Annotated in this window: 56 protein-coding genes (1 of these 56 cut by a window edge); 27 read left to right on the top strand and 29 right to left on the bottom strand. The window is 68.1% G+C overall.

What is annotated here, in order from left to right:
* The 3 genes from ACZ6DL_RS33465 to ACZ6DL_RS33455 form a co-directional block, all read right to left on the bottom strand.
* Positions 1-140 carry the 5' portion of a bifunctional 3,4-dihydroxy-2-butanone-4-phosphate synthase/GTP cyclohydrolase II gene (locus ACZ6DL_RS33465; protein WP_466057164.1) on the bottom strand. 1,093 nt of this gene lie to the left of the window's left edge, so the window shows 140 of its 1,233 coding nt (coding positions 1-140); its start codon is at positions 138-140; its stop codon lies beyond the left edge, outside the window.
* A gap of 61 nt (positions 141-201) precedes the next feature.
* Positions 202-777 carry a PadR family transcriptional regulator gene (locus ACZ6DL_RS33460; RefSeq protein ID WP_466057162.1) on the bottom strand — a complete coding sequence of 192 codons (576 nt, stop codon included), beginning with the start codon at positions 775-777 and terminating at the stop codon, positions 202-204.
* A 37-nt stretch (positions 778-814) separates the two neighbouring features.
* A complete protein-coding gene (locus ACZ6DL_RS33455; RefSeq protein WP_466057160.1) occupies positions 815-1,657 on the bottom strand; it encodes an IclR family transcriptional regulator in 843 nt (280 codons plus the stop codon).
* A 224-nt stretch (positions 1,658-1,881) separates the two neighbouring features.
* Here ACZ6DL_RS33455 and ACZ6DL_RS33450 point away from each other — a divergent pair, with 224 nt between their 5' ends.
* The 6 genes from ACZ6DL_RS33450 (at position 1,882) to ACZ6DL_RS33425 (ending at position 6,107) form a co-directional block, all read left to right on the top strand.
* Positions 1,882-2,388 carry a flavin reductase family protein gene (locus ACZ6DL_RS33450; RefSeq protein ID WP_393230710.1) on the top strand — a complete coding sequence of 169 codons (507 nt, stop codon included), beginning with the start codon at positions 1,882-1,884 and terminating at the stop codon, positions 2,386-2,388.
* A 93-nt stretch (positions 2,389-2,481) separates the two neighbouring features.
* The gene (locus ACZ6DL_RS33445) at positions 2,482-3,624 is read left to right on the top strand and encodes a Rieske 2Fe-2S domain-containing protein (RefSeq protein WP_466057158.1); all 1,143 of its coding nucleotides are present in this window, start codon (positions 2,482-2,484) and stop codon (positions 3,622-3,624) included.
* A gap of 10 nt (positions 3,625-3,634) precedes the next feature.
* Complete coding sequence (locus tag ACZ6DL_RS33440; RefSeq protein ID WP_466057156.1) at positions 3,635-3,862, top strand: hypothetical protein; 228 nt, start codon at positions 3,635-3,637, stop codon at positions 3,860-3,862.
* A gap of 83 nt (positions 3,863-3,945) precedes the next feature.
* A complete protein-coding gene (locus ACZ6DL_RS33435; RefSeq protein ID WP_466057251.1) occupies positions 3,946-4,995 on the top strand; it encodes a 2Fe-2S iron-sulfur cluster-binding protein in 1,050 nt (349 codons plus the stop codon).
* A 16-nt stretch (positions 4,996-5,011) separates the two neighbouring features.
* Positions 5,012-5,899: a VOC family protein gene (locus tag ACZ6DL_RS33430; protein WP_466057154.1), complete on the top strand. Its 888-nt coding sequence runs from the start codon at positions 5,012-5,014 to the stop codon at positions 5,897-5,899.
* 61 nt (positions 5,900-5,960) lie between these two features.
* Entirely contained in the window at positions 5,961-6,107 is a 147-nt protein-coding gene (locus tag ACZ6DL_RS33425) for a DUF1059 domain-containing protein (protein WP_063917340.1), read from the top strand.
* Positions 6,108-6,134: 27 nt separating this feature from the next.
* Here the strand turns inward: ACZ6DL_RS33425 and ACZ6DL_RS33420 are convergent, their stop codons facing one another.
* The gene (locus ACZ6DL_RS33420) at positions 6,135-6,734 is read right to left on the bottom strand and encodes a TetR/AcrR family transcriptional regulator (RefSeq protein WP_357126509.1); all 600 of its coding nucleotides are present in this window, start codon (positions 6,732-6,734) and stop codon (positions 6,135-6,137) included.
* A gap of 65 nt (positions 6,735-6,799) precedes the next feature.
* Between ACZ6DL_RS33420 and ACZ6DL_RS33415 the strand changes: the two genes are divergently transcribed.
* A complete protein-coding gene (locus tag ACZ6DL_RS33415) occupies positions 6,800-8,098 on the top strand; it encodes a YhgE/Pip domain-containing protein (RefSeq protein WP_466057151.1) in 1,299 nt (432 codons plus the stop codon).
* A gap of 14 nt (positions 8,099-8,112) precedes the next feature.
* Here ACZ6DL_RS33415 and ACZ6DL_RS33410 read toward each other — a convergent pair whose 3' ends face one another.
* Entirely contained in the window at positions 8,113-10,344 is a 2,232-nt protein-coding gene (locus ACZ6DL_RS33410) for a glycoside hydrolase family 3 C-terminal domain-containing protein (protein WP_466057149.1), read from the bottom strand.
* An 84-nt stretch (positions 10,345-10,428) separates the two neighbouring features.
* On the opposite strand from ACZ6DL_RS33410, the gene ACZ6DL_RS33405 reads away from it, so the two are divergent.
* Positions 10,429-11,043 carry a TetR/AcrR family transcriptional regulator gene (locus ACZ6DL_RS33405; protein ID WP_466057147.1) on the top strand — a complete coding sequence of 205 codons (615 nt, stop codon included), beginning with the start codon at positions 10,429-10,431 and terminating at the stop codon, positions 11,041-11,043.
* 67 nt (positions 11,044-11,110) lie between these two features.
* Positions 11,111-14,017: a UPF0182 family protein gene (locus tag ACZ6DL_RS33400; RefSeq protein ID WP_466057145.1), complete on the top strand. Its 2,907-nt coding sequence runs from the start codon at positions 11,111-11,113 to the stop codon at positions 14,015-14,017.
* Positions 14,018-14,036: 19 nt separating this feature from the next.
* Here the strand turns inward: ACZ6DL_RS33400 and ACZ6DL_RS33395 are convergent, their stop codons facing one another.
* From ACZ6DL_RS33395 to ACZ6DL_RS33375, 5 genes are all read right to left on the bottom strand, one after another.
* The gene (locus ACZ6DL_RS33395) at positions 14,037-14,633 is read right to left on the bottom strand and encodes a DUF2165 domain-containing protein (protein ID WP_466057143.1); all 597 of its coding nucleotides are present in this window, start codon (positions 14,631-14,633) and stop codon (positions 14,037-14,039) included.
* Positions 14,634-14,935: 302 nt separating this feature from the next.
* Entirely contained in the window at positions 14,936-15,451 is a 516-nt protein-coding gene (msrA, locus tag ACZ6DL_RS33390) for a peptide-methionine (S)-S-oxide reductase MsrA (protein WP_393230735.1), read from the bottom strand.
* Entirely contained in the window at positions 15,448-15,903 is a 456-nt protein-coding gene (gene msrB / locus ACZ6DL_RS33385; RefSeq protein ID WP_466057141.1) for a peptide-methionine (R)-S-oxide reductase MsrB, read from the bottom strand. The genes msrA and msrB overlap by 4 nt, the downstream gene beginning before the upstream one ends.
* A gap of 145 nt (positions 15,904-16,048) precedes the next feature.
* Positions 16,049-17,209, bottom strand: a complete 1,161-nt coding sequence (locus tag ACZ6DL_RS33380) for a hypothetical protein (protein ID WP_466057139.1) — start codon at positions 17,207-17,209, stop codon at positions 16,049-16,051.
* Positions 17,202-18,146 (bottom strand): metal-dependent hydrolase, encoded by a 945-nt coding sequence (locus tag ACZ6DL_RS33375; protein WP_466057137.1) that lies wholly within the window; start codon positions 18,144-18,146, stop codon positions 17,202-17,204. The genes ACZ6DL_RS33380 and ACZ6DL_RS33375 overlap by 8 nt, the downstream gene beginning before the upstream one ends.
* 239 nt (positions 18,147-18,385) lie before the next feature.
* Here ACZ6DL_RS33375 and ACZ6DL_RS33370 point away from each other — a divergent pair, with 239 nt between their 5' ends.
* A complete protein-coding gene (locus ACZ6DL_RS33370; protein WP_466057135.1) occupies positions 18,386-19,006 on the top strand; it encodes a TetR/AcrR family transcriptional regulator in 621 nt (206 codons plus the stop codon).
* 72 nt (positions 19,007-19,078) lie between these two features.
* On the opposite strand, the gene ACZ6DL_RS33365 is transcribed toward ACZ6DL_RS33370, so the two are convergent.
* Complete coding sequence (locus tag ACZ6DL_RS33365; RefSeq protein WP_466057133.1) at positions 19,079-19,435, bottom strand: nitroreductase/quinone reductase family protein; 357 nt, start codon at positions 19,433-19,435, stop codon at positions 19,079-19,081.
* Between the two features lie 285 nt (positions 19,436-19,720).
* Here ACZ6DL_RS33365 and ACZ6DL_RS33360 point away from each other — a divergent pair, with 285 nt between their 5' ends.
* Positions 19,721-20,944, top strand: coding sequence for a cytochrome P450 family protein (locus ACZ6DL_RS33360; protein ID WP_466057131.1), 1,224 nt, complete (start codon positions 19,721-19,723; stop codon positions 20,942-20,944).
* A gap of 3 nt (positions 20,945-20,947) precedes the next feature.
* On the opposite strand, the gene ACZ6DL_RS33355 is transcribed toward ACZ6DL_RS33360, so the two are convergent.
* A complete protein-coding gene (locus ACZ6DL_RS33355; protein ID WP_466057129.1) occupies positions 20,948-21,604 on the bottom strand; it encodes a maleylpyruvate isomerase N-terminal domain-containing protein in 657 nt (218 codons plus the stop codon).
* 270 nt (positions 21,605-21,874) lie between these two features.
* On the opposite strand from ACZ6DL_RS33355, the gene ACZ6DL_RS33350 reads away from it, so the two are divergent.
* From ACZ6DL_RS33350 to ACZ6DL_RS33335, 4 genes are all read left to right on the top strand, one after another.
* The gene (locus ACZ6DL_RS33350; RefSeq protein ID WP_466057128.1) at positions 21,875-23,677 is read left to right on the top strand and encodes a CocE/NonD family hydrolase; all 1,803 of its coding nucleotides are present in this window, start codon (positions 21,875-21,877) and stop codon (positions 23,675-23,677) included.
* A 186-nt stretch (positions 23,678-23,863) separates the two neighbouring features.
* Complete coding sequence (locus ACZ6DL_RS33345) at positions 23,864-24,547, top strand: TetR/AcrR family transcriptional regulator (protein WP_466057127.1); 684 nt, start codon at positions 23,864-23,866, stop codon at positions 24,545-24,547.
* A 160-nt stretch (positions 24,548-24,707) separates the two neighbouring features.
* A complete protein-coding gene (locus ACZ6DL_RS33340; RefSeq protein ID WP_466057125.1) occupies positions 24,708-26,006 on the top strand; it encodes an FAD-binding domain-containing protein in 1,299 nt (432 codons plus the stop codon).
* 93 nt (positions 26,007-26,099) lie between these two features.
* Positions 26,100-26,663, top strand: coding sequence for a hemerythrin domain-containing protein (locus ACZ6DL_RS33335; protein WP_393230755.1), 564 nt, complete (start codon positions 26,100-26,102; stop codon positions 26,661-26,663).
* Positions 26,664-26,752: 89 nt separating this feature from the next.
* Here the strand turns inward: ACZ6DL_RS33335 and ACZ6DL_RS33330 are convergent, their stop codons facing one another.
* Together ACZ6DL_RS33330 and ACZ6DL_RS33325 are read right to left on the bottom strand one after the other, a co-directional pair.
* Complete coding sequence (locus ACZ6DL_RS33330; protein WP_040871593.1) at positions 26,753-27,643, bottom strand: manganese catalase family protein; 891 nt, start codon at positions 27,641-27,643, stop codon at positions 26,753-26,755.
* A gap of 211 nt (positions 27,644-27,854) precedes the next feature.
* Entirely contained in the window at positions 27,855-29,531 is a 1,677-nt protein-coding gene (locus tag ACZ6DL_RS33325) for a glycoside hydrolase family 13 protein (RefSeq protein WP_466057122.1), read from the bottom strand.
* 134 nt (positions 29,532-29,665) lie between these two features.
* On the opposite strand from ACZ6DL_RS33325, the gene ACZ6DL_RS33320 reads away from it, so the two are divergent.
* Complete coding sequence (locus ACZ6DL_RS33320; protein ID WP_466057121.1) at positions 29,666-30,493, top strand: SDR family oxidoreductase; 828 nt, start codon at positions 29,666-29,668, stop codon at positions 30,491-30,493.
* Positions 30,494-30,505: 12 nt separating this feature from the next.
* On the opposite strand, the gene ACZ6DL_RS33315 is transcribed toward ACZ6DL_RS33320, so the two are convergent.
* The 7 genes from ACZ6DL_RS33315 to ACZ6DL_RS33285 form a co-directional block, all read right to left on the bottom strand.
* Entirely contained in the window at positions 30,506-30,670 is a 165-nt protein-coding gene (locus ACZ6DL_RS33315; protein ID WP_466057119.1) for a hypothetical protein, read from the bottom strand.
* Between the two features lie 120 nt (positions 30,671-30,790).
* Positions 30,791-32,140, bottom strand: coding sequence for a family 1 glycosylhydrolase (locus tag ACZ6DL_RS33310; protein ID WP_466057118.1), 1,350 nt, complete (start codon positions 32,138-32,140; stop codon positions 30,791-30,793).
* Between the two features lie 95 nt (positions 32,141-32,235).
* Positions 32,236-32,817 carry a TerD family protein gene (locus ACZ6DL_RS33305; protein ID WP_040871596.1) on the bottom strand — a complete coding sequence of 194 codons (582 nt, stop codon included), beginning with the start codon at positions 32,815-32,817 and terminating at the stop codon, positions 32,236-32,238.
* A 123-nt stretch (positions 32,818-32,940) separates the two neighbouring features.
* A complete protein-coding gene (locus ACZ6DL_RS33300) occupies positions 32,941-33,882 on the bottom strand; it encodes a phytoene/squalene synthase family protein (RefSeq protein WP_466057116.1) in 942 nt (313 codons plus the stop codon).
* Positions 33,879-35,414, bottom strand: a complete 1,536-nt coding sequence (gene crtI, locus ACZ6DL_RS33295; protein WP_466057114.1) for a phytoene desaturase family protein — start codon at positions 35,412-35,414, stop codon at positions 33,879-33,881. The genes ACZ6DL_RS33300 and crtI overlap by 4 nt, the downstream gene beginning before the upstream one ends.
* A 15-nt stretch (positions 35,415-35,429) precedes the next feature.
* Entirely contained in the window at positions 35,430-36,548 is a 1,119-nt protein-coding gene (locus tag ACZ6DL_RS33290) for a polyprenyl synthetase family protein (protein ID WP_466057113.1), read from the bottom strand.
* 66 nt (positions 36,549-36,614) lie between these two features.
* Entirely contained in the window at positions 36,615-37,109 is a 495-nt protein-coding gene (locus ACZ6DL_RS33285; RefSeq protein WP_466057111.1) for a DUF6764 family protein, read from the bottom strand.
* Between the two features lie 209 nt (positions 37,110-37,318).
* On the opposite strand from ACZ6DL_RS33285, the gene ACZ6DL_RS33280 reads away from it, so the two are divergent.
* Complete coding sequence (locus tag ACZ6DL_RS33280; RefSeq protein ID WP_466057110.1) at positions 37,319-38,176, top strand: MerR family transcriptional regulator; 858 nt, start codon at positions 37,319-37,321, stop codon at positions 38,174-38,176.
* A 205-nt stretch (positions 38,177-38,381) separates the two neighbouring features.
* On the opposite strand, the gene ACZ6DL_RS33275 is transcribed toward ACZ6DL_RS33280, so the two are convergent.
* Positions 38,382-38,990 carry a TetR/AcrR family transcriptional regulator gene (locus ACZ6DL_RS33275; protein WP_466057108.1) on the bottom strand — a complete coding sequence of 203 codons (609 nt, stop codon included), beginning with the start codon at positions 38,988-38,990 and terminating at the stop codon, positions 38,382-38,384.
* Between the two features lie 49 nt (positions 38,991-39,039).
* On the opposite strand from ACZ6DL_RS33275, the gene ACZ6DL_RS33270 reads away from it, so the two are divergent.
* A complete protein-coding gene (locus ACZ6DL_RS33270; protein ID WP_466057106.1) occupies positions 39,040-39,498 on the top strand; it encodes a DUF6463 family protein in 459 nt (152 codons plus the stop codon).
* Positions 39,499-39,921: 423 nt separating this feature from the next.
* Here ACZ6DL_RS33270 and ACZ6DL_RS33265 read toward each other — a convergent pair whose 3' ends face one another.
* From ACZ6DL_RS33265 to ACZ6DL_RS33255, 3 genes are all read right to left on the bottom strand, one after another.
* A complete protein-coding gene (locus ACZ6DL_RS33265) occupies positions 39,922-40,557 on the bottom strand; it encodes an MspA family porin (protein ID WP_245659818.1) in 636 nt (211 codons plus the stop codon).
* Between the two features lie 114 nt (positions 40,558-40,671).
* Positions 40,672-42,615 carry a glycoside hydrolase family 15 protein gene (locus tag ACZ6DL_RS33260; protein WP_466057104.1) on the bottom strand — a complete coding sequence of 648 codons (1,944 nt, stop codon included), beginning with the start codon at positions 42,613-42,615 and terminating at the stop codon, positions 40,672-40,674.
* A 102-nt stretch (positions 42,616-42,717) separates the two neighbouring features.
* Positions 42,718-43,299 carry a TetR family transcriptional regulator gene (locus ACZ6DL_RS33255; RefSeq protein ID WP_466057102.1) on the bottom strand — a complete coding sequence of 194 codons (582 nt, stop codon included), beginning with the start codon at positions 43,297-43,299 and terminating at the stop codon, positions 42,718-42,720.
* 92 nt (positions 43,300-43,391) lie between these two features.
* On the opposite strand from ACZ6DL_RS33255, the gene ACZ6DL_RS33250 reads away from it, so the two are divergent.
* The 5 genes from ACZ6DL_RS33250 to ACZ6DL_RS33230 all read left to right on the top strand — a co-directional run bounded on the left by ACZ6DL_RS33250 (position 43,392) and on the right by ACZ6DL_RS33230 (position 47,904).
* Positions 43,392-43,856 (top strand): DUF4334 domain-containing protein, encoded by a 465-nt coding sequence (locus ACZ6DL_RS33250; RefSeq protein WP_466057100.1) that lies wholly within the window; start codon positions 43,392-43,394, stop codon positions 43,854-43,856.
* A 6-nt stretch (positions 43,857-43,862) separates the two neighbouring features.
* Positions 43,863-44,951 carry an NAD(P)-dependent alcohol dehydrogenase gene (locus ACZ6DL_RS33245; RefSeq protein ID WP_466057249.1) on the top strand — a complete coding sequence of 363 codons (1,089 nt, stop codon included), beginning with the start codon at positions 43,863-43,865 and terminating at the stop codon, positions 44,949-44,951.
* Positions 44,952-45,066: 115 nt separating this feature from the next.
* Positions 45,067-46,488 (top strand): cytochrome ubiquinol oxidase subunit I, encoded by a 1,422-nt coding sequence (locus ACZ6DL_RS33240; RefSeq protein ID WP_466057098.1) that lies wholly within the window; start codon positions 45,067-45,069, stop codon positions 46,486-46,488.
* Positions 46,489-46,491: 3 nt separating this feature from the next.
* Positions 46,492-47,517, top strand: a complete 1,026-nt coding sequence (locus tag ACZ6DL_RS33235) for a cytochrome d ubiquinol oxidase subunit II (protein ID WP_466057096.1) — start codon at positions 46,492-46,494, stop codon at positions 47,515-47,517.
* Positions 47,518-47,760: 243 nt separating this feature from the next.
* Complete coding sequence (locus tag ACZ6DL_RS33230; RefSeq protein WP_466057095.1) at positions 47,761-47,904, top strand: hypothetical protein; 144 nt, start codon at positions 47,761-47,763, stop codon at positions 47,902-47,904.
* A 137-nt stretch (positions 47,905-48,041) separates the two neighbouring features.
* Here the strand turns inward: ACZ6DL_RS33230 and ACZ6DL_RS33225 are convergent, their stop codons facing one another.
* From ACZ6DL_RS33225 to ACZ6DL_RS33215, 3 genes are all read right to left on the bottom strand, one after another.
* Positions 48,042-48,296: a hypothetical protein gene (locus ACZ6DL_RS33225; RefSeq protein ID WP_466057093.1), complete on the bottom strand. Its 255-nt coding sequence runs from the start codon at positions 48,294-48,296 to the stop codon at positions 48,042-48,044.
* 319 nt (positions 48,297-48,615) lie between these two features.
* Positions 48,616-49,839: an erythromycin esterase family protein gene (locus ACZ6DL_RS33220; RefSeq protein WP_466057091.1), complete on the bottom strand. Its 1,224-nt coding sequence runs from the start codon at positions 49,837-49,839 to the stop codon at positions 48,616-48,618.
* A gap of 149 nt (positions 49,840-49,988) precedes the next feature.
* Positions 49,989-50,720 (bottom strand): IclR family transcriptional regulator, encoded by a 732-nt coding sequence (locus ACZ6DL_RS33215; protein ID WP_466057247.1) that lies wholly within the window; start codon positions 50,718-50,720, stop codon positions 49,989-49,991.
* A 199-nt stretch (positions 50,721-50,919) separates the two neighbouring features.
* Between ACZ6DL_RS33215 and ACZ6DL_RS33210 the strand changes: the two genes are divergently transcribed.
* From ACZ6DL_RS33210 to ACZ6DL_RS33195, 4 genes are all read left to right on the top strand, one after another.
* On the top strand, positions 50,920-51,738 hold the full coding sequence (locus ACZ6DL_RS33210) for a 2-keto-4-pentenoate hydratase (RefSeq protein ID WP_466057089.1): 819 nt from the start codon (positions 50,920-50,922) through the stop codon (positions 51,736-51,738).
* A 4-nt stretch (positions 51,739-51,742) separates the two neighbouring features.
* A complete protein-coding gene (locus ACZ6DL_RS33205) occupies positions 51,743-52,726 on the top strand; it encodes an acetaldehyde dehydrogenase (acetylating) (protein ID WP_466057087.1) in 984 nt (327 codons plus the stop codon).
* On the top strand, positions 52,723-53,739 hold the full coding sequence (gene dmpG, locus ACZ6DL_RS33200; protein WP_466057086.1) for a 4-hydroxy-2-oxovalerate aldolase: 1,017 nt from the start codon (positions 52,723-52,725) through the stop codon (positions 53,737-53,739). Before ACZ6DL_RS33205 ends, dmpG begins: the two co-directional genes overlap by 4 nt.
* Positions 53,740-53,812: 73 nt before the next feature.
* Complete coding sequence (locus tag ACZ6DL_RS33195) at positions 53,813-54,751, top strand: undecaprenyl-diphosphate phosphatase (RefSeq protein ID WP_396977710.1); 939 nt, start codon at positions 53,813-53,815, stop codon at positions 54,749-54,751.
* A gap of 39 nt (positions 54,752-54,790) precedes the next feature.
* On the opposite strand, the gene ACZ6DL_RS33190 is transcribed toward ACZ6DL_RS33195, so the two are convergent.
* Positions 54,791-55,939, bottom strand: a 1,149-nt coding sequence (locus tag ACZ6DL_RS33190; protein WP_466057084.1) for a condensation domain-containing protein, incomplete at its 5' end; no start/stop codon positions are given.

The following is a 55,939-nucleotide window of genomic DNA, read 5'->3' as shown; positions in this document are numbered from 1 at the left end:
ATATTCTCCGCGGTCGCCCGCTCGGCGGCCAGCACCAGATCGCCTTCGTTCTCGCGGTCCTCGTCGTCCACCACCAGCGCCATGCCGCCGCTCGCGATCGCCGCCACCGCGGCAGGCACCGAGTCCAGTTCACCGGTCATCATCCGCCACCTCCATATGCCTGATAGAAATATGACGGGGCCGGAACAGCCAGGCGGCGTCTCACTCAGTGAGGCGATCGATATCCGCCAGCAACTCTCGCGCGAAATCACGCTCGGCCTCGTAGTGCCGCACGCACCAGCGCAGCACCAGTTCCGGATAGGCCCAGTCCGGATTCGCCTCGGCGCCTTTCGCGTCGGCCTCGGCGCGTTTACGCATCTTCTCGGCGTATGTGATGTGCTCGGTGAGGATTTCGCGCATCCGTTCGGGCTCGGCGAGGTTGCCCAGCCACGCTCGCAGCATCACGCTGTGCTTGAGCACCGGCGCCTCGACCGGCGCGTGGTTGACCCAGTTCGCGGCGGCGGCACGGCCTTCCGGTGTGATGGCGTACATCCGCTTGCCGCGCACGCCGTCCTCGTGCGCCACCGTGCGAGAACTGGCGTAGCCGTGCTTCTCCAGCCGCTTGAGTTCGGCGTAGATCTGGCTGAACGACGGGCTCCAGTAGAAGAACTGAAGACTCCAGTCTGCCCATTTCTTCAAGTCGTAGCCGGAGAGTTCATCGGCGTGCGAGAGCATTCCGAGCACGGCCCACGCGGTGGTCGGCAGGTCGGGCACCGCGGGTGCGCCGCCATCGGTCATGGTCGGACTGTACCGCTCAGGCATACTCGGACTCGGGCTATCGCCAGCGCGCCCGGCGGGGGAACAACGTCCGGCCCGCCTCGTGGGAGATCTCGAGCAGCACCCGTGCCAGCTTGTCGAAACTCATCGCCTCGGCCCGCCCGGACAGCGACAGTGCCGCGGGCGTCGTGCCACGGCCACGCAACGGCGCCGCGACGCAAGCGATTCCGTCCATCGATTCCTCCCGGTCCAGCGCCACGCCCTGGCGCAGCCGGATCTGGGCCAAGGCGCGATGCAGCGCGCCGGGCTCGGTGATGGTGTGCGCGGTCAGGCGCGGCAACCGGGTATGGAACGCCGCTTCGGCGATGCTCGGTTCCAGCGCCGCCAGCATCGCCTTGCCGAGCGCGGTGCAGTGCGCTGGCATGCGACCGCCGAGGCGGGTGGGCAGCAGCGCGGCCAAGCGGCCACCGGCCTTGTCCAGGTAGACGACCTCGCGTCCGTCGAGCACCGCCAGATGGCCGACCATGCCGGTGCGCTGACACAGTTCGTGCAGCAGCGGGCTGACGGCGTCGCGGATCTCGTTGTGATCGGCGGTGAGCCCGCCCAGTTCCAGGGTGCGCATGCCGAGCCGGTACCCGCCGGAGGTGTGGGCCAGCCAGCGCAGCCGGATCATCTGATCGAGGATCCGATGGACTGTCGAGCGCGGCAGGCCGGTGCGCTCCACCAGGCCCAGCAGCGTCAGCGTCGGGGTCGCGGCGTCGAACGCGTCCAGGATGAGGGTCATCCGCTCGATCATCGATACCGGCACGTCGGCGGATCCGGGGTCGGCCCCTTCGGGCCGGCCGCGGTGGGGGAGCCGGGCGGTGTGCGGCGCGGCATCGGGTAGCAGGGTGACGGTCATTCGAACCTCCGTCGGTCGCATTCGGTCTCCGTCGACCAGGCACGACGTGCCCGATCGTTTGTGTCTCCCATCACACTGACGGGTTCGAGACCGGGAGGAATCGGGAGAACTACGTAGCTTCCACGGATCTCCGTCTCGGTGACCGGACTCCGATCTTGACCTCCCTCCGCCGGCGGCTGCTGTCATAGCTGTCAGGTATATGCCTGATCGAAATAGGAGGCCCGATGGAACCGGTGCTCGAGATGGACGGATCGCCACTGGACGTGCGCGACTTCAAAGCCGTGCTGGGTCGCTTCTGCACCGGCGTCACGGTGATCACCGCGCGGTCGGCGGCCGGGCCTGCCGGATTCACCTGCCAGTCGTTCTCGGCACTGTCGCTGGAGCCGCCCGCGGTCTGTTTCTGCCCGGCGCGCACGTCTACGTCGTGGCCGCGCATCCGCGAGGTCGGGCGGTTCTGCGTCAACATCCTGGCCCACGACCAGCAGGAGATCTGCGGGCAGCTCGCGCGCAGCGGCACGGACAAGTTCGCGGGAGTCGACTGGGAGCCGTCGCCGAACGGCTCGCCGCGGCTGGCCGGCGCCGTGGCCTGGCTCGATTGCGAACTCGAACAGGAGGTCGACGGCGGTGACCACACGATCGTCATCGCGCGCGTCACGGCGCTGTCGGAGCATCGCGAGGCGCCGCCGCTGCTGTTCTACCGGTCCGCGTTCGGACGGTTCGATCCGGCCTGAGCGCCTCCCGGCCAGTGGGACTGCGCATTTCCGCCCCGGCATGCCGAACCGAAATATCGAGGTGACAAACGTGCGTGAATTGTGGAGGAACCGATGACTACCGACACCGAGGTTCGAGTGATCGACGCGGGCGCCCCGCCCGCCCGGTACGCGCGCGGCTGGCACTGCCTGGGGCTGGCGCGGGACTTCCGGGACGGGAAACCGCATATCGTCGAGATCTTCGGCACCGAACTGGTGGTCTTCGCCGGCGCGGGCGGAGAGCTCAACGTCCTGGACGCCTACTGCAGGCACATGGGCGGGAACCTGGGTGACGGCCGGATCAAGGGTGACTCGATCGCCTGCCCGTTCCACGACTGGCGTTGGGGCGGCAACGGCCGTTGCACCGGCATCCCCTACGGTCGCCGGGTGCCACCCCGCGCGCGGACCCGGTCGTGGCCGACGCTGGAGCAGAACAAGCAGCTGTTCGTCTGGAACGACCCGGAGGGCAATCCGCCGCCGGAACATGTCGCCATCCCGCGCATCGCGGGCGCGTTCAGCGACGAGTGGACCGACTGGACCTGGAACACCATGACGATCGACGGCGCGAACTGCCGCGAGGTCATCGACAACGTGGTGGACATGGCGCACTTCTTCTACGTGCACTTCGGGTTCCCGACCTACTTCAAGAACGTCTTCGAAGGTCACATCGCCAGTCAGTACATGACCTCGGTGTCACGCGAGGACATGATGGGGGAGACCGCGAAGGCATTGGGCGGCAAGAACGTCCTGCACTCCGACGCCTCCTACTACGGCCCTTCCTACATGATCGATCACCTGCGCAGCGAAAGCGCGGGCCTGACGGTCGAGGGCATCCTGATCAACTGTCACTACCCGGTGTCTCCCACCGAGTTCGTGCTGCAATACGGCGCCATCGTGAAGAAGCCGCACGGCGTGTCGCCGGAGCAGGCCGAGGACATCGCGGCGAAGTTCGCCGGTGGTCTGGGCCGCGGCTTCGAACAGGACGCCGCGATCTGGCAGCGCAAGACCCGCATCGACAATCCGCTGCTGTGCGAGGAGGACGGACCCGTCTACCAGTTGCGCCGCTGGTACGAGCAGTTCTACACCGACGTGGCCGAGATCGGCCCGAAGATGACCGATCGCTTCGAGTTCGAGGTCGACACCACCCGGGCGGTCACCGCCTGGGAGGCGGAGGTCGCCGAAAACCTCGCCGAGCAGCGCGCCGGCGCCGAGGCCTGAGCGGCCTGCGATGGAACCGGTTACCTGCCGTACCTGCGCGACGTGCGTGCTGGTCGAGAAATTCAGCCCGCAGCACACCAGCGTGCAGTGGACCGCGAGCGCGGTGGCGGCCTGCGCCGAGTTCACCGGGGCGGACAGCGCGCGAATGCGGACCTGCGCCGCGCTGCGCGACAGCATCGATGCCGCGGTCGCGGGCGGTCGCATCGAAGTCGGCACCCGTGACGGGGACGTGCCGTGAACGCCGCGAACGCCGTGGACGACCGGAGAGGGGACACGACAGTGGATGCGGCGCGAGCGACCGCGGTGGTGCCGCGTACGGGTATCCCGGGCGACAGCGAGAGCCGGCCCGGAGCGGTTCTGCCCCTGCGCGTGGCACAGGTGATCCGGGAAACCCACGATGCGGTATCGCTGGAGCTGGATGTCGTCACCGAGCAGCCGGATTCGATCGCATACCGTCCGGGTCAGTTCCTGACGCTGCGGATACCGAGCGAGCTGACCGGCTCGGTGAGCCGCTGCTACTCCTTGTCGAGCGCGCCGCACGAGCAGGGTCCGTTGAAGGTCACCGTCAAGCGAACCCCCGACGGATACGCATCGAACTGGTTGTGCGACAACGCGACAGCGGGCATGGTTCTCGACGCCCTGCCGCCCGCGGGCGTCTTCACCCCCGCCTCGCTCGACGACGACCTGCTGTTGTTCGCGGCGGGCAGTGGCATCACCCCGGTGCTGTCGATCCTGAAATCGGTGCTGGCGGCCGGGTCCGGGCACTGCGCGCTGATCTACGCCAACCGCGACGAGCGCTCGGTGATCTTCGCCGCCGAGCTCGCCGACCTCTCCGCCCGGCATCCCGGCCGCCTGGTCGTGGTGCACTGGCTGGAGAGCGTGCAAGGGCTACCGAGCCGCGCGCAGCTCGCGGCGCTGGCCGGACCGTGGTCGGGCCGCGAGGCGTTCGTCTGCGGTCCCGGTCCGTTCATGGACGCCGTCTCCGCCGCACTGATCGGGCCGGGGGCCGGCCGCGAACGCGTGCACGTCGAGAAGTTCGTGTCGCTCAACGGCAATCCGTTCGACAGCGGCACACCTGAAGTCCTCGACTCCGGCGATCGCGCCACCGTGGCGGTCGATCTCGACGGCGAGACACGCGAACTTCCGTGGCCGCGGCAGCAGGTGCTACTCGACGTCCTGCTGGCCAACGGACTGGAAGCGCCCTACTCCTGCCGCGAGGGCGCTTGCAGCGCGTGCACCTGCCGGATCGTTTCGGGGCGGGTGGAGATGCGGCACAACGAAGTTCTCGACGAGGCCGATCTGGCCGAGGGGTACGTGCTGGCCTGCCAGGCGGTCCCGATCACCGACACGGTGCAAGTCACCTATTCCTGAGGAGTACGACGAATCAATGGCTGATATCGCCTCGCTCGGCTACGTCCGGATCGCCGTCGCCGATGTGGCGGCCTGGCGGGCCTTCGCGTTCGACGTTCTGGGCTTCGCGCAGGGCACCGGCCCGAATCCGGACAGTCTGTACCTGCGGATGGACGAGCACGCCTACCGCTTCGAACTCGTTCCCGCGCAACAGGACCGCGTGCTCGCCGTCGGCTGGGAGGTGCGCGACTACCGCGCCCTGGCCCGGGTGCGGCACACCCTGGAGCGGGCGGGCGTGGCTGTCGCACCGCTCGCCCAGGATCAGGTCGACGCCCTGCGGGTGGAAGAGGCCTTCACCTTCACCGATCCCGCCGGGTTCACCGTCGAGGTCTTCCACGGTCCGGTGCTCGACCACAGCCCGGTCGTGACCGCGCACGGCAACCGCTTCGTGACGGCCGGATCGGGGCTCGGCCATGTCGTGCTACCGGTGCCCGACCTCGAGGAGGCGAACCGCTTCTACTGTGAGGTGCTCGGATTCCTGCCGCGCGGATCGTTCCGGGTGCCCACCCCGCCCGAGGTGGGCCCGATTCGCGTGCGATTCCTCGGCGTCAACCGGCGTCACCACAGCCTCGCCCTGATCCCCGGCACCCGCTCCGAGGGTCCGGGCCTGGTGCACATCATGGTCGAGGTCGACGAGCTCGACGCCGTCGGCCGCGCGCTGGACCGCGTCATGCGGGCCGGCTATCCGTTGTCGTCGACCCTGGGCCGCCACACCAATGACAAGATGATCTCCTTCTACGTCCGCACACCCGGTGGCTGGGATCTCGAATACGGCACCGAGGGCGCGCTGGTCGACGAATCCACCTACACCGCAGAGGAGATCACCGCCGACAGCTATTGGGGCCACGAATGGTCTCGTAGCTGACCCGGCGGGGCGGTCACGCGGCGAGGACTTAGACTGGCGATTCGAGGAGGAAGGAACGCTGATGAAGCGAAATCTGAACTGCCCCTGCGGAGAATCGATCGTCGGAACCGACGAGGACGATCTCGTGGCGAAGACGCAAGCGCACCTGGCGGAGAAGCACCCCGGACACGACTACTCACGCGACGAGATCCTGTTCATCGCGTACTGACCGAGAGCTCCGGGCGCGCCCGGAGCGTCACGGCCTCGGACGCAGACCCTCGATCATGTGCGTGGTGGTCTCGTCCAGCAGTTCGTCGGCGGCTTCCACGGCGATCACGCCCGAGCCGACGAAGGTGGCCAGGCCTTGCAGTGCGGCGACCGCGGACAGCGCGATGCGCCGCGGGTCGCCGGCGATCACCTCGCCCCGCTGCTGCGCTTCGGCGATGAGCGCGACCGGCGTGGCGAACGCCGCGTCCACGGCTCGGGACATCACATCGCCCGCGGCAGGACTGTGCCTGCGGGCGAACATGAGCGCCACCAGCGCGGAATTCTCGGTGGCGAACCGGAGATAGGTCCGGGTCAGAGCGCGGAAGCGCCCCTCGATCGCACTCCCGGCCGCGGTCTGTTCCAAGGCGGCGGCGAGACGCTGGAAGCCCGACACCGCGATGGCGTCGAGCAGTGCCTGCTTGTCCTTGAAGTGCCGGGTCGGAGCGGCATGACTGACTCCGACGTCACGGGCCAGCCCGCGCAGCGAAAGGCCGTCGACGCCGGACTCGCGCAGCGTCGCCTCGGCCCGCTGCAGCAGTTCGGCGCGCAGGTCGCCGTGGTGATAGGACCGGCTTCGAGTGATCGGCATGGTGTTTGCAGGATAACAAAATGTAGTCATTGCCTACTTTGTAGGCGGTGACTACATTTACTCGCATGACGGTTCGGACCTTCACCGCCCCGATCGCAGTGCTGACGGTGTTCGCGGCGCTGCTCGCCACCATGTACCTCGGCTACGCGGGCAATACCGAGAAGAACTTGCACGACTTCCCGATCGCCCTGGTCAATCAGGACGTGGGTGACACGCTGGACGGCAAACCCGCCAACATCGGCGCCCAGGTCACCGACGCGCTGGTCGCCGGGATCCCGGCGGAGAAGATCGACCTGCGTGTCCTGGGCATCGCCCAGGCGCGCGAACAGTTGCAGGACGGCGAGGTGTACGGCGCCATCGTCATCCCGTCCGACTTCACCAAGCGTCTGGCCATTCTCGGCGCGGCCGCCGTGGTCCCCGGAGAGATCGAGCGGCCGGTGATCACGGTCCATACCAATCCGCGCATCGGTCCGTATACCACCGGCATCATGCAGCGCGTCGCCGATCGCGCGTTGAACCAGGTGGACGAGACCGTCGGCAAGAACCTGACCGGGCAGGTGAACGCCGCCCTCGCGGCGGGTCCGGGAGCGCCGGTCGAACTCACCGGCGCGGCCAGGTTGATGCTCGCCGACCCGGTGCAGATCGTCACCGCGCCGTACCGCCCCATGGACGACGGTGCGGGCCAAGGCCTCGTCGCCTTCTTCTACACCTTGATCCTGCTGCTGGCGGGCTTCACCGGCGCCATGATCATCCACACGCTCGTCGACTCGGTACTCGGTTTCACGCCGACCGAGTACGGTCCGTGGTTCGTCCACCAGCCGGCCACCGGGATCTCCCGATTCCGGACACTGCTGGTGAAATGGGCGGTCGTCCTCACCGCGGCGCCGATCCTGTCCGGGATATTCCTCGCCGTTGCCGCCGCGTTGGGTGTTCCGCTGGGCAGCCCCCTGCTGTTGTGGCTCTACGGAATACTCGCCATCGTCGCCGTCGGCGTGACCGCGCTGGCCATCCTGGCCACCTTCGGTACCGCCGGACTGCTGGTCAACCTGATCCTGTTCGTCGTCCTGGGCCTGCCGTCGTCGGCCGCGACGGTCCCACTGGAGGCGACGCCGGCCTATATCGCGAAGCTGGCCGCCTTCGAGCCGATGCACCAGATCTACCTGGCCGTGCGCGCCATCATGTTCTTCGACGCCCACGCCGGAGCCGGTTTGGGCCACGGGCTGTGGATGACACTGCTCGGCCTCGGAATCGGACTGGTCCTCGGTGTCACGGCCACGTACGCCTACGACCGCCGTGGACTGCACCGCGCGACAGCGCCTCTCGGCAGTGCCCCTGCCGTGGGCGCGCCCGCCGTCGCCGGATGAACGGGTCCGGGCGATCAGTCGCCGGTGGCGGTCAGCAGCGCGTCGAGCTTCTGCGGGTCGACGCCGAAGCCGATGAGGCGATTCAGCGGAATGGAGGCGATCATCCGCATCATGTCCACCCCGAGTGCCGAGGCGTCGCCCATACTCTCGGACATGCCGCCGAACACGTCGGCCAGCACGGATGCCGCCCTCGGATCGGCCAAGGCCTCCCCGAGGGTCGACTCCGCCGTGATCGGGATCCGCAGTTCGTCTCCGGCGACGTCGACCAGATCACTGACGCGCAGGTCCCGGCTGGAAGCGCCTGCCCAGACCCGGTAAGCGCCGCCCTCCACGATCCAGCGGTCGACGCGAGTCTCCCAATAGGACAGATCGTCGCGGCGTAGCAGCATCGAGATCTCCTCGCGCGCACCCGGTTCCAGTTCGGCGGTCACCGCGACACCCTTCAGCTCGCGGGCCGGACGCGAGACGGAGGAGCCGGGCAGCGCGGTGTACACCTGCACCACCTCGCGGCCTCCGCGGGAACCGGTGTTGGTGATGCCGACGCGCACCGTGATGCCCGCTTCGCTCGCGGTGAGTGTCAGATCGGAGTAATCGAACGTGGTGTAGGACAGGCCGTGGCCGAACGGGTAGCACACGTCCATCTCCCGGCTGTCGTACCAGCGGTAGCCTACATACAGGCCCTCGCCGTAGCGCACGTGCGAATTCTCGCCCGGGAAATTCAGATAGGCCGGGGTGTCCTGCAAGCGGACCGGCACCGTCTCGGCGAGCCGCCCCGACGGATTCACCACACCGAACAGCACGTCGGCGAGTGCGCCGCCCCCGGCCTGGCCGAGCAGCCCGCCGTCCAGGATGGCGGGCGCCGACGCGGCCACCGGTCCCAGCCGCACCACTCCGCCGTGCGCGAGCACCACCACCGTGTCCGGTCGTACCCGCACCACCGCGTCCAGCAGATCCAGCTGCTCGGCGGGCAGCTCGAGATGCTCACGGTCGAAGCCCTCGGATTCCTGCGTGGCCGCCAGCCCCAGGAACAGCACCGCGACGTCCGCGTTGGCCGCGGCGGCGACGGCTTCCGCGCGCAACGAGTCGTTGTCCGCGTCCGTGTCGTCCGTGGCGAAACCTTGGCAGTAGGAAACCGTTCCGGAGCCCGCGAGCGCGCGGATCTCGTCCAGCGGCACATCGAGCCGGGTCGGGTTGACGTGTGAGCTGCCGCCTCCCTGATATCGAGGTTCCGTCGCGAATTCGCCGATCACCGCCAGCGAGCGCCCCGGTGTCAGTGGCAGCAGGCCACCGTCGTTCCGCAACAGGACGACGCAGCGTGCGGCGACCTCGCGGGCCAGGCGATGGTGGTCATCGGTGGTGTCGCCGGTGTGGGCCGTAGCGCGACCGGCCACAACTCGCGCCGCCAGCGTCGCGACGTTCCGCGCGGCACGATCGACGTCCGCCGGGTCGAGGGTGCCCGCGGCCATCGCCGCCATCACCTGGGCGTCGGAGACGCCGCTGCCGCCCGGCATCTCCAGATCCAGTCCGGCCGTCACGGCGGCGGGCCGGTCGGCCACCGCGCCCCAGTCGGAGACCACCGCACCGTCGAATCCCCATTCACCGCGCAAAATGTCGGTGAGCAGCCGGCGATTCTGCGCGGCGGGCACACCGTTGATCCGGTTGTAGGAGCACATCACCGTCCACGGCCGGGCCGTGCGCACGATGTGGGCGAACCCGCGCAGATAGATCTCGCGCAGCGGGCGCGGGTCGACATCGGAACTCGACCGCATCCGGTCGTGCTCGGCGTTGTTGGCGGCGAAATGCTTGAGGGAGGCGCCCACTCCGGTGCTCTGCAGCCCCGTGACCCATGCCGCGCCGAGTAGGCCGGTGAGCAGCGGATCCTCCGAGTAGTACTCGAAATTGCGGCCGCCGCGCGGATCCCGCTTGATGTTGACGCCCGGCCCGAGCAGCACGTCCACGTCCAGGGCGCGGGCCTCCCGGCCCAGTGCCGCGCCGACCCGGCGCACCAGTTCGGTGTCCCAGCTCTGCGCGAGCCCCACCGCGGGCGGGAAGCAGGTGGCGGGCAGGCTCTCGGCCAGCCCGAGGTGATCGGTCGCCCCCGCCTGCCTGCGCACACCGTGCGGGCCGTCGGTCATGGTCACCGAGGTCACGGGACCGATCGCCTTGGTGGTCCAGAAGTCCGCGCCGCTGCCGAGCGCGGCGCGCTGCTCCGGCGTCAGATCGGCGAGGTCGGGCTTGCTCGTCATCGAGGCTCCTCGGGTCGAGACCGTTACCAAAAACAGTATGCCATTCGGTTTTCCCAGCCGGACTGTTCCGAGTACAGTCACGGCGTGGCTCGGCGCGGCGCGTATTCGAAAGGGATCGCCAAACGTGCGGAGATCCTGGAGGCGGCGCTGGAGATCGTGGCACGCGTCGGATACAGCAGGACGACCGTGCGTGAACTCGCCGAGGCCGTCGGCCTGAGCCAGACCGGGCTACTGCACTACTTCGGCAGCAAAGAGCAGCTTTTCGCCGCCATCCTGGCGCGTCGCGACGAGGCCGATCGTGCGGCCTTCACCACCCCGGCCGCGCCGCCCGATCTGCCCGCCGCACTGCTGGGCCTGATCCGGCACAACGCGGAAGTCCCCGGCCTGGTCGAGCTCTACACTCGCTTCTCCGCTGAGGCCACCCGCTCGGGCCACCCCGCCCACGAGTACTTCCGCGACCGCTACCGCACCGTCCGGGACGCCCTCACCCGCGCCGTCGCCGACCTCCGCGAATCCGGCCGTCTTCCCGCCGATCTCGACCCCGGGCGCTTCGCCGTCATCGCCATGGCCCTCCTCGACGGCCTGCAAACGCAATGGTTGTACGACCCGGACGTGGACATGGCCGACCACGTGGCGTACCTGTGGGAGCTGATCGAGCGCCCGGCCGACCGGCCCGAACGGTTTTCCCCACCCCGGTAGTATCGGACTCAGCGGTTTCGCGTCGGCCGTACCGTCATCGGCCGGGCGGCAGCCACGGGAGTGGGAAATGAGCGCACGCGACGGCCCCAGCCTGCGGCGGTGGCATCGCAGCACCCGGGTGCTGGTGATCGCCGCCACGGTGTTCGTCGTGTCGTTGTTGATCGTGCCCCGCTTGATCAGGGGCTATGTCAGCTGGCTGTGGTTCGGTGAAGTCGGCTTCCGTGGCGTCTGGCTCACCGTCCTGCTCACGCGGTTGTCGCTGTTTCTCGTCGTCGCGCTCATCACCGGCGGCGTCCTGTTCGTGGCGATGTGGCTCGCGTTCCGGTTCCGCCCACTGTTCCTGCCGGAGTCCGGGGAAGAGGACAGCCTCCGGCCGTTTCGGGCGATGGTGATCCGGCGTCCGCGGCGGTTCGGTCTGGGTGTCGCTGTCACGGTGGGACTCATCTGTGGCCTCGCCGCGCAGTCGAGCTGGATGACCGTCCAGCTGTTCGTCCACGGCGGGTCGTTCGGTGTGTCGGACCCGCAATTCGGGCACGATGTCGGGTTCTTCGTCTTCGACCTGCCTTTCTACCGATTCGTCGTCAACTGGTTGTTCGTCGCCGTCCTGTTGGCCTTCGTCGCCGCGCTCGCGACGCACTACCTGCTCGGGGGGCTGCGGCTGTCCGGAAAGGCGGGCGGCCTGACCTACGCGGCCCGCGTCCAGCTGGCGGTACTCGCGGGCAGCTTCATCGTGTTGAAGGCGGTCGCCTATTGGCTCGACCGGTATTCGCTGCTCTCCAGCAGCAGCAAGGAACCCACCTTCGCGGGCCCGGGCTACACCGACATCAACGCGGTGCTGCCCGCTCGCCTGATTCTCTTCGCGATCGCGCTCATCTGCGCGGCGGCGGTCTTCGCCGCGATCGTGCTGCGGGATCTGCGGATCCCGGCGATGGCCGCCGCGCTGCTGCTGTTGTCATCGATCTTGGTCGGAGCTGTCTGGCCGTTGGCCGTCGAGCAGTTCTCCGTCCGCCCGAACGCCGCGGACATGGAGCGCGTCTACATCGAACGCAATATCGCCGCTACCCGGCAGGCCTACGGGATCGGCGGCGACCGAGTCGAGTACCAGCCTTATTCCGGCGTCGGAACCAAGCCGCCGTCGGAGGTTCCCTCGGACGTCACGACGCTCGCCGACGTGCGTCTCCTGGACCCGAACGTGCTGTCCCGGACGTTCACCCAGCAGCAACAGCTGAAGAACTTCTACAGCTTCCCACCGCATCTGGACCTGGACCGTTACCGCATCGGTGGACAACTGCGCGACTACGTGGTCGCGGCACGGGAGCTGACGCCGAGCGCGCTGAGCGGTAACCAGCGCCATTGGGTCAACCGCCACACCGTCTACACGCACGGCAACGGGTTCGTCGCCGCACCGGCCAACCGGGTCAACGCGGCGGTCCGCGAGGCCGTGGGCGACGCCGCCAGCAGCAACAGCGGATACCCGATCTACGCGGTCGGTGACATCGCCTCCCAAGCCGCCGGGCATCAGGTGATCCGAGTGGATCAGCCCCGCGTCTACTTCGGCGAAGTGATCGCCCATGCGAGTCCGGACTATGCCATCGTGGGCGGCGGCACGCAGCCACGCGAGTACGACACCGACACCACCACGTACACCTACGCCGGCGCCGGTGGCGTCCCGATCGGGAACTGGCTCGATCGCCTCGCCTTCGCCGCGACCTACACCGAGCGCAACATCGTCTTCTCCAAAGCGATCGGTCCCGGGTCGAAGATCATCTTCAATCGCGATCCGCGCCACCGCGTCGAACTCGTCGCACCGTGGCTGACCACCGACAACAATCCCTATCCCGCGGTGGTGGACGGCCGTATCGTCTGGATCATCGACGCGTACACCTCGATCGACGGCTACCCCTACGCCAAACGCAGCTCGCTCGAAGCGCTCGAACAGGGGGACGATACCGACCGGGGATCGCCTCGGCAGGTCTCCTACGTGCGCAACTCCATCAAGGCCACCGTCGACGCCTACGACGGCACAGTGCGGCTCTACCAGATCGACCGGCAAGACCCGGTCCTGGCGGCCTGGATGAAGGTCTTCCCCGGCACGGTCGAACCCGAGGAATCGATCACCCCGCAACTGCGCGCCCACTTCCGGTATCCGGAGGACTTGTTCACGATCCAGCGCGAGATGATCGCGAAATATCACGTCGACGAACCCCGGGAGTTCTTCACCACCAACGCTTTCTGGTCGGTGCCCAGTGATCCCACCGTGGAAACCAACCCGCACCAACCGCCGTTCTACGTCCTACTCGGTGGCCAAGGCAGCGCGGAGCCGTCGTTCCGGCTGGCCAGCGCGATGGTCGGCTACAACAGGGAATTCCTCTCCGCCTATGTCTCCGCCCGCTCCGATCCCGAGAACTACGGCAAGATCACCGTCCTGCAGCTGCCCACCGACACCCTCACCCAGGGGCCGCAGCAGATCCAGAACTCGATGATCTCCGATACCAGGGTGGCATCCGAGCGCACCCTCCTCGAGCGCTCGAACCGGATCCAATACGGCAATCTGCTCACCTTGCCGATCGCCGACGGCGGCGTGCTCTACGCCGAGCCACTGTTCACCGAACGGATCTCGACGGCGCCGAACGCCTCGACCTTCCCGCAGCTGGCGCGGGTTCTGGTCAGTTATCGCGAACCCGGCACCGGCGGCGTCCTCGTGGGATACGCGCCGACTCTCGCCGAGGCGCTCGACCAGGTGTTCGGGCCCGGCACCGGCCGGCTCGCCACACCACCCGGCGGCGGCCCCGGCGCTCCACTGCCCCCGGGCCAGCAGCCGGTGGCGCCGCCGTCGGGGCAACCGCAGGCGCAAGGGCCGCCGCCGGTGGATCAAGCGAAGATCGCCGACCTGAACAGGCAGATCGATGAGATCCGCGCTGCCCTCGAACGCCTGCAGAAGCAGCTGAGCGAACTCGAGCGCAACGGTCGCTGACGCGGGCGTCGGTGCCCGCTTATCGCGGCAGAACCTGGTCCGATTGCGTTGCCGTCGAGACACTTTCGGGTCCGGGGCTACGCTGAGCGTCGGGTAGGTGTACGAGGATCAGGCCGATGCCCGCGATGAGGAAGTTCTGCAGCGCGGCCGAGGAGGCGTTCACATCGTCGTTGGCCCACATGCGGAACCATTCGCCGCCGACGGTCAGGAACCCGCCCAGGAACAGCAGCACCGCCATGGTCCAGCCCAGGCTGGACAGCCGCACGGCCGCATCGAGACCGGCTCGAAGCCGGCGCGGCCGTCCGGCCAGCACCCGGACCCACGCGGCTCCCGCGGCCAGCAGCACGAAGGCGATCAGGAACTCCCAGATCACGACCAGAATGTAGGCGACGAGCGCGACGTTGCCGTTGGTGATCGCGCGCCAATCCGTTCCCGGATTGTGGATCGTCGCCTTCATCGACAGCACGGCGGCGACCCCGTTGCGATTGGTGTCGGTGTCCACGCAGTTGGTGAACGCGACGAACAGATAGTAGAAGCCGGTGATCGTGGCCAGTGTCGCCACCGCCATCCGGCGGCTACCCACCACATCGAGAAACCTTGCGCCGCTGCGCGTCATCTGCCTACCTCGGGTCGACTGGCATGAAGGTCCGGACATCCAGGCGCGGACGATCATATCGGCGTACGCATGCGTCTTCTCCCCATGGCGGGGGAGTCGGAGCCGGTCGAAAACCCGCTACCGCAAGTCTTTCCGTCCGCCGGGCGAAAACGACGATCTCGCGTGCCCGCTTCCGCCGCGGTGGTTGCGCGGTATGGCCGGAACGCGGCGACTGCGCCACCCGCGAGGATGGCGCAGTCGCATACTTTCGGCTCGGACGTCTCGGCGGTTACCGGGGCGCGGTGCCGCCGAGCCCGCGCGTCCTACTGCGCGGTGGTCTGCCGCTTCGGAAGCTTCCAGCCCGGGCGGGGGAAGTGGCAGGTGTACCCGTCCGGGTAGCGCAACAGGTAGTCCTGATGCTCCGGCTCGGCCTCCCAGAACTCGCTCGCCGGGGTGACCTCGGTGACCACCTTGCCGGGCCACAGCCCGGAGGCATCCACGTCGGCGATGGTGTCCAGGGCGACGCGCTTCTGGTCCTCATCGAGATAGAAGATCGCCGAGCGATAGCTGGTCCCGATGTCGTTACCCTGGCGGTCCTTCGTCGAGGGATCGTGGATCTGGAAGAAGAACTCCAGCAGTTCCCGATAGTCCGTCCCGGCCGGGTCGTAGACGATCTCCACGGCCTCCGCATGGCCCGGGTGGTTCCGGTACGTGGGATGGTCGTTGCGCCCACCGGTGTAGCCGACGCGTGTCGACACCACCCCCGGCTGCTTGCGGATCAAGTCCTCCATGCCCCAGAAGCATCCACCGGCCAGGATGGCCTTCCGCGTGTCGCTCACGCCTCCTCCTTCGCGAAGAGAGTCCTGTACTGCCCATAGCCCTCCGCCTCGAGGTCGTCGAGGCGGATGAACCGCAGCGCTTTCGAGTTGATGCAGTACCGCAAGCCGCCCGCCTCGCGGGGGCCGTCGGTGAACACATGCCCGAGATGACTGTCTCCGTGCGCCGAACGCACTTCGGTGCGGACCATCAGATGACTGAAGTCCCGCTTCTGCACCACGTTCCCGGCGTCGATCGGCTTGGTGAAACTCGGCCATCCCGATCCGCTGTCGAACTTGTCGACCGAGGCGAACAACGGCTCGCCGGAGACCACATCCACGTAGATGCCCGGCTCGTGGTTGTCCCAGTACTCGCCCGTGAACGCCCGCTCGGTCCCGTTCTCCTGAGTGACGTGGTACTGCTCAGGGGACAGGGCGGCGATCGCCGCGGGATTCCGGTTGTACTCCCGTGCCACATGACCTCCTCATATCGGCCCCACGTACAACCCGGGCGCAGGCCAGGAAAATCCCGGGCGAGCCGGGCGTCACACCACGGCCGGGCCGACCGCGTGGCAGGGCCCCACCTCGGCGCTACCGGCGGCTCCGGTTCCTCGCAGCCTGTTATGCCGTCGGACTCGCGGCTGTTACCGGAGCGGTGGCAACCGCGCTTTCCGCAGGCTTCGTCCGTGGCACCGTGAACACGGCGATCACGCAGAGAAACGCGACCACGAAGCAGGCGAGTGTGTACCAGAGATTCCCGATCGGGTCTCCCTCGCTCGTCCTGCCGTCGACGGCGCCGAAGAAGTCGGGCAGCGCGGTCACCCAGAGCAACGCCATCACGCCCAGGTACACCACGCTGTAGATACGGACGAAGTCGTTCGAATAGGGCGCGCTGTCCGCGCCGTCTCGTCGCAGCCGGAGCCATCGGCGGGTGAGAATCAGGACGGCGACGACGGTGACGACGACCAATTCGGCGGCGTAGAGCACTCCGCGCACGGTGGTACTCCCCATGCCGAATACCGTTGCGGGTATCGGCAACACGCCTGTGCCCAACGATGCCAGCACGCCGATGACAACCGTACGCCAGACCAATCGCACCGCGGAGAACGTCTGCCCCTGATCGACGTGCCGGCCGACGAACCATTGGACGCAGAACGCCAGCGACATCGGCCACAGGGCGGCGAAGACGACCACACTCGGCAGCGGCACCGAATCGAACATCGGCTGATTGATCGGATTGTCGATCGACCATTCCCACCAGCGCAGCTGCGGGCCGAGATGGTCGAAGATCTCATAGAAGGCATGGTGGACGAAGCCCACGCAAACGGACCCGATGAGCACCCCGTGCTGCCGGAAGACTCCGAGTATCCGGACGATCTCGAAGGCCAGAGTGGCCATGAACGGGTAGATCGCGACGATGTAGAGCGGTAATCGGCCCCAGAGGAATTCCACGGTGAACAAGTTGTGCGCGAACATCGTGTCCACGTGTTCGTCGATGCCGAAGGCCGCCGGGAAGTACAGCGGGGGTTCGATGATGAACAGGTACGCGGTCGCGCCGAACCAGAGCACCAGGTTGGTGGGGTCGCCGTGGCGGCGCAACCGCACGATCGCGTAGACCAGCGCGAGTACCGCGCCCAGGACGATCGTGACCTCGAGAACGGGCAGTGTCCAGTTCTCCAACGCGAAGGGGTTTCGCACCTCGACCGGTCCGCCTGCCTGCTCGCACGAGAAGCCGAGCGCCGTGGCGAGCCGGTCGAAGGTGGGTGCGCAATGATCAGCCATCGGTCCGGCTCCTAGGGGCGACCGTGCCGGCGGTGTACCAGTGCGAGACGTCGTAGCCGTCCTCGTAGCGCTGGAACCATACGTCGGCGAGCGCGGGCAGCTTCTCGTGGTCCGGGTTGTGCTTGGGCAGCTGACTGCGCACGACGCCCGCCAACGCGACGAGTTGCTCACGGAGCGGGAGGTGGTCGAACGCCCGCGGCATCGGACCGTGGTCCTGCGACCGGAGGAACGGCAACCACGTGCGTAGTTTCTGCCCGCGACGGTAGGACGCGAACATCGACAACGCGTCGACCTTCCGTTCCTCTAGCGGCACATGCCGGTTGAAGCCCGCGCAGGCCACCCTGATCACCTTCAGCACGTGACGGAAGATCGACGGCGCCATGCGCATCCGATACACGTCGCTGCCGACGACGGAGTCGAAGATGATCAGCGCCGAACTGCGATGTTCGACTTCTTCGACGAAATGCCAGATGAACAGGGACGCGACCCGGTCGTCTCCCGGCCGGAAGAGGGTCGCGTCGTTGTCGAGCATCAGTTTGAACACCGGGGTGAAGGTCGCCTCCAGATCGGCGGTGTAGGCGAGCCGGTATTCGACCGACGTGTTCACGGTGAGGCGGTCGAATTCCGCGATCACTTCGTTGAGCGTCTCCTGCAACCCCGGGTACCGCCGGATCAGGGCGTTGGCATGTTGGCGGTGCGCGGTGGAGTGCTGGCCTTCCTGCCGCACGAACGCGTCGGCTTCCTCGGCGACCTCGGGATCCGTGATCAGGGGCATGGCCTCCCGAATCATGTTGACGATCATCTTCTCGAAGCCGATCGCCAGGAAGGACACCGCATTGGCCATCGAGGAGAAGGCCGGGTTCTCCTCGTTCCACAAGAAGGGCACGTCGTAGTCCGCGAACGCGAAGCGCATCTTCCGGACTTGAAGGTCGGTCACTGGGCTGTACCTCGTCTTTCGGGATCGAACAGGTCCGGCGGCGTCTTCCGGTGTCGCCGAGCCACGTTGGACGTGATCATACACACAACGGCATTTGTGTATGATCAGAATGGATGTTCGAATCGCGGGAGGGCCGACGGCACCGCCTGTGATACCGTCGAGCCCTTGGTCAGGGGTGCCGGCAGGCTTTCTGATCAGCGGGTTCGCAAGCGACGGGCGTCGAGCCGAGGAAGCGGGCAGTGGCAGGAAGGCGCGGGTGGGGCGGGAGCCCGCCGAAAGACGACGAGGAGGCGTCTCGTCGGATAGTCGCCGCCGCCGTCGACTTGATCGGCCGGACGGGGTCGGAGATCAGCATCGCCGACGTCGCGGAGTCGCTGGGCGTCATCCGTCAGACGGTCTACCGATACTTTCCCAGTGCCGATGCGCTGATGACGGCCGCGGCGATCGCGTCGGTCGACGGTTTCCTCGATCGGCTGGCACGACACGTCAGCGGTATCGAGGACGCGGTGGAAGCGATGACCGAGGGAGTGGTGTACACCCTGGCCGAGGTGCGTCGAACACCTCATCTCGGCATCCTGCTGTCGAGTACCTACTCGAACGTCCACCCCGAAAGCCTGACGTCCGAAGAGGCGCAAGCCTTCGGAATGACGATGATCAAACGCTTCGACGTCGATTGGGAGCAGTACGGCTACGACGACGAGTCGCTGCACGAGCTCGTCGAATACGTCCTGCGGACGATGCAATCCTTCTTCATCTCCCCCGGTAATCCACCCCGGAGCGAGGAGGAGCTGCGGCGGTATCTACGCCGCTGGATGGGGGCCGCGATCATCGCCCAGCTGAAGCCGTCCGCAAGCGTCTAGCGCCGCCGGGTGGCACCCTCGGGCGTGGCCGCGTCCCAGGCGCTCCCTGTGCCGGCGGGGGAGATGCGGCGATCAGGTCGCGTCGTTCAGCCGCACCTTCACGAGCACCCGCCCGCGTTCGTCGCGCTGCGCAACCGCGTGCCCGTGCCGCTGAGCGCCGTCGAGCTGCAGGGTGATCGGGCCGCCGTCGTCCAGGAAGTTCCGCCACCAAGATTTCTTGTCCGGCATGGCGACCCCGATGACGAGTTCGTCTCCCTTGCGCCGGTAGTTGACCGGCGTGCTGAACGTCCGCCCTGATCGCCGCCCCACGTAGGTGATCACCACGAATCCCTTGCCCAGCAGCCGCCCGAGCAGCGGCAGGTCGAGGAGGGAAGTCACCCCGGCGTTCAGCGCTCCCACGGTACGTCCCAGCGCCGTCTTCGGTTCCACAATTTCCTCCCGGCCGGTCCCGCGGACAAATCCGAACACGCCACTCTAACCGCCACACCGGTTCTCGGCCGCGCCGGCGGGGGCGGCCGTTTCCTCGACGTGCCCTCGCTCCTGCCAACCGGCACTCGCTGTTGCGCAGCTCCGGAATTTCGTTTTCCGACGCTCGAGTTCTGGTTGGAGGCAGGATCCGCCCATTGCTCGGCTGCGCGGCCGAACGCGCCGCGATACTCGTGCACGACCGTCCCTACGACGGCTGAAGGGTTCACGCGCAGAAGGGAATTCCCCATGACAACCAGCCTGCCCGCATTCCCCGCCCCGGACGAGGATCTGCTGGACACCTGCCTCCGGCTCCGGGAGATCGCGCCGGTGGTCGAGGTGGAGTTTCCCGGCGGCGTGCCCGCCTACCTGGCTCTGACGCACGACGCGGTGCGCGAGATCCTCGCCGGGGACAACAAGACGTTCGCCCGGGATCCCAAGCACTGGCCGGCCCTGTACGACGGTTCCATTCCGGAGGACTGGCCCTTGCGCGCCATCGTGCAGGGCGATCACCTGTCCACCAAGGACGGTGACGACCATCGGCGGCTTCGCGGCCTGATCAGCAAGGCCTTTACGCCTGGCCGGGTGAAGGCGCTGGAGCCGCGGGTCCAAGAGATCATCGACCGGTTGCTGGACGAGGTGGTGGCCGCCGGTGACGGCGTCGACCTGGTGCCCACCTTCACCGAAGCGCTGCCGATGGCGGTGATCTGCGAACTGTTCGGCGTGCCCGAGCATGAGCGGGATCGACTGCGGCGCTGGACCGCGACTCTGCTGGCGCACACCACTCCGCCCGAAGAGGCGTTCGCGACGCAGAACGCGCTCATGCTGTACCTGTACGAATTGGCTGATCGCAAGCAGCGGCAGCCGGGCGACGACCTGACCACGGGCCTGGTGCAAGCCCGCGACGAGGGCGACAAGCTGACCGCCGAGGAACTGGTCGCCGTCCTGTGGATCATGCTGGTCGCCGGCCACGAAACCACGGTGCACATGCTGGGATACGCCATCCTGGCGCTGTCGCGACACCCCGATCAGCTCGCGCTGGCCAAGGCCGAGAATCGCTGGGCCGACGTGGTCGAAGAGACTGTGCGGTACCGGCATTCGGTGATGATGACCAGCTGGCGGTTCACGTTGACCGACGTCACGGTGGCCGGTGTGGCCATTCCCAAGGGCAAGGCGGTCGGCGTCGCCTACCAGGCCTGTGGGATCGATCCCGCCGAATACGGCGAGACCGCGAACGAATTCGACATCACCCGCGAGCAGCGGGGCGGACATCTCGGGTTCGGCCACGGACCGCGTTACTGCATCGGCGCGGGCCTGGCCCGTCTGGAGGGCAGGCTCGCGCTCGCCTCGCTCTACCGGAGGCTGCCGGACCTCGAGCTCGCCACCGACCCCGCCGATATCCCGTACTCGCCGTCCTTTTTCACCATCGGTCCGCTGTCCGTGCCGGTCAAACTGGGTGGCGGAGCGCGGTAGCGCTCACCCGAGGACGAAAGGGAGCCGCGCGGCCAGCTCGTCCAGTTCGGCCGTCTCCGTCTCGGTCGGCGCCCGTCGACCTGTGCCGATCAGCAGCGCGTCGGTGTCGGAGAACGAGAGAGGGAACGCGGCCCCGGCGATCTTCTCCAGCATCTCGCGTGACCGGCCGAGACCCTCCGCGGGCGGCTCGGTCGCGCCAGGGAGGTGCGCGATCAGGTCGAGGTGGTGCAAGGTGCTCTCCAGGACGTACGCGCACAGGTAGTCGCCCGCGGTGAGGACCTCATCGCGGGTGCCGACCCGCAGCTCGGGGTCGGCGAGGCGGGCCGCGCGCCCGGCGGCCGCGCCGACGTCCTCGAAGTGAATTTTCAGCAACCGCGGCTCCCGGTACGCCGCGGCCAGCCGCACGATCAGCGCGTCGAGGGGGTCGTCGCCGGTCGGCGCCGTATCGGCCACCTCCCAGTAGGTCACCGCGTCGCGCGTCGGTTCGGCTTCGGCAGGGGTCACGAGGGTGATCAGGATGTCCTGGGCGTCGATGATCAGATGGCACACCAGATCTCGCACGAGCCAGCCGGTGCAGCCGGACGGCTGCGCGAAATCCTCGTCCGAAAGGTCGGCGACCGCCGTGCGCAACGCTGTCCAGGAGCGTGAGAAGTCATCCACGGCCCGGAAGCTAGCAGTGTGCGGCGCGGCCCGCGACGGATTCGGCGCTCCGGGTTCGCCGAGTGGCCGAGACCGGTCGCCCACGGTAGCGGGGCGAAGCAGGCACACGTGCGGCCGGGTAGTCGAATATTGCAACGTTTCCGCAGGTCATCGGCCTGTTGCGAACGAGGAACGCATCGGCGATTCCTGGGACAACTGATCACATGCCATGTCACGCTGCTGCAGTCCGCAAATTCGCAGCAAACTGGCACGGAAGGATCGATGACGTCTATGTCGCAAGGAGATCCGATCGTCGGGACCACGTCCGAACAACTCTCGCGGATCGCCGTCGAGGGAGCTTGGGACGCTCGGGGGCAGGTGCGCCCGGAAGCAGTGCAGTTCGCATCGAACCTGGTGACCGCGGTGCGGAACCGCAGTGGCGAGGGGCTGGTGCCCGACGACGTGGCGGACCTGGTGAGCCGGGCACTGAACGTTGCCGTGCCGTCGTTTCCCCGCATCGAGGCGTCGGGGGGAATCGGGCTCTCGGCGCACATGCTGCGGCAGACCACCACCCGGCCGTGCCCGCTGGTGGTCGTTCCCGCCGGATGGACGCCGTTCGGGTGGCCGTTGTTCGAGTACGCCTACCTCGTGCTGGCGTCCAAGGGTTATCACGTGCTGGCGTATACCCCACGCGGCATCGGCTTGTCCGCCCTGCCGGGGACGAACATCCCGTGGTTCGGCACGTCCGAAGGCACGGTCGACGTGGCCGGTCCGCGGGACCGGGTGGACGGCTCCACGGTCCTGACCTACGCGATCGATGAGCTCGCCCCCAGCCGCGTCGCCTTCATGGGCGAGTCGTACGGCTCGGGCATCAGCCAGATCGTGGCCGCGCACGACCCCCGAGTGAACGTCGTCGTCGCCCTGAGTACCTGGGGCAACCTCGCCACGAGCATGTACGACAACGGCACCCGCCACCTCAGGGCGGTCGAAGCGCTGATCGGGTTGACCGGCGGAGCCAAAGAGGACAAGTTCGACGAAGAGGCGCTGGAGATCCTGGCGAAATTCGCCGAGGGCGACGACATGGACCCGGTGGTCGATTGGGGCACCGAACGCGCTCCGGAAAGTTACGTCGGTTCCCTCAAGGTTCCGACCTTCTTCTCCAACACCTGGCACGAGGGCCTTTTCCCGGTCAACCAGGTTCTGGAGACCTTCGAGAAAATCCCGGGCCGGAAACGGTTGAACATGTGGATCGGCGACCATGCCGCGCCGGAAGGTCCCGGCTTGATCGCTCCGCCCGCGGCCGGTGCCGGGCCGAACGTGCCGCTGCTCGAGGCGTACGCCTGGCTCGATCACTACCTCAAGGACGAGCAGAACGGTGTCGACGGGTGGCCGGAGATCAGCAATCAGGTCATGTTCACCTACGTGACCACGCCGGCCTCCGGGAACGATCAGAACGTGATCATCGAGCCTGCGCGCCGCGAGGAGAAGGCGTCGTGGTCCGACGTCACGACCGACGGCGAATCACTGGCCCTGACCGATGAGCGCGAGGGTGGGGACGGCGCGCTGATCCCCGACGTCGCTTCCGGATGGGAACGCAGTTTCATCGTTGGCGAGCAGCCCGAGGTCGTCGCCATGGACAAGCTCATGGTGACCGGCCAGGAGGAGTGGGCGGGCAACCCGAAGATCTACCGGACCGCCGAGATCGACCGCACCCACGCCCTGGTCTGGTCGACGGGGCCGCTACTCGCGGCGCGCGATGGTGTAGCGCGGCAGATTCGCGGGATCCCGCGGCTGCAGGTGACCGTGGACAGCACCGACGAATCGGCGACCGTGGTGGCCTACCTGCTCGATGTCGACGAGGACGGTTCGGCGACGATCGTCACGCACGAGCCGAAGACCATCGAGTCGGACCTGCCCGCCACCGTCTCGTGGGAGTTGCAGGCGGCCGCCTATGACGTGCCGGACGGTCACCGGTTGATGCTGGTCATCGACGGCCTGGATCCCCTGTATTCCAGCGCCAACAGCGTCGGCGCACGGATCACCGTCAGTTCGCCGGATGGCGCTCCCTCCTGCCTGGAGTTGCCGCTCGGCTGACCGCCGCGCGTGGCCCGGGACAGCCATCGGTTCCGGGCCACGTCCGAGGAGACGGCCGGGGGCGTCCCGTGCCATCGGCGGTCGAGCGGTCGATCGCAGCACCGCCGGTAGCCGGAGTCGGACGCGACCGGCAGCCGTCGCAGCGGCCCGGGCGCGTGGCCGCGGCAGGCTCGGTAGTCTGCAGAGGTGTCCGCCGCGCCTGCCGACGCCGACGCACCGATCGTTCCGGTGCGAGACGGAGTGTTCTTCACGCTTCCGGCGGCATTGCCGCGCGGTCGGCACAATCTGGGGCGCGAGCAGGTGATGGCCGCCCAGCGGGAACGGCTGCTGGCCGCGGTCACCGAATTGCTCGCCGCTCGCGGTTACGCCGGATTCGGGCCCACCGACGTCGCGAAGCGGGCCGGCGTCTCGCTGGCGGCCTTCTACGACGTGTTCGCCAACAAGGACGAATGTGTCTTCGCGGGATACGACCGCTTCATCCAGGTGCTGCTGACCCAACTGACCGGCGCCGACATCAGGGGCCGAGACCGCCGGTCCATCGTCGCCGACGCGCTCGGTCGCTACCTCCGCTCCCTGCAGAACGACCTGGTCGTCGCTCGCGCCTACCAGGTGGAGATCGACGCGCTCGGGCCCGCGGTGCGGCGGCGCAGACGGCGCTCGATCCGGCTGTTCGCCGAGTTCATTCGCGGTCTGGTGCAGGCCGCGACCGGCAGTCGGCAACCATTGCTGTCCGTCACGGCTTACATGGGCGTGGTCTACGCCGTTCGCCAACTCACCGCCGACGCGCTCGACGAGTCGGACGCACCGGATCTGCCCGCGCTCAGCGCCGACCTGGAACCCTGGCTCACCGATCTCTTCCGCGAACGCTGAGGCGATCGCGTCGCCGGCTTGACACGACAGTCACCGTCCCTCAGCATTGGCGTAAAGAATTTTACTCCGATACCCGCCCGCATCCGCGTGGCCGCAGCCGAATGTCCGATACCGCCGTCGTCGATCGCGACGGATGCCTGTCGTCGAAAATAACCATCGAATGGCCGTAACAATCGCACTTTTCACGCGTGACCTGCGCGTGCACGACAATCCAGCCCTACTGGCCGCGGTGCGCGAGGGTGCCGGGGTGGTTCCGCTCTTCGTCGTCGACGACCGGATCGTCGGCAGTGCCCACCCGGCCGGGAATCAGCTGCGCTTTCTCTCCGCCGCGCTGGCCGAACTGGATGCCGAACTGCGCTGCGCCGGAGGGCAACTGGTGATCCGGCACGGTGACTACGTCGACGCGGTGGATCGGGTGGCGGCGCAGGTGCACGCCGACAGCGTCCACATCGCCGACGACGCCACCTGGTACGGCCGGTGCCGGGCACGAGCGCTGCGCGAACGGCTGGCGCGACGCAGCTGCCTGCTGCACACCCATTCCGCCACCCTCACCGCCGTCGATCCGTTCGATTGCGCCTCGCGCGGACCGAACGACCCAATTCCGGACTTCGCTACCTACTTTCGCCGGTGGCTGGAGGTTCCCAAGCGGCGTCCGCTGGACACGCCCACCGAGTTGATCGTCCCACGCGTCGACAGTGATCCCGTACCGAAGTTCGACGAACTCGGCGACGCCGCTGTCTCGCCGCAACTGGCCGTCGGCGGCGAGATCACGGGTCGCGCGCTGTGGCGGGGCTGCACCGCCGACCGGAAGCAACCGCGCGACCCCTCCAGCGGCGACCTCACGCGGGAGGGATGTGCCCGGCTGTCGCCCTACCTGCATTTCGGTTGCCTGTCCGCGGCGGAGATGGTGTATCGCACCGACATGGCGACGGCGGACGGACGCGCCTTCGTCCGTCTGCTCGCCCGGCGCGATTTCCGGCTCCAGTTCCTCGCCGCCCGCGCCGGCATCGCGCGGTCCGGTGACCGCCCACGTGATCGGCAGCCGCACGATCCGGTCGCGGCCCGTGCCTGGTGCGACGGCCGTACCGGATACCCGATCGTCGACGCGGGCATGCGGCAATTGGCCGCGCAGGGATGGATGCCGGAACGCGCCCGGGCGATCGCCGCCAGTTTCCTCACCACGACGCTGCGGGTGGACTGGCGGGTCGGCGCCGACCATTTCCGGCGGTGGCTGCTCGATGCCGACGCGGCGAGCGACCGCTGCACCTGGCAGCAGGCGGGGCGTCTGTACCGGGGAGCCCTCGGCACGGCCGAACGCTACGACCCGCACGGTAACTATGTGCGGCGCTGGATACCGGAACTGGCTTCGCTGCCGGGTTCGGAGATCCATCGCCCGTGGCGCCATAGCGTGCCGGCCTCGGTCTATCCCGCTCCCATCACGGGCACCACCAGCAACTGACCGGCCGGTCCCGCGGTTTCGCGTGCTCGCTGCCGGGTACCGCGACGGACGTAGTTCGTCAGCCCGACTCGAGAGCCCGAGGGGAGATCAACTATGGCAACCACGATCGACTCCACCACCGACGCGATCGATTTCCTCATCCATCAGCACGGCCGGATCAAGCAACTGTTCATCGAGACCGCCGACACCTCCGACCCCGTGGAGCGGGAGAGCAAGTTCTTCGAATTGCGGCGCCTGCTCGCCGTGCACGAGACCGCCGAAGAAGAGATCATCCACCCGCGCGCCCGGCGTGAGATCGGTGATGGCGCGTCCATCGTAGACGCACGGCTGGAAGAGGAGAACAAGGCGAAAAAACAGCTCGCCGAGATGGAATCGCTCGACATCAGCTCGATGGAATTCCAGGTGCGGCTGGCGAAGCTGCGTGCAGCGGTGCTGGCGCATGCCGACCACGAAGAACGGGAGGAATTCACTCGGCTGCGCGAGGAACTCGACGACGAAGCCCTGCGGCGATTGCGTAAGACGGTCGAACTCGCCGAGACGATGGCGCCGACCCGGCCGCATCCCGGCGTGGAATCGGCCACCGCGAACGTGCTGGTCGGCCCGTTCGCCGCGATGATGGACCGAGCCAAAGACATGATCAGCAGGCCGAGGCACTGATCCCGACGTGCATGCCCCGCGGCGCGCGGCCCCGAGGTGCCGCGCGCCGCGTCGTCGGACGCCCGACTGCCCGTCGGGCGTATCGCAGGTCAGTCCGGGATGTGCAGTTCGTGGGTGAACGGTTTGGTGCCTTGGACCGCGGGCTCGCCTTCCGGGTTGGTCTCGGCGCCGTGATTCACTCGCTCGTCGGAATCGAGCCATTCGGTGACCGGATTATCGATGTAGCGCCATTCCGTGCCCGCGGGCCACGGTCCCTGTCCTTCGTTCCAAGGGCCGCGGGCGCTCGCGGCGCCGTTGGACATGTTGAACGCGACATTCTGGAACCGGTCGTCGCCGGGCAGTGCTCCCGGCGGGAAGTTGACCGGCAATTCGTTCAGCGCCGCGGTGAACTGCTGGAAGTGCGCGATCTCGCGGGTCATCAAGAACGAAAGCGTGTCCTGCACACCGGGATCGTCGGTGAATTGCTTGAGATACTCGTAGACGATCTTGGCGCGGGACTCCGCCGCGAGATTGCTGCGCAGGTCGACCGAGGGTTCCCCGTTGGCGTCGACGTACGAACCCGACCACGGCACGCCCGCGGCGTTCGTGACCACGGGCCCGCCACCGCTCAGCGCGAAGTACAACGGATTGGCCGCGGCCTGATGGATCACCTGGTCACGTCCGTCGGACGTGGACACCATCGGCATCCAGTCGCATCGCTCGTTGGCTTGCTTCAGATCGTCGTTGAGCCCGTCGAGCAGCATGGTGATCATGGCGCCGACGATCTCGAGGTGACTGAGTTCCTCGGTGGCGATGTCCATGAACAGGTCGTAGGTTTTCGGGTGCTTACCGCGCAGCAGGAACGCCTGATTGAAATACTGCATGGCGGCCTTCAATTCGCCGTTGGCGCCGCCGAACTGCTCTTGCAGCAGAGTCGCGAAACGCGGATCCGGCCGGTCCACGCGAACTTCGAATTGCAAATCCTTGTTGTGTGTGAACATCGCTCTCCTTACCAGTACGGTCGGCTGTTCGAAATGGCTTCCAGTGCCTGATCCAGCGCAGGACGAGCAAGAGATGAGTTACGTGTTCGCTGGCGACGATACGGGCTCCGGTACCCGGGCGTTCGCAACGACACGAGCGGCGGAAAGGGGATAACGCTCCGTCGCTTTCGGTCACGGGCGGTGATGCCGCTAGCGGCCGCGACGACCACCTTCATACGCTGCGCCGCTCGAACCCGTTCCGGAGGATCGCCGGGTCGTCTTGGTGGTCGGTGACCTCGAGCCATGCCGCGCTGTCGGTGGGCAGGGCGTCCGACGTCCGAGGCTCGCTGGACAGCAAGACCCGCTCGTGCGTGGGCAGCGCGATCGGCGCGCTCGAAATGTTCACCACGCAGACCAGGCCGGGGGAGCGATGGAGGGCCAGCACCCCTGGAGCGCTGGGCAGCCACGACCAAGCGCCTTCCCCGAGCGCGGGATGGTCGCGGCGCAGACGCAGCGCCCTGTGGTAGAGGTCAAGTATCGAATCCTGTTCCCGCATCTGGAGTTCGGCTGTCGATGACACCCAGCGCCGGGGCTGTGGCAGCCAGGGTGGCGTGTCGTCCGGACCGAACCCGAAGGGGGGCCGGAACCCGCTCCACGGCAGTGGGACGCGGCACCCGTCGCGGCCGCGCACCGTGTGGCCCGAGCGCTCCCAGGTCGGGTCCTCGAGCACCTCCACGGGAAGATCCTCGACCTCCTCCAAGCCGAGTTCCTCCCCCTGATAGAGATACGCACTGCCGGGGAGCGCGAGCATCAGGAGCAACGCCGCCCTGGCGCGCCGCCGCCCCCGCGCCACGTCGACCGGGCCGTGCGGTTCGTGGTGCGAACCGCCACCGCGGGTGGACGCCCGCCCGTAGCGGGTCACATGCCTGGTGATGTCGTGGTTGGACAGCACCCAGGTCGGTGGGGCCCCGACCGCCTCCAGCGCTTCGGTCGTGCAATCGACCACGGCCCGCAGCGCGGCGGCATTCCAGGAGCACCGCAGGAAGTCGAAGTTGAACGCCGTGTGCAGTTCGTCCGGACGCACGTAGCAGGCGAGGCGCTCGGGTTTGGCCACCCACGCTTCGGCGACGAAGACACGATCCGGCCCGTAGGAATCCGCGATCTCGCGCCAGCCGCGGTAGATTTCGTGCACTTCCGGCCTATCCCAGTGCGGGTGGCCGGTCCGATCCGGCGGTTCCATCATGTCCTCGTGATCGGTCTCGATATCCGGCAGATCGGCATGTTTGACCAGCCCGTGGGCCACGTCGACGCGGAAGCCGTCCACGCCTCGATCCAGCCAGAAACGCAGGATCGACTCGAACTCGGCACGGACATCCGGATGCGCCCAATCCAGATCCGGCTGGTGGACGTCGAACAGGTGCAGATACCACTGCCCGTCCGTCACCCGAGTCCACGCCGGGCCGCCGAACACGCTTCGCCAATTGTTGGGCGGACCGCCGGATGGCGCGCCGTCCCGGAACAGGTAGCGGGCTCGCTCCGGCGAACCCGGCCCGGCCGCCAGCGCCTCCTCGAACCAGGGATGCCGATCCGAGGTGTGATTGGGGACCAGGTCCACGATGACGCGCAGGCCGTGCGTGTGCGCTTCTTCGATCAACGCTTGCGCGTCCGCCAGCGTGCCGAAGCGCGGATCGATGTCGCGGTAGTCCGCGACGTCATAGCCTCCGTCCGCCATCGGCGACGGGTACCAAGGAGTTATCCATATCGCGTCCACCCCGAGGTCGCGAAGATAGGGCAGCCGAGACCGGATACCGGCGATATCGCCGACGCCGTCGCCGTTACCGTCGCAGAAGCTTCGGATGTAGATCTCGTAGATCACGGCGTCGCGCCACCAAGGGGCATCCGCAGCCATCGTCACGCTCTCCTCTCGGTTCGCTGCAGGTCGGGTACCCGGAATCGAAAGTCGTAACGTCGCGTGTTCCGAGGGCGGGCAGGGGTGGCCGCGACCACGGGTGTGGTCGGTGCCCGGCCGGGTAGTCGCGGAGCATGGCTACTACAGCTCTTCTTCCAGAAGATCGAGCGGGCGCTCCGCGGCGAGCCGTGGTGACCGGGGGAGACTCCGGGATCGGTGCGGCGATCGCGGTCGCGCTCGCCGCGGGTGGGACCGACGTCGGTCTGACCTTCCACAGCGACCGGCGCGGCGCGGAGGATACCGCGGCGCAAGTGCGTGAACAGGGGAGGACCGCCGCCGTGCGCCGCCTCGACCTGGCGAACCTGCCGTCCGCCGCGTCGGTCGTCGACGAACTCGCCGACGAACTCGGCGGCCTCGATGTGCTGGTGAACTGCGCAGGTACCGGGTCGGCTCAGAAGGTGATGGAGATGGACTTCGACACCTGGCGGCACGTGCTGTCGGTCGACCTCGACGGCGCGTTCCTGTGCGCCCAGCGCGCCGCCGAGCACATGATCGCCGCGGGCAGCGGTGGCCGGATCATCAACATCACCAGCGTGCACGAGCACGCGCCGCGCGTCGGCGCCGCGCCGTATTGCGCGGCCAAAGCGGGTCTGGGAGCGCTGACGAAAGTACTGGCGCAGGAACTCGCCGAATACGACATCACCGTGAATTCGGTCGCGCCGGGCGAGATCTCGACACCGATGACCGGTCAGGAAGACGTCGATCCGCGTGAGCAGTCCCGCCCCGGCGTACCACTGGGGCGAACCGGTCACGCCAAAGAGGTCGCCGCAGTGGTGGCGTTTCTGGCCGGACGGGAGGCAAGCTATGTCACCGGCGCGTCCTACGTCGTGGACGGCGGCATGCTTTTGATGGGTCCGCAGGCGAGCAGCATGCTGACCGACGAGAAATGGCGCACGCCATGACCGCTGATCCGGCTATTCCTCGCCGCTGCGGGGCAGCGCGCTGAGTTCGAGAAGGCTGTCGACCAGGGTGCGGGCGTCGGGGAAGCCCAGTACCCGGGCGGCGATGTGCAGGTCGTCGAGGGTGTACGGATGCGGATCGGCCACCGGTACCCAGCGTCTGATGGGGGTCGTCGGCATAGCGGGCACTTCTCCTTTCCGAGGGAGTGCCGGACCGATCGCCCGGTCAGCACTCGAGTCAGGCTATGACGCGAGCGAGCGCGCCGGTGTCCAAGATCCTGGACACCGGCGCCGTGACTGCTACCGCTCCGCTACTGGGGACAGGCAGCTGGCGGGTGGATCGACGAACACGCAGATGGCCGGGCCGCGGGTGGGTCGGTAGTCGCCGGGGACTCCGCCCCCGGCGATCACCTGCGTGTAGGTGCCGACGGCGTCGGTGGGGCGGCGGGTGAGGCGGGGGTCGGTGCGCACGTCCACGGTGTAGAGCCCGAATCGTGGTGTGTAGCTGCCCCATTCGTAGTTGTCGGTGAGGCTCCAGTAGTTGTATCCCATGATGTTCATGCCGTCGGCCGCGGCGCGCTGGATCCAGTAGACGGTGTCGCGGAGGTGATCGCTGCGGGTGTAACCGTCGGCGCGGGGGCGGCCGTTCTCGGTGGGCATCCCGTTCTCGACGATATAGAGCGGTTTACCCGGCAACCGGCGCGAATAGTATTGCAGCGCATAGTAGATGCCCTCCGTGCGCAATGGCAGATCCCAGATCTGCGGTCCGGGCAGATTGGGCATGGCCGAACCGCTGGCCCGCGCGATGGACTCGATCAGCGACTGCGCCGGATCGTAGGCGAAGTAGTAGTCGACGCCGACGTAGTCGAGGCGATCTGCGATGCGATCGATCAGCGGGCCGTTGACCTGCGCCTCCGAGCCGGCGACGTAACCCACATTACTGGTCACCTGCGCACCCGGCTGCCTCTGATGGATGTAGTCGTAGGCGGCGTTGTGTACCTGTGCGACCCGCTCCAGCATCTCACCGGAGTCCGCGGCGCCCCTGCGGGCCTCGTGCACGATGTAGGCCACGGGCTCGTTCACGGTCACCCACAACGGGTTGCGGGAGGCGTAGCGGTCGACGACGGCGCGCATGTTGGCCAGCCAGTCGTCGACCATGCGCGGGTTGCGCCAGCCCCCTCGGTCGGCGGCCCAGCCGGGATACACCCAGTGATCGAGCGTGATCATGGGTCGCATCCCGGACTGCTCGACGGCGCCGATGACGGAGTCGTAGAAGCGGAATGCGCCCTCGTCCCAGACTCCCGGCGCGGGTTGCAGTCGGGCCCACTCGATTCCGATCCGGAACACCCGCGCACCGAGGTCCGCGGCGAGCTGGATGTCCGACGCGTATCGGCCGTAGAAGTCGACCGAATCGCCCAGGCCGTCGTATCCGGGTGTGGCCCCGATGTACCTCGTCCAATTGCTGTCGGGCGCATGGCCTTCGGACTGGAAACCAGAAGTCGATACGCCCCAGAGGAAATTCCCGCCCAGTACCGGTAGGCCGGCCACCGGCTGTACGGGCGGGGTGGCCGGCGATTGCGTGGCGAGCAGCAGCGTGGATGTCGCGCCGGCGAGCGCGGCCAGGACGTACCGACGGAACCGAGATCGCATTGGCCCAGAGTAACTGGGGCAGTCCGTCGGGAGGCGGAATCCGCGTATCAGCGCGATTCGATGACGCGGACGATCCCGGCCCTGGTTTGCCGTCGCTATTGCATGGCGAAACGCAGAAGTGCCTGCATGTCACCTTGTTTGATCTTGCCTTGGCGATTGAGGACTTCGAGCTGCCATTGGTCGCCGTTGCGGAAGGCGCGGGCCACCGCATTGGCGTTGTCGGTGCCGAGCAGTGAGGGCCAGATGTCGGCGACCTGCTGGCTGTTACCGCCGGTGGCGTCGTAGACCTTGAAGGAGATGTTGTTGGCCTTGTCGAAGGAACTGCCCTTCTTGAAGGCGGCGGCGACGAAGATGATGGCGTCGATCGCGGTGGGGACGTCGGCGAAGGTGACGTGGATGGTCTCGTCGTCGCCGGAGGCGGCGCCGGTCTGCTCGTCGCCGGTGTGCGCGACCGAGCCGTTGCCCAGTGGGTCGAGCGAATCGAGTCCCGCGAAGCGCACCGGTTCGCTGCCCTGCATGAGAACGGCGACCAGATCCAGGTCGACACCGCGTTTGCGGCGCGCCCAGCCGAGTGCGCCACCGCTCGTGCCGGAGGACGGATCCCAGCTCACCCCCACACTCAACTTCGTGATCCCCGCGAGGTCCGCGGCACCGTCTTCTTTTCTGAGCGTAATCACGACATCAGGATACTGATGCGGCGCCGCCGCGCCCGCGATGACGAAAACCCCGGCTGCTCACGGCTGTCCGGATTCGTCGCGGCACGCTATCGCAGGAACCCGGCCACCTGCGCGCCGGAACGATCACCGCTCGACGCGGCGTGCCCACCAGGCCTTGACCAGGCCGGTCGCGCCGACCTGCGCGCGCCTCCGGTTCGGCACGGTGGCGCGGCGGTCGAACACCGCGAAATCGCTGTCCTCGATGCGATCGAGGATCTCCGCGTATAGCGTGGTCGCCGTAGTGACGCACGGGCGGGAACGAGAGTGCAACAGTGCGATTCCGGCGTGTGCGAAACGGTAGATATCGCGGGTGATCGCGTGCTGCGCCGCCAGGGCTTCGCGGACTCGCGGCTCGGTGCGCCGGCGTGTCAGACACCAGCGCAGGAGATCTCGGTCGACGCCGAACGCGGCGAGTTCGTCGGTGGGCAGGTAGACCCGGCCACGCATCAGGTCTTCGGCGACGTCGCGCAGGAAGTTGGTCAGTTGGAACGCCTTACCGAGCGCGGCGGCATGGGGTGCGGCCTCGTCGGCGCAGGTGGCGCCCAGGATCGGGAGCAACTGCAATCCGATGACTTCGGCCGAACCGTAGATATAGGTGTCGAGTGCGGCGCGGTCGGGATAGTCGGTCACCGTCAGATCCATCCGCATCGAGGCGAGGAACGCGTCGAACAGGGCCGCTGGCATGCGATAGCGATCGGCGGTGTCGAGAATCGCGGGAAGCACGGCGTCGGCATCGGCGTCGCGATCGCGGAAGTGCGCGGCGAGTGCGTCCAGTTGCCGGGCCCTTTCGGCGGGTTCGCGACACGGGTCGAACTCGTCGAGGATGTCGTCGGCTCGGCGCGCGAATCCGTACAGGGCGTGCACCGCCGGGCGTTGATCGGGCGCGAGCAATCGGGTCGCCAGGAAGAAGGTCTTTCCGTGGCGTGCGTTGAGCTGTCGACAGTACCGGTAGGACCGGTGCAAAGCCGGGCCGCTGATTCCGGTTTCGGGGGCGGTGCGGGTCATCTCGGCTCCGATCACTGTCATCGATCAATTCGGCTGGTGCTGAGCGCGGCTCGCGCGGGTACGGTGCGCCGGTGCCCTTGCGGCTCGAGGCCGGTGACGCGATCCGCGGCGAGCCGCCCGGAGATCAGCACCGGCGGAATCCCCACTCCCGGCACGGTCGAGCCTCCGGCCAGGACGACGTTGTCGATACCGCGGATCATGTTGGCCGGTCGGAACGGACCGGTTTGGGTGAACGTGTGCGCGAGCGCGAACGGGCTTCCCGCGCGCATGCCGCGCCGCGCCCAGTCGGCGGGCGTGTCGATGCGCAGGACCTCGACATCGCCGAGTCGCGCGCCGAGTCGTTGCTGAGCGATCGTCAGGATCCGGTCGGCGTAGCCGGCGCCCGCTCGCTGCCAATCGATGCGGCGGCGTTCGAGGTTCGGCACCGGCGCGAGGACCGACAGCAGGTCCCGTCCTGCGGGAGCCGTAGTGGGATCGGTAGCGGTGGGGCGGGTGACCAGCAGCGAAGGATCGCGCATCACCTGTCCGCGCTCGATGATGTCGGCGAACGATTCCTCCCAGGCGGCCCCGAACAGCAAGCTGTGATGCGCGATTCCGGCCGTGGGCGCGCACGCGAGATGGGCGATCAGCGCCGACGGGGCGGAGGTCAGCGGAACGGGGCGCCGCGGCGCCCGCGCGACGAGGCGGTACGCCTCGTGCAGTTCGGTCGTCAAGACCACCGCGTCGCAGGGGATTCGGTCGCCGTCCTGGGTGAGCACGCCGGTGATCCGCGAGCCCGCGCGGTCCAGGGCGGTGACCGAGGTGTCGTAGCGGAAGCGAACACCGGCATTCGCCGCCGCCCTCGCCAGCGCATCCGGAAGCGCACGCATGCCGCCGCGGGGGAAGAACACCCCGCCGACGGTGTCCATGTAGGCGATCACCGCGTAGGCCGCCAACGCCCGGCTGGGCGCGACGCCCGCGTACAGCGATTGAAAGGTGAAGACACGCCGCAGGTCCGGGTCGCGGATATAGCGCCGGACAGCGGCATCCCACCGCCCGAAACCGCCCGCGGCCAGCAGCCGGGCCAGCGCGGGAGTCGCCATCGACAGCGGCGAATCGAAATTCGCCGAGATGAATCGGTCCATCTCCGCGCGATACAAACGCGTCAGCCAGTGCCGCAGACGGCGATAACCGTCGGCCTCGCCGGGCCCGGCGAACCGGCGGATCTCCTCCTGCATCCGCTCGGCGTCGGTGTGCACCTCCAGCGTCCGGCCCTCGGCGAAATGCGCCCGGTACGCCGGTTCCACGGGTATCAGCCGCACATGGTCGGCAGCCCGCGCTCCGGCGGCGGCGAAGACGCTCTCGACGATGTCCGGCATGGTGAGGACCGTCGGGCCGGTGTCGAACCGGTAGCCCCCGACCTCCGCGTGCCCCGCTCGTCCGCCCGGTACCGAGTCGCGTTCCACCACGATCACTTCGCGCGATCGGCCGGCCAGGTGCAGGGCCGCGGACAACCCTGCCAAGCCGGCCCCGACGATCACGATTCGGTCGGTGGCGCCTTCGACGGTGCGCATCGGTTCGACCTCCTGTCAGGCGACGCGTTCGGTGCAGGCGGCTGCCATGTGCGCGAGGGCGGCACGCATCGGTGTGGGAAAGTTCGCGGCGTCCAGCGCGCCGTGTGCGCTGTCGACCAGCTCGGCGATCATCGTCTGGATCCTCGCCGGGGCGCCGGATTCGGCGATCAGCGTTCGGACGCGGGCGATCTCGGCGGCGCCGAGCCGGGGCCGATGCAACAGATCCGACAGTTCGGCCCGCGCCGCCGAAGTCGCCAGTTCGCGCGCGAGGACCACAACGCTGGTCGCCGTCCGTTCGGTGAGGTCGCTGTCGGCGGGTTTGCCGGTCACGGCCTGCGACCCGAAGATGCCGAGAACGTCGTCGCGCAACTGGAACGCCTCGCCGATCGCGGCGCCGTACCGGCCCAGGGCGTCCACCACGGCCGCGCCGCAGCCGGCCATCGCGGCGCCCATCTCCAAGGGGCGTCGCACGGTGTAGTTGCCGGACTTGGCTCGTGCGATCGCCAGGACGGAGTCCAGCGACGGCTCCAGGCGCGCGTCATTGAGCAGATCCGCGAACTGGCCGGTCGCCAGCTCCACCCGCATGCCGTCGTAGCGCGGCCATACCCGCGCGAGCGCGGACTCGGCGAGCCCGCTTTCCCGGAGCATCTGCTCGGCCCACACGAGGCACATATCCCCGAGCAGTGTCGCGGCGGATTCGCCGTACCGGACGGAGGAGCCGGGCGCGCCGGTCCCGCGGTGCGCCGCGGCGAACCGGACGTGCGCGGACGGGGCGCCGCGACGCGTCGCGGACTGGTCCATGACGTCGTCCTGCAACAGCGCGAACGCGTGCAACAGTTCCAGACCGGCCGCCGCGCGCAAGGCTGCCGGGTTATCCGGCGCTCCGCACAGCCAGCCGAGATACATGAACGTCGACCGCACGCACTTGCCGCCCAGGGCGTATTGGTGCAGAACGTCCTGCGCACCCAGGCGAGTGAGCGCGGCAGGGCACGCCCGCACGAGAAAAGCACTGATCTCGTCGAGTACCTCCCGGCGCACCGCGTCCCGCCACAGCGCGAAAGAGGGCGCGGCACCGAGTACCGGAATGCCCCTGACCGAATCGGTCACTGCCGGCTCGGACGACACGACGCTCATTCCCGATCCCCTTCGTACGCCTCGGGCGCCTACTCGTACTTCAGCGATGTTACTCATAATGATGCACTATCGAGGCGAGAAGCAGCCCTGCCAGGTCTGAAAGTCGCCCGCGAAGCCGAAACCGCCGCTACATGTCGGGGTCGATACGCCGGTGACCGAGACCGTCGCGCCGGGGCCGGCGATTCCGATCGACAACCCCGGGCGCACGCCGGTCGTCGTGACCGTCGCGCCGGGGCCGAGTGCGATCGCGGCGGGGCCGGACAGCGCCGCCGAGTTCGAGGTGGCGACGCCGCCGTTCTGCGCTATCGCCAGGGAGAGGCTGGTCGGCGCGGCATCCGCGGTGGCCTTTCCCTCGAAGCCGTACGCGGCCGCGGCGCCGCCCGCGCCACTGGTCGCCGAGCACGAGGCGTCACTGTCGGAGTTCTGGGTCGCCGCGAGGCCCGGAGCGGGGCATCCCGCCGGGGCGGCGGTGGCGACGGGTGCGGCGAACAGCAGGCCCAGTGATGCCGCGCCCGCCCCGGCCGTCAACCCGATCGAGCGCGTGAGGGTGAGTCGGTTCATGACGTTCTCCTTCGGGAGTATTGGCTTACAGGGCTTCACACTACGCTTCTAATGATGCAAAATCGATGCATCGATCGATTGTTCGAAAGGAGCGGAGGACGTGCTGATGCGGAGGCCGCCGGATAGCCGCTCGGCCCGCGGCGTCATGGGTGCGTGGCCTGCCAGCTCACCCGGCACTCCGAACCGTGACCAGCCCGTGCGGTGCGGCGATGGTTGACGAACAATCCGCCCGCTACACGGTGGGCGCGGTGGCGGCCAGGCTCGGCGTTCCGATCGCCACCCTGCGCAGCTGGAACCAGCGCTACGCGATCGGCCCGCCGCGTCACCGGCCGGGCGCACACCGTCGCTATTCCGAATCCGATATCGCGGCCTTGCGGCGCATGATCGAACTCGTCGGAGCCGGCGTCACACCGGCCAGTGCTGCACGACAAGCCCGCGCCGAAGCTCCGGAAGAGCCGGCGGGTCGCGGCGCCCTCTTGGCGGCGGCCGAACAACTCGAACCCGATCTCGCGCTCACCGAGGTCATGGCCGGTTTGGCACACGACGGCGTCGTCGCGACCTGGAACCGGCTGTGCCGCCCGGCATTGGCGACGATCGTCACCGCGCAGGCCGGCGGCCGAGGTCTGATCGAGGTCGAGCATCTGCTGTCCTGGGCGGTGATCGCCGGCCTGCATCGCATGTTCCCGCCGGTGCGCCGCCCGCGCTCCCAACCGCCGATTCTGCTCTCCTGTACCGCGGGCGAGTACCACGTGCTGCCCCTGGAGGTGCTGCGGGCCGCGCTGGCCGAGCGGGGTGTCGTGGCATTGTTGCTGGGCGCGGCGGTGCCCGACTCGGCCCTGACCGACGCTCTGTCGCACCACGACCGCCCGTGCGTGCTCACGCTCTGGTCACAGTTGTCCGCCACCGCCACACCGGAAACGATCTGTGCCGTGCGCCGGACCGCGGCACAGGTGCTGGTCGCCGGACCGGGCTGGTCTGCGGTCCGGCTGCCGCTCGAGGTGTCCTACCTCCGCACGCTGGAGGACGCCCTCGCGACTCTGTGCGAACTCGGGCGCGCCGCCGGATGAATGCGTTCGCCACCGGCCCCGGCGCGTCTCGAACCGTGCGCGTCGCGGCGCCGACGCCGCCGCATCGGAGGTGGCCTGCTCATCCGCTCCCGGGAAGCGGTCGCGTGCGTCATCGCTGCGGTCCACCGCGGGGGACGGCCGAGACCGCGCATCGGATTTGGTTACCGGCAGCAACCGCCTTCATCGAACACGGCCTTTCGGCAGTTCACTGCGGTGGACGCAAAAGGTATTCGCCGGCGAGCTGGATGGCTTCGCGTTTGCTGTACCCGGGGTGGTCGGCGACGATGAAGTGGCGGCCGATCGCGAGGGCGAACGTCAGGGTGCTTCGTGCTTCGATCTCGTCGGGGTCGGTGACGAAAGCTCCGAACATCGTGCGCAGGAAGTCCATTCGCTCGTTGTCGATACGCCGCAGGCGCGCCGCGACGGACTCGTCGTGGCGCGCCCAGGCCCGCACCGCGATATCGATGCGGTGCAGGTCCTCCGCGAAGGTCAGTTGTCCCGCGCGGCGGATGCGCTCGGCGGCATCGCCGCCCTCTGCCTCGGTCTGGGCGATGACCGCTGTCGTGCACCGGCGCTCCCACTCGTCGAGCATCGCCGTGAGCAACGCGGGACGGCCGTCGAAGTACCCGTAGAACCCGCCTTTCGTGACGCCGAGCTCAGCGGCGAGCGTCTCGACGCGGACGGCCTCGGGGCCTCCGCGGGCAAGGGCCTCGAGGCCCGCCTCGACCCAGCGGGCTCGTGTGGTGCGGGGCACGGCTGGAATCTGGCCACCTCCATTGATCGCGCTGATTCTATACGTTACCGTACAAATCATTTATACGGCACCGTACAAAAGGTGCCGCAGCAGCCATCGGAAGGTCACGATGAACACCAGGAAACGATTGCTCCGCTGGGCCGCCGCGATCATGGTCGTACTGGGTGCCGGGCACCTGTTCTTGCTGGCGCTCACCGCCTGGGCGGACATCACCGGCTGGGTCGATCGGGGGATATGGGCGGCCGTCCCGCTCACGCTCGCGGACGGAGATGCGGTACAGACGACGGAGTCGCTGCAGAACAAGGTCACATTCTGGGCCGGTCCGGGCGGCTTCGCCGTCCCGCTGATCCTGTTGGGCTCGCTGATCTGGCATCTCGCCGGACGCGGGGTGCACGTGCCCGCCGGGATCGGCTGGGGCCTCGTGGCGTGGTGTGCGCTGGGGGGCGTCCTTCTGGTGCCGTCCCCGTTCTTCGTCGGGATGATCGCCGGGGTACTCGTCATCGTGGCGGCGCGGAAGAATGATCGACCGGCGACCGTGTCGGCGTCGAGTACGGAGATGCGAAGCTGACCTGTGCGTGTCGCTTCACGGCCTGGCGGCGCACGCCGATGGCCGACCCCCCTGCCGCCCTGCGACAGGGCTGATCATCTCAGTCGACGACCAGCCCCTTCCCCGGCTACCTGGAGGGCACGATCGGGGTGGCCCCGGCCGGTCCCGGCGCAGGGGGAACCAGCGCACCGGCCGGTGTATTCGTACTCGGTGCCGACCGCCCAGGTGGCGGCGCCAGTATTTGGAGTGGGAGTGCCGGTGCCTGCGCCGCGGGCCCGCGGCTGCCGGGGGCGGGCTTGTCGTCGCCGCACGAGGGAGCGCTATGTGCTTCGCCGCAGGTGGATCCTGGACCGGCGGGAACGATCGGCTCGGCGGAGGCGCCGGCCGCGGCGATGATCAACGAGACCGACACGCCGACCGGTGCCATCCAACGGCGCATGGGGATCACAGCCATATCGGGTCACCGTAGACGGCGACCGAATTGTCGGCTGTGGCCGTGGAAATCGATACGATCGCGAACGAGCGCAGGCTCACCGCGCCCGCACACGCATCGATCTTGATCTGGATCTGGTCGACCGAGATCGAACCATGCGCTCCCGCTAGCGGTTTGGTGCCGAGCGTGATGCTGTTGATGGTGCCGGGCTTGATCGTGGTCGACATGTTCGGCAGGGCCAGCGCGCTGCCGCCGACGGCGAGACCGGGGGAGGGGGCCACGGTCACCATGGCGTTCGGGCCGATGGCCGCGGAAAGGCCCACGGTGAGGCCGTTGGACACGTCGGCCTGGCAGCCGATCTGATATCCCAGCTGCAACGTCCCGGAGTTCACCGCTTCCCGGCCGTCGCCGCCGATATCGGCGGCCGCCGACAAGGTGACGAACCCTTCCCTGCTGAACGGCGTCGCGGCGAGATTGGGTACGCGCTGCACGTCTTCCGCGGTTTTGCTGATCCGCAACTCCCAGCCGTCCTCGGTCTCGACGACGCGAGATTTGTCTGCCATTTGATCAGCGGTCGCGGGTGCGGCGGTCATGCCGAGCGCCGCGGTCGCGGCGATGCCGAGCATCGCTATCGTCGAGCCGTTCAATGAAATCCTTAGTGCTGGTAACAGTTCGACGTGATAGTACTGACCCGTCCCTGGCGGTGGCACGCCAAACACCCGGTACTGGGTAGCAGGGGATTCGCTGGAGTGGATCGCCGGTCAGCGGTGGATATACCCCCTGGTGAGCGGGGCGTCGTCCAGGCGGGGGGCGATCGATTCACCGCCGAGCGCCTGCCGCAGAATCGCCTGTTCGTCCTGGATGACGTGCATGACGGCGTTGATCAAGGCGAGGTGGGTGAACGCCTGCGGGTAGTTGCCCCAGTGGCGGCCGGTCCGGGGGTCGATCTCCTCGGCGTACAAACCCAGCGGGCTCGCGTAGCCGAGGAGTTTCTCGCACAGTTGTCTGGCTCGTTGCTTCTCGCCGATCTCCGAGAGCGCCGAGACCAGCCAGAACGAGCAGATCGTGAAAGCGCCCTCCTCGCCCGCGCATCCGTCGTCGGTCTCACCGACGCGGTATCGCAGGACCAGGCCGTCTTCGGTCAGTTCGTCGGCGATGGCCAGCACGGTGTTGCGTACCCGTTCGTCATCGGGCGGCAGGAAACGAACCAGCGGGATGAGCAGGGTCGACGCGTCCAGCGCCGTGCTGCCGTAGTACTGGGTGAACACCCGGCGGGAGTCGACGGCATGTGCGCAGATGTCGGCATGGATCTCGTCGGCGGCCTTTTGCCAGCGCTGCGCCCGGTCCGAATCCTGGTGGATGCGGGCCAGCCGGGCGCCGCGATCGGCGGCGACCCAGCACATGACCTTGCTGGAGGTGAAGTGCTGGGGTTGCCCGCGAACCTCCCAGATGCCATGGTCGGGCTCGCGCCAGTAGGTGAGGGCGCTCTTGACCGCACGGCCGAGCAACGGCCAGGCCCGGGCGTCGATTTGATCTTGGTGACGGGCGTAGAGGTAGACCGCGTCCAGCGCCGCGCCCCACACGTCGTGCTGGCGTTGCCGGTATGCCTCGTTGCCGATGCGCACCGGCGTGGCGTTGTCGTAGCCACGCAGGTGGGGCAGGGTTTGTTCGGTGAGATCGGTTTCGCCGCCGATGCCGTAGACGATCTGCATGTCCGAGGCTTCCTCGGTCAAGTCGAGGATGTAGGAGAAGAAATCGTTCGCCTCCCAGCTGAAGCCAAGTGTGTACAGGCCCCACAGGGCGAAGGCGGAGTCGCGGATCCAGGAATAGCGATAGTCCCAGTTGCGTTCTCCACCAGGGGTTTCGGGCAGCGAGGTGGTGGCAGCGGCGGCGACGGCCCCGGTCGGGGCGAAGGTCAATCCCTTGAGGGTCAGTGCGCTGCGGGTGAGTTCCGCGGTCCACGGGTGATCCGGGAACCGCCCGCCCGCAAGCCAGTGCCGCCAATGGTGGATCGTCCGCAGCAGCCGCTCTTCGGCCTCCTCGGCGTCGCAGGGGGCGTCGCGACTACCCCAGGCCAGAGCGCAGAACCGGGTGTCGCCTGTCTTCAGTAGTGTGCGGGCGACCGCGTGCGTGCCTTCCAATCCCAAGCGCATGTCGGTGCTCAACGTCAGTTGCAGATCGGTCCCCTCGGCACTGGCCTGAGCGAGGTGATAACTGCCGAGATAGTCCCATCGGGCGCGATACCTGCCGTAGTCGAAGGCCGGTTGACAATCGAGCCCGAACTGGATCTGGCCGGTCTCGCAGTGCACCGTGCGCAGTAGGATGTGCTCGGCGTCGTAATCGGTGGGGGTGCGCCGATGCGCACTCCGACCCGGTGTCTGGTGCCGCCATGGCCCCACCAGCAGCACGTCGCGCACTGTCGCCCACCCATCGCCGCTGCGCCAGCTCGTCTCCATGACCATCGTGCCCGGGATGTAGCGACGGTCGGTGGGCACCACGAAATCGGCGGGAGCGAAGCGGAACGAGCCCGCGGACCGATCGAGGATCGCCGCGAACACGCTCGGAGAGTCCATGCGGGGCAGACACATCCACTCGATGGCTCCACTGGGGGAGATCAGGGCGGTGACCTCGCAATCGGAGATGAACCCGTAGTCGTCGATGCGCGGGAACGCCGTGAGCCGCGGTGTGCGTTCGATCTCGTCCATGCGTTTCTCCATCGTCGTCTCGGCGCTTACCGTCCGGCCGGAGTCATGTGACGCTCACACCAGCCCACCATCTCGCGGGTCGGCTCGGCAAGCCCTCGGCAACTAACGAGGGTCTGCGGCCGGGGACGTCTCCGGGCTGACCAGCCGACGGGCGGCCAGGACCGTGGCGGCGCGGCGTTCGGTGCGGTGGTGATGGTCGGTGCGGGTGGCGTGCATGGCCGCGGTACGGGCCAGATCGGTCAGCATGACGATCAGGGTGATGGGCTGGAATTCCGCCGTGATCAGCCCTTGGTCTTGCCCGCGCCGGATCTCGGTGAGCTTTCCCGCGATGATCCGGCGGATGGCGTCTTCGGCGGCGGGGATGTGGGTCTGCTCGATCTCGGCCCACGCCTGCAGGCGGGCGTTGTCGGGGTGGGTGACGTAGTGGTCGAAGAGCCGGCCGACGTAACCGGGCAGGTCCGCGGCGTCGAGGGCGGTTTCGTCGGTGGTCTGGGTCACCCATTCCGCTGTGACCGCGGCGTACAACTCGTCTTTGCCCGCGAAGTACGCGTAGAGCCGGTCCTTGCTCGCCTTGGCCGCCTCGGCGATGCGATTGATGCGCGCGCCGGCGATGCCGTACTGGGCGAACTCCGCTTTGGCCGCGACGAGGATCCGTTCCCGGGTGGCCTGACCTGCTGCGCGCATGGGCGAATCCTATCTTGCCGAACCTTTTGGTTCGGATATAGAGTTGCCGAACCAAAAGGTTCTGGAAACCGCACCAGGGAACGAGGATGGTCATGGGCTCTACAGGGACTGACTGGCGAGATCTCGCCGCCCGGGACGGGGTGACCGCGGCCGAGTTGGATGCGCTGTGGGCCGATCTGCCCGTCGCGCGCGCCGAGGACATCCTGGGCGAATGGAAGGGGGCGGCGTTTCCGACCGAGCATCCGCTGCGCAAAGCGCTCTCGGTCAGTCGCTGGTATGGCAAGACGTTCCACAGCGTGCTGGACGCGAAGCCGTTGATCTGCCGCGCCGAGGACGGGTCGCTGTTCTCCAACGTCGAACTCGGCGGCGGGGAGGCGACGCTGTGGAATATCGAGTTCCGCGGCGAGGTGACCGCCACCATGGTCTACGACAGCCGCCCGGTCTTCGACCACTTCAAATGGCTCGACGAGAACACGCTGATGGGCATCATGAACGGCAGGCCCGATGTGGTGCTGGCCCACGGCGAGTACTTCTACTTCCTGCTCGAGCGGGTCTGAGCGATGGTGACCACCACCGCGGTGCTCTCGCGCGACCCGGCCGCGCCGTTCACCGTCGAAGCCGTCGAGATCGATGAACCGCGCGACGACGAGATCCTGGTCCGGGTCCAGGCCACCGGGATCTGCCACACCGACCTGGTCACCCGGGCGGCGGGCGCGGCCGACCGTCCGGTGCTGCTCGGGCACGAAGGTGCCGGAGTGGTGGAGGCCGTCGGCGCGTCGGTGACCGGTGTGCGCCCCGGTGACCGCGTCGTGTTGACGTTCCGGCACTGCGGAACGTGCCGGAACTGCCGGGCCGGACGGCCGGCGTATTGCGTGCGGGCGGCGAAGCTGAACCAGTTCGGCGCCCGGGCGGACCGCTCTTCCCGGGTCACCATCGCGGGAGCCGCGGTGCTGGACGGGTTCTTCGGTCAATCGAGCTTCGCCGCGTACGCGTTGAGCACCGCCGACAACACGGTGGTCGTCGACACGCGGGTCGATTCAGCGATCCTGGCTCCACTGGGCTGCGGGTTCCTGACCGGCGCCGGAGCGGTGCTCAATGTACTGCGACCGGACCGGGACGCCCGCGTCGCGGTCTACGGCGCGGGTGCGGTCGGGATGGCGGGCGTGCTGGCGGCCCTGGCGAGCGAGGTCGCCGAATTGGTCGTGGTGGAGCCGTCGCCGTTGCGGCGGGCGCTGGCGCTGGAACTCGGCGCCACCGCGGCCCTGGATCCGGCGGCCGACGACATCGTGCCCGCGATGCGAAAGCTGACCGACGGCGGGGCGACTCACGCACTCGACACCACGGGATCGTCGCGTGTGCTCGCCACGGCGGCCGCCGGGGCCGCGCTCGGCGGCACCGTGGTCGCGGTCGGCCTTGGTACCGGCGTCCCGGAGATCGACTTGCGGGATATCGTGCTGGGCGGCAAAGGGATCCGCGGTTGCCTCGAAGGCGACGCGGTGCCCGCGACCTTCATTCCGCACCTGCTGGACCTGCACGCCGCCGGACGCTTCCCCATCGACCGTCTCGTGACGACGTACCCGCATACCGACATCAATGCCGCGCTCGCGGAGCAGCGCGACGGCAAGGTCGTCAAGCCCGTTCTGACCTGGTGACCGGACCGTAGCGCCATGACCTCGCTGGTTGGGACGAGGCAAAAGGGGGATAACCCGCGAAAGGGCCGGATGCGAGCACGGGCATGCGGCCGTGCGATCGCGGGAAGGGGCCGGGATGGTGTCGAGCACGCTCGCCGCGCTGTACCAGGCGTCCGCGCCGGAGCCGCCCGGTCTGCTGCCCGCGCGCCAGCAGATGGCCTTCTCGCTGGGCTGGCATATCGTGCTGGCCTGTTTCGGGGTGGCGTTTCCCGCCATGATCTACGTCGTGCATCGCCGGGGAATCGTCCGTGCCGACTCCGTCGCCCTGGGGTTGGCCAAGCGGTGGGCGACGGTGTCGGCGATCCTGTTCGCCGTCGGCGCGGTCTCCGGAACGGTCCTCAGCTTCGAGATGGGCTTGTTGTGGCCGGGGCTGATGGGCCGCTACGGCGACGTGCTCGGCTTGCCGTTCGCCTTCGAAGGGCTCTCGTTCTTCATCGAAGCGATCTTCCTGGGCATCTATCTCTACGGATGGGGCCGCATGCCGCCGCGCAGGCACCTCGCGATGCTCATCCCGATGGGCGTCGCGGGGGTGGTCGGCACATTTTGCGTGGTCAGCGTCAACGCGTGGATGAACAATCCGACCGGCTTCCGGCTCGTCGACGGCGAGGTGACCGACGTCGACCCGTGGCGCGCGATGTTCAACGACGGCGTCTACCTGCAGTTCGCCCACATGTGGGTCGGGGCCTTCATGGTGGTCGGATTCCTCGTGTCGGGTGTCTACGCCGCAGGTCTGCTGCGGGGACGCAGCGACCGGCACCATCGGCTGGGATTCACGGTCCCGTTCGTGTTCGCGACCGTCGCCGCGGTCGCGCAACCTCTCATCGGGCATGTCCTGGGGATGCGGGTGCACGACACGCAACCGGCGAAGCTGGCCGCGTTCGAACTGGCCGCCACCACCGAGGGGCCCGCCCCGCTGCGATTGGGCGGCGTGCTCGTCGACGGTGAGATCAGGGGAGCGCTCGAGATCCCTCGGCTGGGTTCGATCATCGCTCGCAACTCGCCGACCGCACCCGTCCCCGGCCTGGACTCGGTCCCCGTCGAGGATCGGCCACCGGTCAACATCACCCACCTCGCCTTCCAGACCATGGTCGCCATCGGCACCCTGCTCGCGCTCATGGTGATCGTATTCTGGTTGCTGCGCTGGCGGCGCCACGACCTGCTGGCCCGGCGCTGGTTCCTCCGGGCGGCGGTGGCAGCGGGGCCTCTGGCGATTCTGGCGCTCGAATGCGGCTGGATCGCCACCGAAGTAGGCCGCCAGCCGTGGACGGTGTGGCAGGTGCTGCGTACCACCGACGCCGCCAGCATGAGCAACGATCTGTGGTGGAGCTACGTCAGCGTGTTGCTGGTGTATATCGGGATGACGGTGGGCGCGATCGTCGTCCTGCGCTCCATGGCCCGCCGCTGGCGCACCGGCGCCGCGACCATCACCGCTCCGTACGGGCCGGGAGCATCGCCGGTCGACCAGGCGCAGCGCGCTCGCAGCGTCGGAAAGTCCTGAGCGATGGATCTCTCGGACGTGGTCGCGACGGCGATGTTCATCGGGGTGGTGCTCTACGCACTGTTCGGCGGCGCGGACTTCGGCTCCGGATTCTGGGACCTGACCGCGGGCGGCCCCCGGCGCGGCAGCCGCCTGCGGGTGCTCATCGACCACAGCATCGGACCGGTGTGGGAGGCCAACCACGTCTGGCTGATCTACATCCTGGTGTTCCTCTGGACCGCCTACCCCGCGGCGTTCGCGGCCATCATGACCACCTTGTTCATCCCGATGAGCCTGGCGCTGCTCGGAATCGTGCTGCGCGGGGCGAACTTCGCCTTCCGCAAGTACTCCGCGACCCTGGGCCAGGCGCGCCTGTTCGGCGCCTTGTTCGCCGGTGCGTCACTGATCACGCCGTTCTTCTTCGGCACCGCCGTCGGTGCGATCGCCTCCGGCCGGGTGCCCGCCGAGGGTTACGGCGACCCGCTGCGTTCGTGGCTGAATCCGACCTCGATCCTGGGCGGCACCCTGGCCGTCGGAACGTCCGCCTTCCTGGCCGGAGTCTTCCTGACCGCCGACGCCGCACGTTCGGGTGATGGCGCCCTCGCCGGCTATCTACGTTCCCGCACGCTGATCGTCGGCGGGGCGACCGGGGCGGTGGCGATCGCGGCGATCCTCCCGATCCGCCACGACGCACCGACCCTCGGTGCCGGGCTGCTCGGACGCGCCCTGCCGCTGATCGCGCTCTCGGCCGCCGCGGGCGTGGCCACCCTGGTGCTGCTGTACCGGCGTCGCTTCGGGTGGGCGCGGGTGCCTGCGGCGGCCGCGGTCGCCGCGATCGTCATCGGATGGGCGGTCGCGCAGACGCCGTGGATCCTCGTCGACGAAATGCTCATCGCGGATGCCGCGGGCGCCAGGGCCACCCTGCTCGCACTGCTCGCCGTCGTCGCCCTCGCCGCCGTCACGGTGCTCCCCGCGTTGGCCTACTTGTTCTGGCTCACCCAGACCGACGCGTGGGTACGTGAGCAGCCGGGGTCCCCGGAAGAGGCGTAGGACACCGCCGGCTTCCGCGCACCTGGCGACGGATCCGCGAGGTGGTACCGAAAGAACGGTTTGTTTGTGGTCGCGGGTGGTATCCGCTGTACGTATCGGTTCGACAGCGCGGTCGTGCCGGTACGCGATCGGGGCATCCCCGCTGCTCGACGACCGGCCGGTTCGACGTTTGTCACGAATACTTCGCGCCGCACGAGACGAGATGCCCTCTTCCGGAGGATGAACGGCGCGAAGGATTGCATCGTGATCGAGGACATGAACATGCCCATCACCGACGACGACGACCGAGACCGGATCATCTGGCCCGAGTCCAGCGCTTCGAACGCGTGGTGGGCGGATGTCATGGGCCATCGATTCCCCCGAACCCAGACCACGACCTCGAGTTGACCTCACTGAGGGATCCCGGCTCGAACGCGGCGACGACGTCACCCAGCACCTTCGCGGTGCACCGCGCCCGCCCTTGCCGCGGCGACCACCCGTGCGTATTCGAAGCAATGGTGTGGCCACCGGGGAAGCGGTGCGTGCTACGTGCCGGAGTTTTCGGGTTTCGGTGAACGGTGCAGGTTGCGCAGTTCGTCGATGATCTCGATCGCCGTCAGGGAAGAGGTCGCGGCGCCGTTGCGGATCCGGGCGGCGAGGCCTGCCGGGCAGCCGGGGCCCGGCCTGGACGTGGTGGCGCATGCCGTGCAGCCCTCGACGGCACCGGCGAGATGGGCTTCGACATTGCGCGCGTCGAGCGCGGCGATCAAATCGAGCCCACTCAAGAAGTTGATCGGCATGTCGATGAGTTCCTCTTGCTGAATGTCCGATCGGGCGTGCGAGTCGCACGTGTTCTGTTCCGGCCGTCTTCATGCCGCACAGCCCGACTCGACCGAGGCGGGACGGGCTGCAGCGGTGTCCGGCGGGTGAATCCATTGCACGGCCGACGGCATTGTCGGCCTGCCGACGTCGTTGTCGGGGCGGATGTCCGGTGACGGCGTTGTCGTTCGGACGAGGAGCTGCACGCGTATATATAGGCTCCGCATCGGTAATGTAACAGATGGATATACCTATTGGGAACCCACCAGCAAACTGTGCCTCGGCGGCGTAAAGGCACGGCTAGGGGAGGCGGTGCGTGGGCGTGACGGTGCGGATCCGAAGCAGGATGTCGAACCAGTCGCCCACTCCGGCGCCGGCGATGTGATGGTCAGCGTCGCGGTCCGGGCGGTAGGTGCCGATGATCAGGCGCACTCGGGTCGGTTGGTGTAGCCATCGCCGGACCGGGCCGGGCGGCGCTGTGCGCAGGTCCAGTAGATAGCCGGCGTGGTCGGGATGATCCAGCGCGCTGTCGGCGAACTCGGCCGACGGAGCCGGAACCGTCAGGTTCGCGCGCAGCTCGCCGGTGTGAAACGCGATCGCCAGGGACAGATAGCCGGCGCCGAAGCGCTTGCGCAACAGGAATCCGGTGGTCGGGAACTCCTGGGACATCGCCGCGATCGTCAGCCGCGGGGCGACCGCGGTGTTCGAGATCCCCTCCCAGTACGCGATCCGCTGTCCGGTGCGCTCGTGCCAGGCGGCGATTCGGTCGGCGGCGTCCGCGGCCTCGGCGGCGAAGTCGCGGCGCCCGGACGCGGTGCTGAATTGGTGGTATCGCACGATGAGTCGCGCCGCGTCGAGCGCCGCGGGTCCGTCGGCGGCCCCTGGTAGCGATTCGACCAGCGCCAACGCGTCCCGGGCGTGCTCGACGAACGGTCGGCCGGGATGGGTGCCCCCGGCCCGCTGGAGATGCTCACCCACGCGGTGCGCGGAGACTATCGGGTCGTAGTGCCCGCGCAGGTCGTCGAGCCGGTCCGGTGCCACGGCGGCGACGAAATCGCAGACCTGCGCGTAGTGCGCAGGCTTGGCCGCTTCGGGCGTCAATCCGAACAGCCGCACCGGATCGTCCGGATGCGCGCGGTTGAACTCGCGTAACCACTGCAGTACAGCGAGAGTCTCGGTATTCCGCCAGGGAACCCACGCGTCACCGAGTAGTTCCCGGGGATCGCCCTGGCCGGTGCGGGTGTAGTCGTCGAGCGCCGCGACCACCGTCTCGTCGTCCAGCAGAGCCAGCGCCCGGAAGCCTTTCCGCTCCACCAGCGTCCGCAGGACTCGGTGCGCGGTGACGGATACTTCGTGCCCGGCCCGGGTGGTCATGCCGATGCCGGCGACGACGACGTCTTCCATCGAGTCGGCGAGTGCGGGCAGGGCCCCGGGTGACCTGTCGTCATGCGGCACGTCGAACGGCCGGACCGCGTTACGAAGCCACTCGGCGACCTCGACTGCCTCGGATTTCCGCTGCGTCATCATGCACTCCCGACGGTTGAACAGCTGCCCGTGCCGCCTGAGAAACCCGGAGCACAAAGCATCTTTGACATCAAAGGTAGTTATGTTTGATGACAAATTAAATCGGCGCGCTGCCGATGTCAATCGCGCGGCCGTCCGGGGAAAGTCGTTCAGGAGGTGGGCGTGCCCACCAGCCGGGCCCGCCGGGTGAGGGTGAGTCCGATTCCCTCGGCGGCCGCGCGGACCGCTGCCGCGTGGTTCTCCGGATGGAACCGGTGGGACGGCCCTGCCACACTGATGGCGGCCACGACCTGGTCGGCCTCGCGGACCGGGGCGGCGACGCACACGAGGCCGGGAGCCGATTCCTCGAATTCGAAGGCCACGCCGTCGGCCGCGATCCGATCGAGCTGGTTGCGCAGCGTGCCGGGCAGGATCATCGTCCGCGGGGTGTGGCGCCGAAGCTGTCCTGCCAGTGCCTGGTCGCGCAGTGCCGCGTCGGCGTTGGCCAGCAGGACCTTGCCGATGGCCGTGCAATGCGCCGGCATGCGGCCTCCGATCCGGGACGGTGCGCTGGCCTGACGACGCCCGCCGATCTTGGTCAGATATACGACATCCGTGCCGTCGAGAACGCCCAGATGCACGGTCTCGTGAATACGCGCGTTCAACTCCTCCAGGAACGGAATCGCCACCTCGAGCAGGCTCCGCTCCACCGACGCGCGCATCCCGAGTTCGAACAGATGCCCGCCGAGCCGGTACCCGGCGTCGGTCCGGTCCAGCAACCGCACCGCCACCATGTCCGCCAGCACCCGGTGCAAGGTGCCCTTCGGCATCCGGGTCCGCCGCGTGAGCTCGGCCAGGCTCAACGCGGTGTCGTCGATCGAGAACGCCTCGAGCACCGCCATGGTCTTGCCCAGAACGGTCGAGCCGTCTACCGCACGACCGGCAGCCGCAGATGACACCGTCGACCTCCAACCCATCGGGCCCGATCCACTCTACTCGGATGGCGTTCGGCTCAGCGGAACGCATCGCTGGCGGGCCGCTCCCGCCTGCGGCGACAGTGGGATCACCGTTCCACACTTCCTCACGAATTCCGGGATCCCGATGCCAACACCTCCAGGCCTTGACCGACCTTCGGCGGAAACCGCCACGATTGCCGCCGCCGAGCTGCTCGCTGTGGCGGCCCGCTCCGGCACCCCGTGCGCGCCGGTGCGCGATCTGATCGGTTCCGACGATGTGGCCGCGGCATACGGGGTGCAGGAACTGCTGACCGCCGAGCGCGTCGCGGCGGGTGCGGAGATCGTTGGGCGCAAGATCGGCTTGACCTCACCGGCGGTGCAGCGCCAGCTCGGCGTCGATCAACCGGATTTCGGAGTGTTGTTCGACGATATGTACTACCCGCAGGACACACCGGTGCCGCTGACCCGGTTGCTGCAACCGAAGGTCGAAGCCGAGGTCGCGTTCGTGCTCGCCGCCGACTTGGTGGACGGCCCGCTCGATGACGAGCAGATTCGCGGCGCGGTCGGCTACGCCGTGGCCGCGCTCGAGATCGTCGACAGCCGCATCGCGGGCTGGGACATCACGTTCGGCGACACCGTCGCCGACAACGCCTCCAGCGGCCTGTTCGTCCTCGGCGCCGAACATCGCACGCTCGATTCCTTCGACCCGGTCTCGGCGCGGATGCGCATGTCGATCGACGGCGTCGAAGTGTCGACGGGAACCGGCGCCGCCTGCCTCGGCGATCCGCTGCGTGCCCTGGCCTGGCTGGCGCGCACCACTCGGGAGTTCGGCCGTCCGCTGCGCGCCGGGCAGATCGTTCTCTCCGGAGCGCTCGGACCGATGGCCCCGATCCAGGGCCCCGCCACCGTCACCGCCGACATCACCGGACTCGGCTCGGTGACCGCGACCTTCATCCAGGAGTGAGACCATGAACGACAACCCTGCCAAGCTGAAAGTCGCGGTGATCGGGTCGGGCAATATCGGCACCGATCTGATGATCAAAGTGATCCGCCACTCGACGGTGCTGGAGATGGGCGCGATGGTCGGCATCGACCCCGAATCCGACGGCCTCGCCCGCGCGCGCAGGTTCGGCGTCCCGACCACCTCCGAAGGCGTCCAGGGCCTGCTGGAGCTGCCGAACTTCGACGAGATCGACGTGGTCTTCGACGCGACCTCCGCCAAGGCCCACGCCGCGCACGCCGCGGTGCTCGAACCGCTCGGCAAACGCCTGATCGACCTGACCCCGGCGGCCCTGGGCCCGTTCGTCATTCCGGCGGTGAACCTGGACGAACATCGGCACGCCCCCAACGTCAACATGGTCACCTGCGGCGGGCAGGCCACCATCCCGATCGTCGCCGCGGTCTCCCGCGTGACGCCGGTCGCCTACGCCGAGATCGTCGCGTCCATCGCGTCGAAATCGGCGGGGCCGGGTACCCGCGCCAATATCGACGAGTTCACCGAGACGACCGCGCACGCGATCGAAGCGGTCGGCGGCGCCCAGCGCGGCAAGGCGATCATCATCCTCAATCCGGCGGACCCGCCGCTGATCATGCGCGATACGGTGCTGTGCCTGATCACCGCGCCCGACTCCGGCACGCACGAGGCGATTCGCGAGTCGGTGGAGCAGATGGTCGCCCAGGTGGCCACCTATGTGCCCGGTTACCGCCTCCAGCAGAAAGTTCAGATCACCGCCGTCCCGCAGGATCAACCGGTGCACACCCTGCTCGGCCCGGACGCGGCCGCCGCGCCCACCCATCAGGTGACGGTCTTCCTCGAAGTCGAAGGAGCCGCCCACTACCTCCCGGCCTACGCGGGCAACCTCGACATCATGACCTCGGCGGCCGTGCGCTACGCCGAATCCATCGCCGACACGATCGCCGCCGCGCCGGCAGGACAGGAAGCGCTCCGATGACCACCCAGCTGTTCATCCAAGACGTCACCCTTCGGGACGGCATGCACGCGGTGCGCCATCGCATCACTCCCGACGACGTCGGGCGGATCGTCGCCGCGCTCGACGCGGCGGGGGTCGACGGCATCGAAGTCGCCCATGGCGACGGCCTCGCCGGAGGCAGCTTGAATTACGGCCCGGGGAGCAACACCGACTGGGAATGGATCGAAGCAGCGGCCGCCGATCTCACGCACGCCCGGCTGACCACGCTGTTGTTGCCCGGTATCGGCACCATCGAAGAACTGAAGCACGCCTACCGGCTCGGCGTCCGGTCGGTGCGCGTGGCCACCCATTGCACCGAAGCCGATGTGTCCGCTCAGCACATCGCCACCGCACGGGAACTCGGCATGGACGTCTCCGGATTCCTGATGATGTCGCACATGGCCGAACCGGCTCGCCTGGCCGAACAAGCGAAATTGATGGAATCGTATGGGGCGCATTGTGTCTACGTCACCGATTCCGGCGGCCGGTTGACCATGAACGGCGTCCGCGACCGGGTCCGCGCCTACCGTCAGGCGCTCGATCCGGGCACCGAGATCGGTATCCACGCGCACGAGAACCTCTCGCTGTCGGTGGCCAATTCCGTGGTGGCGGTCGAAGAAGGCGTCACCCGAGTCGACGCCTCGCTCGCCGGCCACGGCGCGGGAGCGGGCAACTGCCCGATCGAACCTTTCGTCGCCGTCGCCGATCTGCACGGCTGGAAGCACAACTGCGATCTGTTCGCTCTGCAAGACGCCGCCGAGGACTTGGTGCGGCCGCTGCAGGATCGCCCGGTGCGCGTGGACCGCGAAACCCTCACGCTCGGCTACGCCGGGGTCTACTCGTCCTTCTTGCGGCATGCCGAAACCGCGTCGCGGCGCTACGGCATCGACGTGCGCACCATCCTGCTCGAGGTGGGACGCCGCGGGCTGGTCGGCGGACAAGAGGACCTCATCGTCGACATCGCGCTCGACTTGTCGGCCGGCGCCAGCGGGTAATCGCCCGGACATCGCCGGGGCGGTGGAGGAGCCTCTCCGGCGCTTCTTTTGCGCGCGTGCGAGACTCGCTTCGATGCTCACCTACTTTCAAGCGACTGTCATCGGTGCGGTGCAGGGGGTCACCGAGCTTTTCCCGATTTCCAGCCTGGGGCACTCCGTGCTGATCGCGGCATGGCTCGGAGGCGATTGGGAGAAGCTGACCGGCGAAGGCGAGTCCGGCACGGGCACACCGTATCTGGCGTTCGTGGTGGCGCTGCACGTGGCGACGGCGGTCGCGCTGCTCGGCTACTACTGGCGGGACTGGTGTGCCATCGTCGCGGGTTTCCTCACCACGCTGCGAACCGGGCGCCTCGACACCATCCCGCAGCGGCTGGCGTGGCTGATCGTCATCGCCACCGTTCCCGTCGGTGTGCTCGGCTTTCTGCTGGAACATCCCTTGCACGCCTTGTTCGGGGCGCCGATCTACGCCGCCGTCTTCTTGGCGCTCAACGGCGTCGTGCTGATCATCGGTGAGGGACTGCGCCGACGGAACGAACCGTCCCTGGCCGAATACGGTCGGCGGTTCGCCCTGCGGCAGGCCCACAGCGGCACTCTCACCGCCGAGGCGGAACCTCGCCGCCAATCCGACCGGCCATTGGCCGCCCTCGGGCCGCGCGACGCCCTCGGTATCGGCTTCGTCCAAGTCGGCGCGCTGCTGACCGGTTTCAGCCGGGCGGGCCTGACCATGGTCGGCGGTCTGTGGCGTGGTCTCGCACACGAGCACGCGGCCAAATTCGCCTTCCTGCTGGCCACTCCGGCGATCCTGGGCGCGGGCCTGCTCGAGATACCGGAGCTGGTCGGCCCGAAGACCGACGGCATCCGGGGGCCGGTGCTGGTCGGCGCCCTCGTGTCCGGGGTGTCGTCGTGGCTGGCAGTGCGGTTCCTGGAGCGGTACTTCCAGACCCGCACGCTGCTGCCGTTCGCCGTGTACTGCCTCGCCGCCGGGGCCGTCTCGGTCGTCCACTTCGGCTGAGGTCTCCCTCCGCCGGGCGATCGAGTGACCGAGGTGCGATCAACTGGCCTCCCATTCGTCGGCCCGCGCTGCACCATCGGTGTCCAGGATGACCGTCGCGCCGACGGTCCCGCCTGCGATCAATTCGATCAGGGCGGCGGAGGATCCCGGTTCGCCGCTGGGCAGGATCTGGGATTCGTAGGTGAGTTCGGCGTGGTCGCGCAATTGTGCGGCGGCCGTGGCCAAGTCGTCGTAGCTGAGGGTCCGATCCCCGAGGAAGGCGGTGTCGCTCCCGCGCAGTGTGCGGGTGCGGTGGGCGTAGGTGACCGGCCGGGGTGATTCGGCGGCGATCTCCGCGACGACGGTGGGGTGGTCGAGGGCGAGCCAGTCGACCGTGTCGCTGAACCGGCTGTCGCCGACCGTGAGGCCGATCTTGATCTCGAACTCATCGGGCAGCTGTGCGTCGAGTGCGTCGACCGGGACCACGGCGGCGCCGGTTTTGAGTACCGCCCAGGTGGCGATGACTGCTTCGATGCCGCGATCCAGTCGCACCGCCACGCCCGCGCCGGGGCCACAGCCGCGCGCGATGAGCACGCGCGCCAACCGCGACGATCGGGTTTCGAGGTCGTGGTAGGACACGTCGATATCGTCGACGACGACGGCGGGGGCGTCCGGGTCGTCTTCCACCGCGGCCACGAGTGCCTGAGCCAGTGTGGTGCCCGCCGTCGTCGCCGCTGCCTGCGGTGCGGGGGCATCCGTTCTGGTTGTGATCCGTTCCCGTTCGGTTCGGTCGAGGATGTCGATGTCGCCGATGGGGGTGTGGGGGTTGGTGGCGATGGTGGTGAGGATGCGGTGGAGGCGGTGGCCGAGGGTTTGGATGGTGGTTTCGTCGAACAGGTCGGTGGCGTAGGTGAAGATGGTGTCGAGTTCGGCGGGGGTGCCGTCGTCGTGGTGGTGGGGGTGGATGTTGACTTGTAGGTCGAATTTGGCTGCGACGGTGCCGGTGTCGAGGGCGGTGATGGTGAGGCCGGGTAGTTGCAGGGTGGGTTGTTCGTTGTTCTGGAATGACAGCACGACCCCGAACAGGGGGGTGTGGGTGGTGGCGCGGCCGGGCGCGACGACTTCGACGACGCGTTCGAAGGGGATGTCGGCGTTGGCGAAGGCGGCGAGGTCGGTTTCGCGGGCGCGGTCGATGAGTTCGGTGAAGCT

The organism is Nocardia sp. NPDC041819, from assembly GCF_055590505.1.
Note: the sequence above shows the minus strand (reverse complement) of the source record. Positions and strands in the feature narration are given on the sequence as shown.

Bases quoted from the DNA above. Each gene is read 5' to 3' on its own strand.
- ACZ6DL_RS33460 (WP_466057162.1), bottom strand. From the start codon at position 777: ATGACCGATGGCGGCGCACCCGCGGTGCCCGACCTGCCGACCACCGCG.
- ACZ6DL_RS33455 (WP_466057160.1), bottom strand. From the start codon at position 1,657: ATGACCGTCACCCTGCTACCCGATGCCGCGCCGCACACCGCCCGGCTC.
- ACZ6DL_RS33450 (WP_393230710.1), top strand. From the start codon at position 1,882: ATGGAACCGGTGCTCGAGATGGACGGATCGCCACTGGACGTGCGCGAC.
- ACZ6DL_RS33445 (WP_466057158.1), top strand. From the start codon at position 2,482: ATGACTACCGACACCGAGGTTCGAGTGATCGACGCGGGCGCCCCGCCC.
- ACZ6DL_RS33440 (WP_466057156.1), top strand. From the start codon at position 3,635: ATGGAACCGGTTACCTGCCGTACCTGCGCGACGTGCGTGCTGGTCGAG.
- ACZ6DL_RS33430 (WP_466057154.1), top strand. From the start codon at position 5,012: ATGGCTGATATCGCCTCGCTCGGCTACGTCCGGATCGCCGTCGCCGAT.
- ACZ6DL_RS33425 (WP_063917340.1), top strand. From the start codon at position 5,961: ATGAAGCGAAATCTGAACTGCCCCTGCGGAGAATCGATCGTCGGAACC.
- ACZ6DL_RS33420 (WP_357126509.1), bottom strand. From the start codon at position 6,734: ATGCCGATCACTCGAAGCCGGTCCTATCACCACGGCGACCTGCGCGCC.
- ACZ6DL_RS33415 (WP_466057151.1), top strand. From the start codon at position 6,800: ATGACGGTTCGGACCTTCACCGCCCCGATCGCAGTGCTGACGGTGTTC.
- ACZ6DL_RS33410 (WP_466057149.1), bottom strand. From the start codon at position 10,344: ATGACGAGCAAGCCCGACCTCGCCGATCTGACGCCGGAGCAGCGCGCC.
- ACZ6DL_RS33400 (WP_466057145.1), top strand. From the start codon at position 11,111: ATGAGCGCACGCGACGGCCCCAGCCTGCGGCGGTGGCATCGCAGCACC.
- ACZ6DL_RS33395 (WP_466057143.1), bottom strand. From the start codon at position 14,633: ATGACGCGCAGCGGCGCAAGGTTTCTCGATGTGGTGGGTAGCCGCCGG.
- ACZ6DL_RS33380 (WP_466057139.1), bottom strand. From the start codon at position 17,209: ATGGCTGATCATTGCGCACCCACCTTCGACCGGCTCGCCACGGCGCTC.
- ACZ6DL_RS33360 (WP_466057131.1), top strand. From the start codon at position 19,721: ATGACAACCAGCCTGCCCGCATTCCCCGCCCCGGACGAGGATCTGCTG.
- ACZ6DL_RS33350 (WP_466057128.1), top strand. From the start codon at position 21,875: ATGTCGCAAGGAGATCCGATCGTCGGGACCACGTCCGAACAACTCTCG.
- ACZ6DL_RS33340 (WP_466057125.1), top strand. From the start codon at position 24,708: ATGGCCGTAACAATCGCACTTTTCACGCGTGACCTGCGCGTGCACGAC.
- ACZ6DL_RS33335 (WP_393230755.1), top strand. From the start codon at position 26,100: ATGGCAACCACGATCGACTCCACCACCGACGCGATCGATTTCCTCATC.
- ACZ6DL_RS33330 (WP_040871593.1), bottom strand. From the start codon at position 27,643: ATGTTCACACACAACAAGGATTTGCAATTCGAAGTTCGCGTGGACCGG.
- ACZ6DL_RS33325 (WP_466057122.1), bottom strand. From the start codon at position 29,531: ATGGCTGCGGATGCCCCTTGGTGGCGCGACGCCGTGATCTACGAGATC.
- ACZ6DL_RS33320 (WP_466057121.1), top strand. From the start codon at position 29,666: ATGGCTACTACAGCTCTTCTTCCAGAAGATCGAGCGGGCGCTCCGCGG.
- ACZ6DL_RS33315 (WP_466057119.1), bottom strand. From the start codon at position 30,670: ATGCCGACGACCCCCATCAGACGCTGGGTACCGGTGGCCGATCCGCAT.
- ACZ6DL_RS33310 (WP_466057118.1), bottom strand. From the start codon at position 32,140: ATGCGATCTCGGTTCCGTCGGTACGTCCTGGCCGCGCTCGCCGGCGCG.
- ACZ6DL_RS33300 (WP_466057116.1), bottom strand. From the start codon at position 33,882: ATGACAGTGATCGGAGCCGAGATGACCCGCACCGCCCCCGAAACCGGA.
- crtI (WP_466057114.1), bottom strand. From the start codon at position 35,414: ATGCGCACCGTCGAAGGCGCCACCGACCGAATCGTGATCGTCGGGGCC.
- ACZ6DL_RS33290 (WP_466057113.1), bottom strand. From the start codon at position 36,548: ATGAGCGTCGTGTCGTCCGAGCCGGCAGTGACCGATTCGGTCAGGGGC.
- ACZ6DL_RS33285 (WP_466057111.1), bottom strand. From the start codon at position 37,109: ATGAACCGACTCACCCTCACGCGCTCGATCGGGTTGACGGCCGGGGCG.
- ACZ6DL_RS33280 (WP_466057110.1), top strand. From the start codon at position 37,319: ATGGTTGACGAACAATCCGCCCGCTACACGGTGGGCGCGGTGGCGGCC.
- ACZ6DL_RS33275 (WP_466057108.1), bottom strand. From the start codon at position 38,990: ATGATTTGTACGGTAACGTATAGAATCAGCGCGATCAATGGAGGTGGC.
- ACZ6DL_RS33270 (WP_466057106.1), top strand. From the start codon at position 39,040: ATGAACACCAGGAAACGATTGCTCCGCTGGGCCGCCGCGATCATGGTC.
- ACZ6DL_RS33260 (WP_466057104.1), bottom strand. From the start codon at position 42,615: ATGGACGAGATCGAACGCACACCGCGGCTCACGGCGTTCCCGCGCATC.
- ACZ6DL_RS33255 (WP_466057102.1), bottom strand. From the start codon at position 43,299: ATGCGCGCAGCAGGTCAGGCCACCCGGGAACGGATCCTCGTCGCGGCC.
- ACZ6DL_RS33250 (WP_466057100.1), top strand. From the start codon at position 43,392: ATGGGCTCTACAGGGACTGACTGGCGAGATCTCGCCGCCCGGGACGGG.
- ACZ6DL_RS33240 (WP_466057098.1), top strand. From the start codon at position 45,067: ATGGTGTCGAGCACGCTCGCCGCGCTGTACCAGGCGTCCGCGCCGGAG.
- ACZ6DL_RS33235 (WP_466057096.1), top strand. From the start codon at position 46,492: ATGGATCTCTCGGACGTGGTCGCGACGGCGATGTTCATCGGGGTGGTG.
- ACZ6DL_RS33225 (WP_466057093.1), bottom strand. From the start codon at position 48,296: ATGCCGATCAACTTCTTGAGTGGGCTCGATTTGATCGCCGCGCTCGAC.
- ACZ6DL_RS33220 (WP_466057091.1), bottom strand. From the start codon at position 49,839: ATGACGCAGCGGAAATCCGAGGCAGTCGAGGTCGCCGAGTGGCTTCGT.
- ACZ6DL_RS33215 (WP_466057247.1), bottom strand. From the start codon at position 50,720: ATGGCGGTGCTCGAGGCGTTCTCGATCGACGACACCGCGTTGAGCCTG.
- ACZ6DL_RS33210 (WP_466057089.1), top strand. From the start codon at position 50,920: ATGCCAACACCTCCAGGCCTTGACCGACCTTCGGCGGAAACCGCCACG.
- ACZ6DL_RS33205 (WP_466057087.1), top strand. From the start codon at position 51,743: ATGAACGACAACCCTGCCAAGCTGAAAGTCGCGGTGATCGGGTCGGGC.
- dmpG (WP_466057086.1), top strand. From the start codon at position 52,723: ATGACCACCCAGCTGTTCATCCAAGACGTCACCCTTCGGGACGGCATG.
- ACZ6DL_RS33195 (WP_396977710.1), top strand. From the start codon at position 53,813: ATGCTCACCTACTTTCAAGCGACTGTCATCGGTGCGGTGCAGGGGGTC.